This is a genomic window from Methylobacterium sp. J-043, from assembly GCF_022829505.1.
In the GTDB taxonomy this organism is placed as follows: domain Bacteria; phylum Pseudomonadota; class Alphaproteobacteria; order Rhizobiales; family Beijerinckiaceae; genus Methylobacterium; species Methylobacterium extorquens_A.
The window spans coordinates 56,553-110,650 of record NZ_JAKSYB010000032.1 but is presented as its reverse complement, the minus strand read 5'-3'; the positions used below and the strand labels follow the sequence as shown (position 1 = coordinate 110,650).

57 protein-coding genes and 1 riboswitch (2 of these 58 cut by a window edge) are annotated in these 54,098 nt (G+C 70.3%); of the genes, 25 read left to right on the top strand and 32 right to left on the bottom strand.

The features are described 5' to 3' along the window. The 3 genes from MKK50_RS06075 to MKK50_RS06065 form a co-directional block, all read right to left on the bottom strand. A protein-coding gene (locus tag MKK50_RS06075) for a glutamate--cysteine ligase (protein WP_499021105.1) crosses the window boundary here: on the bottom strand, nucleotides 1-1,055 show its 5' portion. It extends 316 nt beyond the left edge of the window; 1,055 of the gene's 1,371 nt are visible here — the first part of the coding sequence; it begins with the start codon at nucleotides 1,053-1,055; the stop codon falls past the left edge of the window. A 186-nt stretch (nucleotides 1,056-1,241) separates the two neighbouring features. Continuing rightward, on the bottom strand, nucleotides 1,242-2,225 hold the full coding sequence (locus tag MKK50_RS06070; RefSeq protein WP_499021104.1) for an asparaginase: 984 nt from the start codon (nucleotides 2,223-2,225) through the stop codon (nucleotides 1,242-1,244). A 29-nt stretch (nucleotides 2,226-2,254) separates the two neighbouring features. Continuing rightward, nucleotides 2,255-3,007, bottom strand: a complete 753-nt coding sequence (locus tag MKK50_RS06065; protein WP_499021102.1) for a 16S rRNA (uracil(1498)-N(3))-methyltransferase — start codon at nucleotides 3,005-3,007, stop codon at nucleotides 2,255-2,257. 289 nt (nucleotides 3,008-3,296) lie between these two features. Here MKK50_RS06065 and MKK50_RS06060 point away from each other — a divergent pair, with 289 nt between their 5' ends. Further along, the gene (locus MKK50_RS06060; protein ID WP_253367171.1) at nucleotides 3,297-3,908 is read left to right on the top strand and encodes a hypothetical protein; all 612 of its coding nucleotides are present in this window, start codon (nucleotides 3,297-3,299) and stop codon (nucleotides 3,906-3,908) included. 21 nt (nucleotides 3,909-3,929) lie between these two features. Beyond that, entirely contained in the window at nucleotides 3,930-4,880 is a 951-nt protein-coding gene (ubiA, locus tag MKK50_RS06055) for a 4-hydroxybenzoate octaprenyltransferase (RefSeq protein ID WP_499021100.1), read from the top strand. A 53-nt stretch (nucleotides 4,881-4,933) separates the two neighbouring features. On the opposite strand, the gene MKK50_RS06050 is transcribed toward ubiA, so the two are convergent. Beyond that, nucleotides 4,934-5,434 carry a DUF6101 family protein gene (locus tag MKK50_RS06050; protein ID WP_253367175.1) on the bottom strand — a complete coding sequence of 167 codons (501 nt, stop codon included), beginning with the start codon at nucleotides 5,432-5,434 and terminating at the stop codon, nucleotides 4,934-4,936. Nucleotides 5,435-5,789: 355 nt separating this feature from the next. Between MKK50_RS06050 and MKK50_RS06045 the strand changes: the two genes are divergently transcribed. Continuing rightward, a complete protein-coding gene (locus tag MKK50_RS06045; protein ID WP_499021099.1) occupies nucleotides 5,790-6,608 on the top strand; it encodes an inositol monophosphatase family protein in 819 nt (272 codons plus the stop codon). 152 nt (nucleotides 6,609-6,760) lie between these two features. Here MKK50_RS06045 and MKK50_RS06040 read toward each other — a convergent pair whose 3' ends face one another. The 5 genes from MKK50_RS06040 to MKK50_RS06020 form a co-directional block, all read right to left on the bottom strand. Further along, nucleotides 6,761-7,369 carry an ABC-type transport auxiliary lipoprotein family protein gene (locus MKK50_RS06040; RefSeq protein WP_499021098.1) on the bottom strand — a complete coding sequence of 203 codons (609 nt, stop codon included), beginning with the start codon at nucleotides 7,367-7,369 and terminating at the stop codon, nucleotides 6,761-6,763. 120 nt (nucleotides 7,370-7,489) lie between these two features. Then, complete coding sequence (locus MKK50_RS06035; protein ID WP_499021096.1) at nucleotides 7,490-8,572, bottom strand: MlaD family protein; 1,083 nt, start codon at nucleotides 8,570-8,572, stop codon at nucleotides 7,490-7,492. A 71-nt stretch (nucleotides 8,573-8,643) separates the two neighbouring features. Then, nucleotides 8,644-9,480 carry an ABC transporter ATP-binding protein gene (locus MKK50_RS06030; protein WP_437178524.1) on the bottom strand — a complete coding sequence of 279 codons (837 nt, stop codon included), beginning with the start codon at nucleotides 9,478-9,480 and terminating at the stop codon, nucleotides 8,644-8,646. Nucleotides 9,481-9,514: 34 nt separating this feature from the next. Further along, nucleotides 9,515-10,663, bottom strand: a complete 1,149-nt coding sequence (locus MKK50_RS06025; protein ID WP_499021094.1) for an ABC transporter permease — start codon at nucleotides 10,661-10,663, stop codon at nucleotides 9,515-9,517. A 171-nt stretch (nucleotides 10,664-10,834) separates the two neighbouring features. Continuing rightward, on the bottom strand, nucleotides 10,835-12,040 hold the full coding sequence (locus tag MKK50_RS06020; RefSeq protein WP_499021093.1) for an MFS transporter: 1,206 nt from the start codon (nucleotides 12,038-12,040) through the stop codon (nucleotides 10,835-10,837). Between the two features lie 186 nt (nucleotides 12,041-12,226). On the opposite strand from MKK50_RS06020, the gene MKK50_RS06015 reads away from it, so the two are divergent. Then, complete coding sequence (locus tag MKK50_RS06015) at nucleotides 12,227-13,429, top strand: hypothetical protein (RefSeq protein ID WP_499021091.1); 1,203 nt, start codon at nucleotides 12,227-12,229, stop codon at nucleotides 13,427-13,429. Nucleotides 13,430-13,531: 102 nt separating this feature from the next. Continuing rightward, entirely contained in the window at nucleotides 13,532-13,972 is a 441-nt protein-coding gene (locus tag MKK50_RS06010) for a DUF1489 family protein (RefSeq protein ID WP_499021090.1), read from the top strand. Between the two features lie 169 nt (nucleotides 13,973-14,141). On the opposite strand, the gene MKK50_RS06005 is transcribed toward MKK50_RS06010, so the two are convergent. Beyond that, entirely contained in the window at nucleotides 14,142-14,369 is a 228-nt protein-coding gene (locus tag MKK50_RS06005) for an AsnC family transcriptional regulator (RefSeq protein WP_253367193.1), read from the bottom strand. A 206-nt stretch (nucleotides 14,370-14,575) separates the two neighbouring features. Next, on the bottom strand, nucleotides 14,576-14,785 hold the full coding sequence (locus MKK50_RS06000; protein ID WP_003598898.1) for a cold-shock protein: 210 nt from the start codon (nucleotides 14,783-14,785) through the stop codon (nucleotides 14,576-14,578). A gap of 345 nt (nucleotides 14,786-15,130) precedes the next feature. Here MKK50_RS06000 and MKK50_RS05995 point away from each other — a divergent pair, with 345 nt between their 5' ends. Continuing rightward, entirely contained in the window at nucleotides 15,131-15,520 is a 390-nt protein-coding gene (locus tag MKK50_RS05995) for a hypothetical protein (protein WP_003598900.1), read from the top strand. Nucleotides 15,521-15,576: 56 nt separating this feature from the next. Here MKK50_RS05995 and MKK50_RS05990 read toward each other — a convergent pair whose 3' ends face one another. Next, nucleotides 15,577-16,008 (bottom strand): translation initiation factor 2, encoded by a 432-nt coding sequence (locus tag MKK50_RS05990; RefSeq protein WP_253367195.1) that lies wholly within the window; start codon nucleotides 16,006-16,008, stop codon nucleotides 15,577-15,579. A gap of 183 nt (nucleotides 16,009-16,191) precedes the next feature. Next, entirely contained in the window at nucleotides 16,192-16,413 is a 222-nt protein-coding gene (locus MKK50_RS05985) for a hypothetical protein (protein WP_499021088.1), read from the bottom strand. A 172-nt stretch (nucleotides 16,414-16,585) separates the two neighbouring features. Here MKK50_RS05985 and MKK50_RS05980 point away from each other — a divergent pair, with 172 nt between their 5' ends. Continuing rightward, nucleotides 16,586-17,164 carry a type 1 glutamine amidotransferase domain-containing protein gene (locus tag MKK50_RS05980; protein WP_499021086.1) on the top strand — a complete coding sequence of 193 codons (579 nt, stop codon included), beginning with the start codon at nucleotides 16,586-16,588 and terminating at the stop codon, nucleotides 17,162-17,164. A 75-nt stretch (nucleotides 17,165-17,239) separates the two neighbouring features. On the opposite strand, the gene MKK50_RS05975 is transcribed toward MKK50_RS05980, so the two are convergent. Both MKK50_RS05975 and MKK50_RS05970 read right to left on the bottom strand, forming a co-directional pair. Beyond that, on the bottom strand, nucleotides 17,240-17,539 hold the full coding sequence (locus tag MKK50_RS05975; RefSeq protein ID WP_499021085.1) for a hypothetical protein: 300 nt from the start codon (nucleotides 17,537-17,539) through the stop codon (nucleotides 17,240-17,242). Nucleotides 17,540-17,680: 141 nt separating this feature from the next. After that, nucleotides 17,681-18,706, bottom strand: coding sequence for a TerC family protein (locus MKK50_RS05970; RefSeq protein WP_499021083.1), 1,026 nt, complete (start codon nucleotides 18,704-18,706; stop codon nucleotides 17,681-17,683). 315 nt (nucleotides 18,707-19,021) lie between these two features. Between MKK50_RS05970 and MKK50_RS05965 the strand changes: the two genes are divergently transcribed. Then, nucleotides 19,022-20,248, top strand: a complete 1,227-nt coding sequence (locus MKK50_RS05965; RefSeq protein ID WP_499021082.1) for a TIGR03862 family flavoprotein — start codon at nucleotides 19,022-19,024, stop codon at nucleotides 20,246-20,248. 1 nt (nucleotide 20,249) lies between these two features. On the opposite strand, the gene MKK50_RS05960 is transcribed toward MKK50_RS05965, so the two are convergent. Continuing rightward, on the bottom strand, nucleotides 20,250-21,143 hold the full coding sequence (locus tag MKK50_RS05960; protein WP_499021081.1) for a collagen-like protein: 894 nt from the start codon (nucleotides 21,141-21,143) through the stop codon (nucleotides 20,250-20,252). A gap of 340 nt (nucleotides 21,144-21,483) precedes the next feature. On the opposite strand from MKK50_RS05960, the gene MKK50_RS05955 reads away from it, so the two are divergent. The 7 genes from MKK50_RS05955 (at nucleotide 21,484) to MKK50_RS05925 (ending at nucleotide 28,965) form a co-directional block, all read left to right on the top strand. Further along, nucleotides 21,484-21,924 (top strand): hypothetical protein, encoded by a 441-nt coding sequence (locus MKK50_RS05955; protein ID WP_499021079.1) that lies wholly within the window; start codon nucleotides 21,484-21,486, stop codon nucleotides 21,922-21,924. 157 nt (nucleotides 21,925-22,081) lie between these two features. After that, nucleotides 22,082-23,614 (top strand): malonate--CoA ligase, encoded by a 1,533-nt coding sequence (locus MKK50_RS05950; RefSeq protein ID WP_499021078.1) that lies wholly within the window; start codon nucleotides 22,082-22,084, stop codon nucleotides 23,612-23,614. A gap of 207 nt (nucleotides 23,615-23,821) precedes the next feature. Continuing rightward, nucleotides 23,822-25,288 carry an HWE histidine kinase domain-containing protein gene (locus tag MKK50_RS05945; RefSeq protein WP_499021076.1) on the top strand — a complete coding sequence of 489 codons (1,467 nt, stop codon included), beginning with the start codon at nucleotides 23,822-23,824 and terminating at the stop codon, nucleotides 25,286-25,288. 132 nt (nucleotides 25,289-25,420) lie between these two features. Beyond that, nucleotides 25,421-26,578: a YihY/virulence factor BrkB family protein gene (locus MKK50_RS05940; protein ID WP_499021075.1), complete on the top strand. Its 1,158-nt coding sequence runs from the start codon at nucleotides 25,421-25,423 to the stop codon at nucleotides 26,576-26,578. Nucleotides 26,579-26,681: 103 nt separating this feature from the next. Continuing rightward, complete coding sequence (msrB, locus tag MKK50_RS05935) at nucleotides 26,682-27,098, top strand: peptide-methionine (R)-S-oxide reductase MsrB (RefSeq protein WP_253367216.1); 417 nt, start codon at nucleotides 26,682-26,684, stop codon at nucleotides 27,096-27,098. A gap of 272 nt (nucleotides 27,099-27,370) precedes the next feature. Next, nucleotides 27,371-28,426: a hypothetical protein gene (locus MKK50_RS05930; protein WP_499021074.1), complete on the top strand. Its 1,056-nt coding sequence runs from the start codon at nucleotides 27,371-27,373 to the stop codon at nucleotides 28,424-28,426. Nucleotides 28,427-28,674: 248 nt separating this feature from the next. Continuing rightward, nucleotides 28,675-28,965 carry a hypothetical protein gene (locus MKK50_RS05925; protein ID WP_253367220.1) on the top strand — a complete coding sequence of 97 codons (291 nt, stop codon included), beginning with the start codon at nucleotides 28,675-28,677 and terminating at the stop codon, nucleotides 28,963-28,965. Here MKK50_RS05925 and MKK50_RS05920 read toward each other — a convergent pair. The 10 genes from MKK50_RS05920 to MKK50_RS05875 all read right to left on the bottom strand — a co-directional run bounded on the left by MKK50_RS05920 (nucleotide 28,926) and on the right by MKK50_RS05875 (nucleotide 38,318). Continuing rightward, on the bottom strand, nucleotides 28,926-29,906 hold the full coding sequence (locus MKK50_RS05920) for a DMT family transporter (protein WP_499021073.1): 981 nt from the start codon (nucleotides 29,904-29,906) through the stop codon (nucleotides 28,926-28,928). The two genes, MKK50_RS05925 and MKK50_RS05920, sit on opposite strands and share 40 nt — an antisense overlap. A 50-nt stretch (nucleotides 29,907-29,956) precedes the next feature. Further along, nucleotides 29,957-30,289, bottom strand: coding sequence for a hypothetical protein (locus MKK50_RS05915; RefSeq protein WP_499021071.1), 333 nt, complete (start codon nucleotides 30,287-30,289; stop codon nucleotides 29,957-29,959). A 123-nt stretch (nucleotides 30,290-30,412) separates the two neighbouring features. Continuing rightward, nucleotides 30,413-31,489, bottom strand: a complete 1,077-nt coding sequence (locus MKK50_RS05910) for a catalase family protein (RefSeq protein WP_499021070.1) — start codon at nucleotides 31,487-31,489, stop codon at nucleotides 30,413-30,415. An 87-nt stretch (nucleotides 31,490-31,576) separates the two neighbouring features. Further along, nucleotides 31,577-32,893 carry a hypothetical protein gene (locus tag MKK50_RS05905; RefSeq protein ID WP_499021241.1) on the bottom strand — a complete coding sequence of 439 codons (1,317 nt, stop codon included), beginning with the start codon at nucleotides 32,891-32,893 and terminating at the stop codon, nucleotides 31,577-31,579. Continuing rightward, the gene (locus tag MKK50_RS05900) at nucleotides 32,893-33,843 is read right to left on the bottom strand and encodes a tetratricopeptide repeat protein (protein ID WP_499021068.1); all 951 of its coding nucleotides are present in this window, start codon (nucleotides 33,841-33,843) and stop codon (nucleotides 32,893-32,895) included. Before MKK50_RS05900 ends, MKK50_RS05905 begins: the two co-directional genes overlap by 1 nt. Further along, nucleotides 33,843-34,766, bottom strand: a complete 924-nt coding sequence (locus MKK50_RS05895; protein ID WP_499021066.1) for a VWA domain-containing protein — start codon at nucleotides 34,764-34,766, stop codon at nucleotides 33,843-33,845. The genes MKK50_RS05900 and MKK50_RS05895 overlap by 1 nt, the downstream gene beginning before the upstream one ends. Nucleotides 34,767-34,777: 11 nt before the next feature. Further along, entirely contained in the window at nucleotides 34,778-35,797 is a 1,020-nt protein-coding gene (locus tag MKK50_RS05890) for a VWA domain-containing protein (RefSeq protein ID WP_499021064.1), read from the bottom strand. Between the two features lie 5 nt (nucleotides 35,798-35,802). Then, the gene (locus MKK50_RS05885; protein WP_499021063.1) at nucleotides 35,803-36,264 is read right to left on the bottom strand and encodes a DUF4381 domain-containing protein; all 462 of its coding nucleotides are present in this window, start codon (nucleotides 36,262-36,264) and stop codon (nucleotides 35,803-35,805) included. A gap of 123 nt (nucleotides 36,265-36,387) precedes the next feature. Further along, complete coding sequence (locus tag MKK50_RS05880) at nucleotides 36,388-37,317, bottom strand: DUF58 domain-containing protein (protein ID WP_499021062.1); 930 nt, start codon at nucleotides 37,315-37,317, stop codon at nucleotides 36,388-36,390. Between the two features lie 5 nt (nucleotides 37,318-37,322). Next, a complete protein-coding gene (locus MKK50_RS05875) occupies nucleotides 37,323-38,318 on the bottom strand; it encodes an AAA family ATPase (RefSeq protein WP_499021060.1) in 996 nt (331 codons plus the stop codon). Between the two features lie 299 nt (nucleotides 38,319-38,617). On the opposite strand from MKK50_RS05875, the gene MKK50_RS05870 reads away from it, so the two are divergent. The 3 genes from MKK50_RS05870 (at nucleotide 38,618) to MKK50_RS05860 (ending at nucleotide 40,469) form a co-directional block, all read left to right on the top strand. Continuing rightward, nucleotides 38,618-39,334, top strand: coding sequence for an MgtC/SapB family protein (locus MKK50_RS05870; RefSeq protein ID WP_253373938.1), 717 nt, complete (start codon nucleotides 38,618-38,620; stop codon nucleotides 39,332-39,334). Nucleotides 39,335-39,396: 62 nt separating this feature from the next. Then, a complete protein-coding gene (locus tag MKK50_RS05865) occupies nucleotides 39,397-39,582 on the top strand; it encodes a hypothetical protein (RefSeq protein WP_499021058.1) in 186 nt (61 codons plus the stop codon). Between the two features lie 200 nt (nucleotides 39,583-39,782). Beyond that, the gene (locus MKK50_RS05860; protein WP_499021056.1) at nucleotides 39,783-40,469 is read left to right on the top strand and encodes an SDR family NAD(P)-dependent oxidoreductase; all 687 of its coding nucleotides are present in this window, start codon (nucleotides 39,783-39,785) and stop codon (nucleotides 40,467-40,469) included. A gap of 16 nt (nucleotides 40,470-40,485) precedes the next feature. Here MKK50_RS05860 and MKK50_RS05855 read toward each other — a convergent pair whose 3' ends face one another. After that, nucleotides 40,486-40,857: a hypothetical protein gene (locus MKK50_RS05855; protein ID WP_253367240.1), complete on the bottom strand. Its 372-nt coding sequence runs from the start codon at nucleotides 40,855-40,857 to the stop codon at nucleotides 40,486-40,488. Between the two features lie 311 nt (nucleotides 40,858-41,168). Here MKK50_RS05855 and MKK50_RS05850 point away from each other — a divergent pair, with 311 nt between their 5' ends. After that, a complete protein-coding gene (locus tag MKK50_RS05850; RefSeq protein WP_499021054.1) occupies nucleotides 41,169-42,029 on the top strand; it encodes a C40 family peptidase in 861 nt (286 codons plus the stop codon). 6 nt (nucleotides 42,030-42,035) lie between these two features. Here the strand turns inward: MKK50_RS05850 and MKK50_RS05845 are convergent, their stop codons facing one another. Further along, nucleotides 42,036-43,187: an aminotransferase class I/II-fold pyridoxal phosphate-dependent enzyme gene (locus tag MKK50_RS05845; RefSeq protein WP_499021053.1), complete on the bottom strand. Its 1,152-nt coding sequence runs from the start codon at nucleotides 43,185-43,187 to the stop codon at nucleotides 42,036-42,038. A 107-nt stretch (nucleotides 43,188-43,294) separates the two neighbouring features. On the opposite strand from MKK50_RS05845, the gene MKK50_RS05840 reads away from it, so the two are divergent. From MKK50_RS05840 to MKK50_RS05815, 6 genes are all read left to right on the top strand, one after another. After that, a complete protein-coding gene (locus MKK50_RS05840) occupies nucleotides 43,295-43,525 on the top strand; it encodes a hypothetical protein (RefSeq protein WP_499021052.1) in 231 nt (76 codons plus the stop codon). Between the two features lie 59 nt (nucleotides 43,526-43,584). Continuing rightward, nucleotides 43,585-43,686: riboswitch (glycine riboswitch) on the top strand. 147 nt (nucleotides 43,687-43,833) lie between these two features. Then, nucleotides 43,834-45,012, top strand: a complete 1,179-nt coding sequence (gene gcvT / locus MKK50_RS05835) for a glycine cleavage system aminomethyltransferase GcvT (RefSeq protein ID WP_499021050.1) — start codon at nucleotides 43,834-43,836, stop codon at nucleotides 45,010-45,012. Nucleotides 45,013-45,038: 26 nt separating this feature from the next. After that, nucleotides 45,039-45,401, top strand: a complete 363-nt coding sequence (gcvH, locus tag MKK50_RS05830; RefSeq protein WP_499021048.1) for a glycine cleavage system protein GcvH — start codon at nucleotides 45,039-45,041, stop codon at nucleotides 45,399-45,401. A gap of 192 nt (nucleotides 45,402-45,593) precedes the next feature. Then, entirely contained in the window at nucleotides 45,594-48,440 is a 2,847-nt protein-coding gene (gene gcvP, locus MKK50_RS05825) for an aminomethyl-transferring glycine dehydrogenase (RefSeq protein WP_499021046.1), read from the top strand. Between the two features lie 79 nt (nucleotides 48,441-48,519). Further along, nucleotides 48,520-49,770, top strand: coding sequence for an adenosylmethionine--8-amino-7-oxononanoate transaminase (locus MKK50_RS05820; RefSeq protein WP_499021044.1), 1,251 nt, complete (start codon nucleotides 48,520-48,522; stop codon nucleotides 49,768-49,770). 224 nt (nucleotides 49,771-49,994) lie between these two features. After that, the gene (locus MKK50_RS05815) at nucleotides 49,995-50,393 is read left to right on the top strand and encodes a response regulator (RefSeq protein ID WP_253367252.1); all 399 of its coding nucleotides are present in this window, start codon (nucleotides 49,995-49,997) and stop codon (nucleotides 50,391-50,393) included. On the opposite strand, the gene MKK50_RS05810 is transcribed toward MKK50_RS05815, so the two are convergent. The 4 genes in view from MKK50_RS05810 to rfbG are tightly spaced (at most 6 nt apart) and all read right to left on the bottom strand, a layout consistent with a single transcriptional unit that may run on beyond the window. Beyond that, nucleotides 50,368-51,387 carry an NAD-dependent epimerase/dehydratase family protein gene (locus MKK50_RS05810; RefSeq protein WP_499021042.1) on the bottom strand — a complete coding sequence of 340 codons (1,020 nt, stop codon included), beginning with the start codon at nucleotides 51,385-51,387 and terminating at the stop codon, nucleotides 50,368-50,370. The genes MKK50_RS05815 and MKK50_RS05810 overlap by 26 nt on opposite strands. Then, on the bottom strand, nucleotides 51,384-51,917 hold the full coding sequence (locus tag MKK50_RS05805; RefSeq protein ID WP_499021041.1) for a dTDP-4-dehydrorhamnose 3,5-epimerase family protein: 534 nt from the start codon (nucleotides 51,915-51,917) through the stop codon (nucleotides 51,384-51,386). The genes MKK50_RS05810 and MKK50_RS05805 overlap by 4 nt, the downstream gene beginning before the upstream one ends. Before the next feature lie 6 nt (nucleotides 51,918-51,923). After that, nucleotides 51,924-53,153, bottom strand: a complete 1,230-nt coding sequence (locus MKK50_RS05800; protein WP_499021040.1) for a methyltransferase domain-containing protein — start codon at nucleotides 53,151-53,153, stop codon at nucleotides 51,924-51,926. Then, nucleotides 53,150-54,098 carry the 3' portion of a CDP-glucose 4,6-dehydratase gene (rfbG, locus tag MKK50_RS05795; RefSeq protein WP_499021039.1) on the bottom strand. 146 nt of this gene lie beyond the right edge of the window, so the window shows 949 of its 1,095 coding nt (coding positions 147-1,095); its start codon lies off the right edge, out of view; its stop codon occupies nucleotides 53,150-53,152. The genes MKK50_RS05800 and rfbG overlap by 4 nt, the downstream gene beginning before the upstream one ends.

Below are 54,098 nucleotides of genomic sequence, written 5' to 3'. Positions count from 1 at the left end.
GCGGAAAGCGCGGTCTCGTCGTAGAGGAGCCCGACCCAGAAGGCCGACTGCGCGGCGATCATCGCCGGCCCGCCGACATCGGCGCCGCGCATCTCGAGGAAACGCTTGAGCCGCACTTCCGGGAACACGGTTGAGGCGTGGTTCGCCCAATCCGAGACGGTCGCCCGCTCGCCCGGTAGCTGCGCGAGGCGCCCGGCCATCAGGTCGCGGAAGGAGGCCCCGGCGACATCGTGATAGGTCTCGCCGCGCTTGACGAAATACATCGGCACGTCGAGCAGCCAATCGGCGTAAGCCTCGTAGCCGAAGCCCTCATCGAAGGCGAAGGCCAGCATGCCGGTGCGGTCGGGGTCGGTGTCGCGCCAGATCTCCGAGCGGCGCGACAGGAAGCCGTTGGGCCGCCCATCGGTGAAGGGCGAATTGGCAAACAAAGCCGTGGCGATGGGCTGGAGCGCGAGGCTGACGCGCATCTTGCGCACCATGTCGGCCTCTGAACTGAAATCGACGTTCACCTGGACGGTCGCGGTGCGCAGCATCATGTCGAGGCCGAGCCTGCCCACCTTCGGCATGTAGTTGCGCATGATGCGGTAGCGGCTCTTCGGCATCTGCGGCGTCGCCTCGCGGGTCCATTTCGGACTCATGCCGAGGTCGAGGAAGCCGATGCCGAGAGACTCGGCCGCGCGCTTCGTGGCGGCGAGATGCTCGTCGAGTTCGGTCGCCGTCGCGTGGATGTCGGGCAGCGGCGCGCCGGAGAGTTCGAACTGGCCGCCGGGCTCGATCGAGATCGCGCCGCCGCCTTCGGTCCCTGCCAGACCGATGATGTTGCCGCCATCCAGGATCGGCTCCCAGCCGGTCTCGCGGCCGAGATTCTCCAGAAGTGCCCGGATGCCGCGCTCGCCCTCGTAGGGAACGGGTGCGTGGTCGGCGGTGTAGAACGGGATCTTCTCGTGCTCGGTGCCGATGGCGAAGCGCGCGCGCGGTTTCTCGCCCGCGGCGAACCACGCGATCAGTTCGTCCCGCGTCGTGAGCGGGGTGGTGTCGGACGTGTCGCGCGCCATGCGCTGCCTCGAAGGTAACGTCGGTCGAAGGGGTCAGCTGCGCGCCGAGGATCCGCCACCGGAGGAGCCGGCAGCGGCCTCACCGGATGTCGTGTCCTTAGAGGACGCCGCAAGGGTGAACAACGCGCCCGCCGACCGCATGGCAGACATGACACAAGCTTCTCTTCACGGCGTTCGCCCCGCCGATCACGGATCCGCGAAGTAGGGGGCGTAGGCTGCTCGATCGACCCCGGCACGAAGGAGAAGTTGGAGCATCAGCCGCGCCTTCACGCCCGACAGGATGCCCGCCGAGAGCGCGCCGCGACCTAGCAGATCGATCTCGCCGCCGGGATACCCGTATGTGCGCGAGAACACAGGACCAGTCTCGGTGCGGGAGGCGAGCACCACCGGAATCCGCGTGACGAGGGCCGAGACGATCTCCGCCAGCGCCTCCGGCACGTGGCCCGCGCCCATCCCCTCGATCACGACGCCCGCGAAGCCGAGATCGGGCAGGGCGGCGAGCAGCCGTCCGTCGTCGCCGATCCCCATCGTCAGAAGCGCCACCGGGGCCGGCTCCGGTGCGAGGGGGCCGTCGACGATGGGGCCCCGGCGCGGCGACACGAAAATCCGGGCCTCGCCCTCGATCACGAGCCCGACCGGGCCGGCGAGCGGTGAGCGGAACGCCGAGGGCAGGGCGGTGTGGGCCTTCTGCACGAGGCGGGCGGCGTGGATCTCGTCGTTGAGGACGGCGAGCACGCCCATGCCCCGCGCCGCCGCGCTGCCCGCGACGAGGGTCGCCGCCAGCAGGTTGCCGGGCCCGTCGGCCCCCGCACTTTCCGGCCCGCGCATCGCCCCTGTGACGACGACGGGCTTGTCGCCGACGACCAAGCTGTCGAGGACGAAGGCCGTCTCCTCGATCGTGTCGGTGCCCTGGATCACCACCGCGCCGTCGAGGTCGCCCGCCAAGCGCTGGTTGAGCGTGCGCGCCACGCCGATCAGGTCGTCGAGGGTGAGCCCGGCGCTCGGCCGGCGCAGGGGCGAGAGCGTCTCGATGGATGCCACCGCCGCGAGCCCCGGCACCGAGTCTGCGAGGTCGGCGGCCGTCAGCGTCGGCACGATCCCGCCCTCAAGGCTCCGGGTCATGGTGATCGTCCCGCCGAGGGACAGGAGGAGGATGCGGGGGAGGGGCATTCTTTAAGACGTCCTCGAATCGGCCTGGCTCACCGCGCATCCCCCAGTACCGCCTGCACCAGCGCCAGCACGGCCACGGCGGCCGTATCCGCCCTCAGGATGCGCGGGCCGAGCGACAGCGCGACCGTGTTGGGGCGGGCGGCGATCAGCGCGCGCTCCTCTTCGTGGAACCCGCCCTCGGGGCCGACCAGCACGGCGAGCGGCGGCGGGCGCGCCGGATCGGCCGCGCCGCGCAAGGCTGCCACCGGGTCGGTGACAGGCGCGTCCTCGTCGCAGAACACGAGCAGGCGATTCGCTTCGAGGGCGTCGAGGCAGGCGGGCAGCCGGGCCGGCTCGCCGATCTCCGGCACGGAAAGGATGCCGCATTGCTCGGCCGCCTCGATCGCGTTGGCCTGCATGCGGTCCATCTTGATCCGCTCGCCTTGCGTGAAGCGGGTGAAGACCGGCTGGAGGCGCCCCGCGCCCATCTCGACCGCCTTCTGCGCCATGTAGTCGATGCGCCCCGTCTTCAGCGGCGCGAACAGGTAGTGAAGGTCGGCCGGCACCGGCTGCGGCCGGGTCTGCGCCACCACGCGCAGGTCCGCGCTCTTGCGGCCCTGCGGCACGATCTCGGCGCGCCACTCGCCGTCGCGCCCGTTGAACAACAGGACGGGCTCGCCCTCCGCGCGGCGCAGCACCGTGAGCAGGTAGTTCGCTTGTGCCCGCTCCAGCGGCAGGACGCGCCCCTCCGCCAGATCCGCTTCGACGAAGAGGCGTGGGGCGGTGAAGTCGTAAGCAGCCATGGTCTCTCGCGGGCAAGCCGGTCTCGTCGCGTGGCGGCCCCGGCCTGTCAATCGCTGATGCAAAAAGAACACGCCTCAAATGTTTCAGGGCGTTTCCCACCTTCGCGGCCCTTGGGCGGCGGAACGCACCATTGGCGCCACAATCCCGTGCGCAGAAGACATCCGCATCGAAACACTTCAAGCCCCTCTGCCGGGCCCGCGGCGCGAGCCGCCAGGGATTCGGGCCGGATGGGCGCTGCGGGATCGGGGGTACACCCGTCGCGGCATGCGGGGAGAAGGACCGGGCCGAATGTCTGCCAGGATTGTTGCACCGACGAAGACCGCCGCCGCCGCTCTTGTCGGCCTTGTCCTTCTGGCCGGGCCGGCTCTGGCCCAGGGCATGGGGGGCATGGGCGGGATGCCGCTGCCGTCGATGGATACGCCGGCCGAGCCCGCGCCTTCGGCTGCCGCGCCGATGAGCGTTCCCGCGCCGATGGCCCCGGCCGCGCCGGCCCAGTCCGTGCCGCAGCAGGCCGGCACCGATTGCGGCTCGATCCAGAAGACGCTGATCGAGCGCAAGAACCTCGTGGCCAAGGCCAACTCCGCCTCGAACTCGAAGAAGAAGATGACGCCGCAGGAGGCGTGCTCCCTGTTCGGCCAGCTTCAGGCCAACGGCGCCACCGGCATCAAGTGGATCACCGCCAATAAGGAGTGGTGCTCGATCCCGGATTCGTTCTCCGAAGGCTTCAAGGCCGACCACAACAAGGTCGCGGCGATCCGCACGAAGGTTTGCGGTATCGCGGCCCAGGCCTCGAAGATGGAAGCCCAGGCCAAGACCCAGGCGCAGAACGGCGGCGGTGGCGGCTTGCTCGGCGGTCCCGGCCTGTCGGGCGCCTTCCGCATGCCCCAGGGCGCGCTGTAAGTCTTCCGCGCCCCGTTACCGTTGCCCTCTCCATCCGAGCCCGGCTCCGGCCGCGTCGCCGACGCGGTCGCCGGCCATTGGGCCGACCGGCTGGCGCCGGCCGGAGCGCGGCCCTATCTGCGGCTCGCCCGGATCGAGCGGCCGATCGGCTGGTGGCTGCTGCTGCTGCCGTGCTGGTGGTCGGCGGCGCTCGCCGCGACCGCCGCCGGGAATCCCGGCCCGAATCCCGGTCATCTCGTGCTGTTCCTGATCGGCGCGGTCGCGATGCGCGGCGCCGGCTCGACCTACAACGACATCGCCGACCGTAAGCTCGACGCGCAGGTCGAGCGCACCCGCTCGCGCCCGCTGCCCTCGGGGCAGGTCACGACGAAACAGGCCGCCGCCTTCCTCGTGGCGCAAGCGCTGGTCGGCCTCGCGGTGCTGCTGCAATTCAACGCGACCGCGATTCTCGTCGGCATTCTCTCCCTGGCGCCGGTGGCGATCTACCCGTTCATGAAGCGGGTGATGCCGATGCCGCAGGCGGTGCTCGGCCTCGCCTTCGGCTGGGGAGCGCTGATGGGCTGGGTCGCCGTGTTCGGCCGCCTCGATCCGCCGGCCCTGTGGCTCTATGCGGGCACGATCGGTTGGATCGTCGGCTACGACACGATCTACGCGGTGCAGGACATCGAGGATGACGAGATCGTCGGCATCCATTCCTCGGCCCGCCTGTTCGGGGCGCGCCTGCGGCTCGCGGTCGGGCTCTGTTACATCGGCACCGTCGCCCTGTTCGTGCCGGCGCTGGTCGGCGCCGGGGCCGGCCTCCTGGGCTGGCTCGGGCTCGGGCTGTTCGCCGCCCATCTCGCCCGGCAGGTGATGCAGCTCTCCGAGCGCGACGGCCCTCGGGCCCTGGCGCTGTTCCGCTCGAACCGCGATGCGGGTCTTATCCTGTTCGCGGGGCTGGCCGCCGACGCGCTGTGGCAGGGGCTGCGCTGATCCGGCGCTCCGGCCGACCGTTCGCCCGACAACGGCTTAGGCGGGAAATCGTCTCACCCCCGCGAAATGATCTCGCTCTCGCCCCGGTGGATGCACGGCCGGGCCGGGAGGCGGGCGGGCTTGCGCCGCACCAGGAAGCGGGGGCGGCGTCCGCTGAGGGCGGCATGACGGCGGCGCTGGCGGCCCTTGCCGAGCACGACCGGGCCGAGCTGCTGCGAGACCGGGACGATGGAGCCGTCCTCGCGCAGCAGCATCCGGGCGAGACCCCCAGTATTCGAGATGTCGCGCCACACCGCCACGACATCCTCCTCCGGGAACGGCCCGAGCCGCATCGTCACCTCGCCCTCGCCGTCGACGAGAAGCAGGGAGAAGCGGTCCTCGCCGCAGGCATCGGCCGCATCGTCGGCAAAAGCCAGCGCCACACCGACGGGCGAGAGGCCATGGGTTCCCCCGAGAACCGGCAGCGGCGTCGCTTGGACCGTGATGGAAGGCGCACTCACCTCATCCTCGCCGCCGGGCCGACAGTTCTGATTCATGATCTCGAAAGTCATCATCGGTTCGACGCCCTATCCCGTGTCGCGGTCTCTGTCGGACGCGCTGATCTGACAAGCACAGTGCCGGTCGTCTCCCCCAAGGCGCCTTAAGAGTGAGCGTTAAGCGTTCGTGGATCGAGCCGAAGTCTGCCGGATGCTCAACGGACCCTTGCCGGGATTGGTGCAAATGTCGGTAACCGTGCGGACGGGGCAGGGGCCGGCGGCGGTGCGGGTTGCCGCCGCCGCGTCCGGCCCTGCATCACTGCGTTCCGAAATCCGATGGCCACTTTTTCTGCCGATGCTCTAGAACGGAGCGGCGTCGGCGCCGTTCGAACGGCAGGAGGCCGGCCTCGCAGAAGCGGCTCCGACCGGATCCATGACCCAGACGACATCCTCTTTCGCGGCGCTGCGGCCCGTCCTGCACGACGCGATCCGGGAGGCCGCCGCGCTCGCGCTGCCCTTCTTCCGCAAGGGCGAGCAGACCAGCGCGCGGGTCTGGTCGAAGGCCGGGGGCTCGCCGGTCACCGAGGCGGACGTCGCCGTGGACACCTTCCTCAAGATCCGCCTGTCGCAGGTCGAGCCGCGGGCGGCCTGGCTCTCGGAGGAGACCAGCGACGATCCGGTGCGGCTCGGCCACGACTTCGTCTGGATCGTCGATCCGATCGATGGCACCCGTGCCTTCCTGTCCGGGCATCCGGACTGGTCGATCGCGGTAGCCCTGCTGGCCCGGGGCGAACCGGTGCTCGGCGGCGTCTTCGCGCCCGCGACCGATCAGTTCTACGAGGCTGTGGCGGGCGAGGGCGCGACCCTCAACGGCGCGCCCATCCGCGTCGCGCCGCGGGCCACGCTGGAGGACGCACGCATCACCGGCCCGAAGCCGTTCCAGGATCGCCTGCTCGACGGCGCGGCGCGGCTCGGGCCGCGCCCCTCGGTCACGGTGGTCGATCGGGTGCCCTCGCTGGCCCTGCGGCTCGCGCGGGTGGCCGAGGGCCGGATCGACCTCGGCCTCGTCTCCAGGGACGCACGGGATTGGGATCTGGCCGGTGCGGACCTCATCGTCCGCGAGGCGGGTGGCGTGGTCTGCGACCTTCAGGGCCGGCCGGCGGTCTACAACCGCCCGGAGCCGCGCCACGGCGAACTGATCGCCGTGCCGCTGTCGCTGCGCGGTCCCGCTCTGGCTGCGCTGGAAGCGTGAGCGCCGGAAGCGGTCGGGCCCGGTCGTTCGGGTGAAGAGTGGCCGCGGCGCTCGAGCATTGTCCTGGATATCGGATCCAGAACGATGTTCCAGCCTTCTGATTTTGCATCGTCTTTTTCCGAAAGCCGGGGACCAGCTTTCGAGATGATGCTCTATCGCGCCGTGTTCACCCACCGCACGAGGTCGGCGAGAACTCGACCCAAAGCCGTGTCGAGGCCGGCGGCGGCGCTCTGCGGATCGACCTTCTGCACCGGTACGCGGGCGGTGAAGACGCGGGCGTTGACGACCCGTCCGGTCCCCTCGGCGATCAGCTTGGCCGAGAGATCGACCACCGCTTCGCCGGTGCCGGAATTGACGTCGAACTCGCGGATCTCGCTGACGAGCTGGTAATCCGACGGCACCTTGTCGCCGGGCCGCGAGACCGAGCGCAGGCGGCCGGTATTCTCCAGGCTCTGGATCACCCGCGTCTGGATCAGGCGCGGCAGGCGGTCGGCCCACTGGCCGCCGCCGAGGAAGGACAGGGACCCGCCGGGCTCGCGCACGATGATGCGGTCGGCCTCCATCGGCTGCAGGCCGACAGGCTCGGACACGACAATCGAGCGCGCAGCGCCACCCGCCCGCGCCTGACCCGGCAGGGCCGCGAGATCGAAGGTGAGCGGTGTGCCGCCGCCGCAGCCGCCGAGGAGCGCCAGCGGGGCAAGGAGGGCGCCCGCCCGCAGGAAGCGGCCGGAAAGGGAAGGCGAAAAAGGAAGACGCGTCATACGCTCGGGCACCGTCCGTTCGCTGTCGGGGATACTGACACCCCCTCTAGCACGCGGGAGCATACGCCAACGCTCAAGCTGGGCGGTGCGTGCCGACACATCATCCGGAAACCGAAAAGCTCAGCGGCCACCGTTGTATTCCGGCAACGACGGCTTGCCGCCGAAGATCACCTGAGACGGGTCGCGCTCCAGGCTGCGGGCAGCCCGGCTGAGGGTGTTGAGGGTGCGCTGGCCGTCGGTCGACAGCGCTTCGACCTCACGCCGGCTCGTACCCGACAGGCGATTGAAGCTCGTCGAGATGTTGGCGGTGCGCTTGTCGAGGTTCTCTGACAGCGCGCGGAAGGCCCGGCCTGCGTCGCGCACGGAGATCGCCGCCTCGCGGATCTCCGTGAAGGTACCCGCGCCCTGCTGGCCCGAGGCCGAGCCGAGGAAGCCCTCCGCGCCCTTGAGCACGCCGTCGATCTTGTCGGCGGAGGCGTTGAGCTTGGCCGCCAAGCTGCGGGCGTCGTGAAGCCCGGCCTGGATGTCCCCGCTCGAATTCGCCAGCGCGGTCGAGAAGGTGTCGGCGTTCTCGATCACCCGGTTGAGGCGCTGCCCGTCCACCGCCTTGACGAGGCCGGTGATGGAGGGCCCGGCCTCGGCCAGCGTCTTCGAGAAGGCTTCGACGTTGGCGAGCGTGCGGGTGATCGCGCCCTCGTTGCCGGCCACCACCTTGTCGAGGCGCTGGAGCACGTCGTCGGCCCGCTGCGCGATCTGCTTGGCGGCTGCCATCATGTCCTGGATGTCGCTCGAATCGGCGAAGATCGTCGGCATCTTGTCGCCCGAGCCCGGCGTGAGGGCGGGCGCGTCGGCGCTGCCGCCGGAGAGCGCGATCTGCGAGACGCCGGTCAGCATCGCGGAATCCAGCCGCGCGCGGGTGTCGGCGCGTAAGGGGGTCGAGGGATCGACCTGCACCACCGCGACGACCCGGCGCGGGTCCTGCGGCAGCAGGCGCACGTCGAGCGCCTCGCCGACCTTGATGCCGTTGAACGAGACGGTCGAGCCCTTGGCGAGTCCGCCGACCGAGCCGGAGAACACGATACGAAGCGCCTGGGTCGCCTGTCCACGCGATCCGCCCTGGAGCCAGAACACGAAGCCGAAGGCGGCCAGGACGACGCCGATGGTGAAGGCGCCGATCAGGACGTAGTTTGCGCGAGTCTCCATCGGCTCAGCTCTAATCCCGATCCGAGGGGGTGGAGCGGTGCGCAACCGCACCGGAGAGTATCATCCGCCGCTCACGCATGGGCGTAACCGGGCTGTGCGGCCTGATTGGGCGTGGCGATGGCGCGGGCGCGCTTGCCGTGGAAGTAGGAGCGCAGCCAGGGGTGGTCGCTGGCCAGCATCTCCTCGATCGTTCCTGCTGCGATGATCCGGCCGTCGCCGAGCGCCGCGATGCGGTCGCAGGCGGTGTAGAGGCTGTCGAGGTCGTGCGTCACCATGAAGACGGTGAGCCCCAGCGTCTTCTTCAGGGTCGAGACGAGATCGTCGAATTCGCCCGCGCCGATCGGGTCGAGGCCCGAGGTCGGTTCGTCGAGGAACAGGATTTCTGGGTCCAGCGCCAGCGAGCGGGCGAGCGCCGCGCGCTTGATCATGCCGCCCGAGAGTTCCGAGGGGTACTTGTCGGCGGCATCCGGCTTGAGGCCGACCATCTCGATCTTGAGGCGGGCGAACTCGTCGAGCAGGCGCTCGGACAGCTTGAGATGCTCGCGCATCGGCATCTGGATGTTCTGCTTGACGGTGAGGCCCGAGAACAGCGCGCCCTGCTGGAACAGCACGCCCCAGCGCTGCTCCAGCTGGCGGCGCCGGGTCACCGTGAGCCCGTCCACGTTCTCACCGAAGATCTCGATCGTGCCGGAGCGCTTCGGCACGAGGCCGAGGATGGTGCGCGTCAGCACCGACTTGCCCTGGCCCGAGGGACCGACGAACCCCAAGATCTCACCGCGGCGGATGTCGAGGTCGAGCCCCTTCATCACCGTGCGCTGGCCGAAGCCGACCACGAGATCGCGCACGCGAATAATCGCGTCGTCTTGGGCGGGGTCTTGCCCGTTCAAGGAAAGTTGAGTGGTGGGCAAGGGCGCTGTCCGACCGTCGGCTGTCCGCACGAAGTTAGAAATTGATCGCAGCGAAGAAGACCGCGAACAGGCCATCCAGCACGATCACCATAAAGATTGACTTGACGACTGAGGCGGTGACGTGGCGCCCGAGCGACTCCGCCGAGCCCTCGACCGCGAATCCCTCGATCGTTGCGATGATCCCGATCGTCAGCGCCATGAACGGCGCCTTGATCAAGCCGACCGCGAAATGGTGGAACGACACGGCCGCCTGGAGCCGCGCCAGGAAGGCATCGGTGGTCATGCCGCCATAGATCGCGGCGGTGAGGCCGCCGCCGGCAAGGGCCGCCAGCGAGCCGAGGAAGGCCAGGATCGGCAAGCCGATCACAAGTGCGAGTATGCGCGGCAGGATCAGGATTTCGATCGGGTCGAGGCCCATCACGCGCAGGGCATCGACCTCCTCGCGCATCCGCATCGAGCCGATCTCGGCGGTGAAGGCCGAGCCGGAGCGGCCCGCCACCATGATCGAGGTGAGGAGCACCCCGAGTTCGCGCAGGATCAGCAGGCCGATCAGGTTCACAACGAAGCTCTGCGCCCCGAAGCGCTGGAGCTGGAAGATGCCCTGCTGCGCGACGATGCCGCCGACGAGGAACGAGATCAGCACGATGATCGGCACGCCGTGGAGCGCCACCTGTTCGAGCTGGTTGACCAGCGCGGCCATGCGGAAGGTCCGCGGGCGGCGCGCGACCCGGCCGCCGGCGGCGACCACTTCGCCGAGGAAGGCGATGCCGGACAGGACCTCGTTGCCGCCGCGTGCGACGCGCTGACCGGTGACGTCGAGGAAGCGCAGGGCCGGGTTGCGGGTATCCTGCGGCGCCGGCTCGGGCTCGCGCAGACCCATCTCGCCCAGCAGGATGCGGTGCTCGGGCCGCGCTCCGGCATAGGCCAGCCGCCCGCCCGCCGCCTCGATCTCGGCGCGGGTCCGCTCCAAGACCCAGGCGCCGAGAGTGTCGAGGCGCGCCAAGCCGCTGAGATCCACCAGCACGGGCTGGGTCCGGCCCTGCGCGGCGATGCGCGCCGAGGCGCTCTCCACCGCCGGCCCCTGGTCGGCCGTCCAGCGCCCGCGCAGGATCACGCGGCCGCCGCCTGCATCGAGGTCTGCGCCCGCGGCGTCCGAAATGCCCGAGCCGTCTGCGATCCGCACGCGCCGCTCCCGCTTCCGCTCCAGAGACTTTGAAACGAATTCCTTACCAAGAAGCGTCGAATCCGAACCTTCGGGCTCGATGCTCCGGCGGCTCGAGGCCGCTTCTCGGGGCTCTGCCCCGAACCCCCGCCAAAGGGATGATCCCTTTGGGATCCCGATATTGGGGGCTGGCTATACCTTATGGGGGGAGCCGCCGCCAAATCGGCGGGGATCATGGATGCGTTGCGCCCGCAGGACGAGGACGAGGCCGGCGAGCGCCAGCGGCGCCATCATCAGGAAGGTCGAAGGCCCGCCGAGCGAGCGGTAGACCGCGCCGCAGGCCAGCGTCGCCAGCGCCGAGACGAGGGCGGTCGAGGCGCCGACCGTCCCCTGCGCCCGGCCGCGGGCGCCGTCCGGCGCGAAGCCGGAGACCGCCGCCATGACCCCGAGATGGGTCGCGCCGAAGGTGAGGCCGTGCAGCATCTGAAGCGGCAGGAGCAGGGCGAGGTCGCCGTCCGCGAGGCTCAGTCCCAGAGCCCGCAGCAGAGCCGCGATCGCCCCGAGGCCGAGCAGGCGGAACGGGCTGCGCCAGCGCGCGGGAACGCGGCCGATGAGGGCGAACAGCGCGATCTCGGCTGCGACGCCGACGGCCCAGAGCGCCCCGATCCAGGGCGGCGAGACGCCGTGGCGGGCCCAATCGAGGCTGCCGAAGGCGTAGATCGCCGCATGGCTCGCCTGAATCAGCGCCGCCGCGGCGATGGAGAGCCACAGCACCCGCGGCAGGGGCGGGGCGGCGCCCCTCTTCGAAGGCGGCTCAACGGGCCGTGCGACCTCCTGGCCCGAGGCGGCGACGAGGGTCGCGGCGAGCGCGAGCGCGGTCAGCAGCAGGGGCACCGCCACCCGGTCGCCCAGCAGACCGAGAAGCGCGCCGCCCGCGAGGTTCGCGGCGAGGAAGGCGACCGAGCCGCACAGACGGATGCGGGCATAGTCGATCCGCGTCGTGCGGCGGGCGGCGGCGAGCGTGAGGTAGTCGATGCTCGGCACCAGCGGGGCCTGCGCCACGGCGTTCACGACGATCAGCGGGACGAGCAGGGCCGCGGCGATGGCGGCGGCGGCCGGCATCAGGGTGTAGCTCAAGGCCAGGGTGAGACTGCCTGCGACGAGCAGGGTGCGCGGGCGCACGCCGCGATCGATCAGCCCCATCAGCGGCCGCGTCGCGACGACCTTGGTGGCGATCGGCAGGGCGAGCAGCAGGCCGATCAGCCCGGCATCGAGGCCGAGTGCGCCGAGCCAGACGGGCATGAACGGCATGGCGATGCCGATCTCCACGAAGACCACGGCGTAGAGGAGGCCGAGCCGGACGGGATCGGGCTCACCGGTCGGGACTGTGCGTGTCACGGGATCGCGGCGAAGCGGGCCGCCCCTTTCGATCGGTCAAAAACGTCGCGCGGCGGGGCGAAGCGAGGGAAAGCGTAAGCCGCTGTTAAAGCACGCCTGTCAATCTCACGCCGACCGTCAATCGTCGCGGCACTCCTCGCGGTGGGGCCCGAGTCTTTGCAGGGTGTCGAGTCTTTGCGGGGTGTGATGTCGAGTTCCCGTTCCCTGACGCCTCTGGATGCGTCGCAATACGATGCCATCGAGGACGCCGTCCGGGAGACCGAGCGCGGCCGGTGGTTTCTCAGCGAGTACGCCCGCCGCAACCGCAATGCCGATACCGAGGTGCTGCTGGACGCGATCCGGCGCATCGAGAACGTCGTCACGACAGACCGGCCGGACGATGTCGGGCGCTTTCGAGGCGACCTGATGGAGATGGCCGACGCCATCGCCCGCACCCGCGCGGAGGTGGCCGCCCTCTCGACCGCCGAGCAAGGCGAGAGCCGTCTCACGGTCGCCTCGGAAGCCCTCGACGCCATCGTGCGCGCCACCGAGCGCGCGACCTCCGACATCCTCAGCGCCGCCGAGGAGGTGCAGGAGGCCGCCTGGACCCTGCGCGAGACCGGTATCGATTCCGAGCTGTGCGACGCCCTCGATCGGCACGCCACCCAGATCTACACGGCCTGCTCGTTCCAGGATCTCACCGCCCAGCGCACGAGCCGGGTGGTGCACACCCTGCGCTACCTCGAGAACCGGATCGCTTCGATGATCGGGATCTGGGGCAGTCCCGAGGACGCGGTGCCTCCGCTCGGTGAGGACGCGCCCGCACCGGCCGCCGCCCTCGATCAGAACGACGTCGACCGTTTCCTCGATATGGAAGGGCCGGCGCCCGCGCCGGTGATGTCGGTCCTGCGGCCGTTGCCGACCGTGGCGCTCGACAACGACCTCGCCTTCCTGCCGGTCAGCCCCGAGACGCCGGAACCGGCGCATGACGAAGAGCCGGCGGAGCCGACCGCGACCGAGATGGCGACGCCCGTCGCCGTTCCGGCCGATGAAATCCCGGCGGATCTCTTCGCGCTGGAAATGCCGGAGACCGAAGCCGCAGCCGAACCGGAGATCGCTTCACCGGAGACCACGTCGGCCATCCTCGTTCCGGCTCCGGCCGAGCCGGAAGGGGAGGAGGCGTTCGGGGCGGAGGACGAGGCCGTATTCGAGGTCGTGTCGCACATCGACGCGTTCGACGCGGTGGAAGAGGCCGGACTCACCGTCCCGGCGGAACCCGAAGCGGTCATGCCGCTGGCCGAACCCCTGGTCGTGGCGGCGGTCGAGCCGGTGACGGCCGACGATCTCGCAGCGGCCTTCCCCGATCTCGATACCTTGAGCATCGAGGAAAAGATCGCGCTCTTCGCGTGAGGGAGCGGCCCCGGGGCCCGGTGATGCGGCTCTTCATGCCGCATCGGTTGCCTTGAAAACCGGCGGCCCTTTTTCCGGCGGATGGCTTATACGGGCCCGGTCATGGCCCTGCATCTTCTGAAGCTGTGCGTCGGTCCCTCCTCCATCGAGGAGTTGGAGGCGCGGATCGCACATTATCGGGCGGAGGCTGTCCGCCTCGGCCACGAGCCGGAGACGGTCCACGTCACCCGCATGTTCCCCAAGCGCGCAGCCGCCATCGCCGGCGGCGGTTCGATCTACTGGGTGATGAAGGGAACGCTGACCTGCCGTCAGGCGATTCGCGCCATCGAGCCGGTCACGGGAAGCGACGGGATCGACCGCTGCCGCCTCGTGCTCGATCCGGCGGTGACGCCGGTCTCGCCGCGCCCCTGCCGCCCGTTTCAGGGCTGGCGCTATCTCGAAGCGCGCGACGCGCCCGCCGACCTTGACCGGGCCAGTGCCGGGGAAGTCGCCGAGATGCCCGAGAGCTTGCGGCGGGAATTGGTGGGGTTGGGTCTGATCTGAGGCAGCTTCCGCTCAATCCAGCCGGGGCGCGTATCGCTCAACCTGAGCGGCGCTTCAGCCCAGGACCAGCCCGCCAGTCCGAAGGGATCGATCGAATTCGGTATAAGGCCGCCCGCCTCATAAGGGCGGCCGATTGGCCTCGCTCCGAATGGGTGCGAGGCCGTGTCGGTCAGGCGGCTTCCTGCAACCGGACGACGGCCGGGGTAACCCCAAGGCGGTCGGCAAGGTGCCAGCGCAGTTCGCGCGGAGAGTGATACTCGTAGGAAGCGTCGATGAGGTGGCTGAGGTCGGCCTGCGGGCTGCGTGCCTGCGTGTCGACCAAGCTGCCCACCCGGAATGTCGCCGCGTTGGTCACGGGCGAAATGGCGCCGTCGTGGCGCCGGAACTCGAAATTCATTGTTTTTCTTCTTCTCGCACCGGATCCCGCGCCCTCTCGGCGTGGCCGGCGTCGTTTCTGGTTGTTTTGGTCTGGTGATTTTGGCGTCCGCGGCGCCCGCCGTGAGACATCCCCGGAAATGCGTTCCGAGAGCCTCTGTCCGGTGGGTGCCGCTTCGTTAGTCAGGAATGCGCGGTCGGGCCGGCTAAGGCCGGTCCCGAAGCGACTTAGACGGCCTGCAGATTGCCGGCCGCGTCCTTGCCGCTGCGCTTGTCGGTCAGGACCTCATAGGACACCTTCTGGCCCTCGACGAGGTTGCGCAGGCCAGCACGCTCGACAGCGGAGATATGGACGAACACGTCCTTGCCGCCGTCATCCGGCTGAATGAAGCCGTAGCCCTTGGTCTCGTTGAACCACTTAACAGTCCCAGTATCCACGAATAGTTCCTTCGTTCTTCACACGCCAAGCGCAAGCATCTGCTCGAAGCGAGCACCTGGCAGCGTCCGCCGATTTTGCGGGATGACAAGCGGGTTGCAAATGGACCGAAGCCATTCGCTCCGCCGCGCCCGTCAGGACTACATGTAGGCCGACGATGCGGCCTTAACAAGGCGGGACGGAACGCCGCCGCCTTGGAGCTGCGCGCGCGGGATGGGAGTGCGGCAGGCCAATCGAGCCTGGAGTACTGCCTCCGCCACCCTGTGACAAAGCACGGGGCGGGTGCATATATGGTCGCCAATCCAGGCGGTTACGCACCGCTTCAAGGCAGTGCAGTCAGGCGGTTCATGGCGGGCATCTCGGTTTCCCTCGAAGGCGCGAACATCCAGCTTTCGTTCCAGAAGGACGACCAATCGACGGCGGTGGTCATGGATGCCCGCGCCGCGCGCGCGCTCGTGCGCGCCGTCGGCCAGCTCCTCACCGCGATCGATGACGATGGCGAGGTCGATTTGCCCGACGAGAACGGCGACGAGGAGGTCGCCATGCTCGACGTGACCTCCTCGGCCATCGAGGTCGGCACCGATGAGCAGGGTCAGGCGGTGGTGGCCCTCCAGGCCGGTGCGTTGCCGCCGTTCCAGCTCCGCCTGACCGACGAGGAGGCACGGCACGTCGCCTCCAGCCTCAGCGAGATTCTAGCCGCGCCGCGGGACGTTCGCACCTCTCACGGCGGGCACTGAAGGCATGCTCCGCGGAAGCGTTACGCTTCGGCGGAGCGGCGGTTGCCTTGCTCGGGTCAGACGCCCGGCCTGCCGCGGCGACGCGTGCGCTGCGCGCTCGGCAGGGCATCCGGCACAAGGGTGACGGCGACGGGGTTGGGCGTGTGGTCCATGGCCGCACCGGTATAGGCATCGACGCCCATGCCGATGACGCCGCCGGCCAGGACGTTGCCGGCGAACCCTGCGGCCCCCGCGCCGGCCAGCTTGGTGCGCACCGGCACCGTCTGCGGCTGGAAGCCGGGCTTGGTGAAGGTGACGTCGAACTCTTCCGAACGCGGCACGTCGAGCGAGCAGGGCGTGGTCGGGCAGTACCGGTTCGTCGTGGTGGCGACGGCGGCGCCGGGCGGCTCGGAGGTGAAGGCGATCAACTCGGTGGTGCCGCGCGTGACGCTTCCACATGCGGCAAGGCTCACCGCGACGAGCGCGGCGGCCAGAGATTGCTTCAACATGATGTGGTGTCCCCCAGCCGCCTCTGCGTGCGGCGGGACGGTTGTTGAGACGGTTTCGTCTCAACACAAGCGTGTATGCGTCGAGAGAGCGAGGACAGCTCTCAGGGTCAACGAATTGTGGTAAAAATGTAGCGTCGGTCGGCCGCCCCCCGCTCGGAGGCAGGGCGCGGCCGAGGCGTCGGATCAGAGGCGGATGCCTGGATCGGTCGGACCGCCGGGCAGATAGTCCGGCTCGGAGCCGGGTCCGCGCGGTTCGTCGATGTGAGGGTCATCGACCGGGTAGGGCGTACGCGGACCGGTCGGGCCGATATCGGGCAGATCGTCGGGCTGCGGCGGCGGGGGAAGATCGCCGGGGATCTGTCCACCGGGGATGGGCTCGGGGGTCGGGGCGCCGGGATTGGCCATGAACCGCCTCCTGTCTGGCTTCGGGGATGGCGGTCCAACACATGCCCTTCGAGTCCGGTTCCGGTTCTCGTCGTCTCGCGATCCGCCGGGATGCGGCGCGGTGACGGATCTCGGAACCTCGCCGGGAGCGGTCGGTTGGCCCGGCAATCCCCGACATCGACGGAGCGAATGCATGCCCGATATCCGTGAGGCCAAGATCCTCATCGTCGCCACGGACGGCTTCGAGGAAAGCGAGCTGACGGTGCCGCAGGCCAAGCTGAAGGAAGCCGGCGCTACGGTGACCGTGGCGAGCCCGCAATCCCGCCAGTCCCGGCAGACCATCCGCGGCTGGGACAAGACCGATTGGGGCCAGGACGTGCCCGTCGATCTCGACCTCGAAAGCGTGAACCCCGCCGATTACGATGCGCTGGTTCTGCCGGGTGGGCAGATCAACCCGGACAAGCTGCGCCTCGAGCCGAAGGCACTCGAGGTGGTCCGGCACTTCGTTACCTCCGGCAAGGTCGTGGCCGCGATCTGTCACGGCCCCTGGTTGCTGATCGAAGCCGGCGCGGTGAAGGGGCGCACCCTGACCTCGTTCGCCTCGATCAAGACCGACGTGATCAATGCGGGCGGCGACTGGCAGGACAAGGAGGTGGTGACCGACGGCGGTATCATCACCAGCCGCAACCCCGGCGACCTCGATGCCTTCTGCGCCAAGATCGTCGAGGAGGTGAAGGAAGGCCGCCACGAGCCGCGTCAGCTCGCCGCCTGAACCTCGTCTTCCCGGCACGACAAAGCCGCCGATCCTCGGATCGGCGGCTGATCTATGCCTGATGACGGGCCGCCGTCAGCGCTTGGCGACGGCCTTCTGAAGCTTCGGCCGCTCCGAGGCGGCACCGGCCATCAGCTTAGCGAGGTGATCCTTGTCGACGTTGCCGAGGCTCGCCGGCATCACGGCCACCTCCGGTGCCGGTCGCTCGGCCTTCCGCCCGGAGATGGAGCCGGTGGTGACGGGATCGGCGAGCGCCGCCACCGGCAGAGCCGGTGATGCGGGCTCGCGCTGGACGCGCATCGCCCAATGGGCGGCGGTGGAAAGGGCGGCGATGGCCAGGATCGCCTTGATGCCGCCGGTCAGGAAACGCCGCATGGTCACGCCCGAAAACGCTGGGAACGCAGCCGGTTCCCCGGCCTGTCCCCAGCATCGCGCAAGATCGTGAACGAACCCTCCAAGCCCGTTCCGACGAGGCGTGCCGGATCGGGAATGCGCGCTTCGCGGATCGCGCCTGCGTCAGGTTCGGTGCGCGACCTCCCCGCGGGCCTTCTCGGCCTCCGGCTGCGCCGCGCCGCGGGTGCGCCACAGGCTGTAGACGACGCCGAGGGTGAGCAGGACCAGGGTGACGACGAGCGAGACCCACGGCGGCAGGTGGACGAGTTCCAGCGTGTCGGCGACCACGATCTTGGTGCCGATGAACAGCAGGATGAGGGCAAGCGCCGTCTTCAGGTAGGCGAACCGGTCCACCATCGCGGCGAGCGCGAAGTAGAGCGCGCGCAGTCCCAGGATCGCGAAGATGTTCGAGGTGTAGACGATGAACGGGTCGGTGGTGATGGCGAAGATCGCCGGCACGCTGTCGACGGCGAAGATCACGTCCGCGATGTTGACGAGCACCAGCGCCACGGCGAGCGGTGTCAGCCACCGCACGGTCTTGCCCGTCTTCGGATCGGGCTTGCGCACGATGAAGTGCTGGCCCTCCGGCTTGTCGGTGACCCGCACCCACTTCTTGAGCAGGCGCATGGAGGCGCTGTTCTGGATGTCCTGCTCGCCCTCTTCCTTCGAGACGAGCATCTTGATGCCGACATAGATCAGGAAGGCGGCGAAGACCGAGAGCACCCAGTGCGCTTGGCTCACCAGGGCCGAGCCGAGCCCGATCATCAGGCCGCGCAGCAGCACCGCCGCGAGGATGCCCCAGACCAGAACCCGGTGCTGCGCCGCCCGCGGCACGCCGAGCGAGGTGAGAATCACCGCGATCACGAAGACGTTGTCCATCGACAGCGACTTCTCGATCACGAGGCCGGTCACGTATTCCTGGGCCGGGTCGAACCCGAGCATCCACCAGATCCAGCCGCCGAAGGCGAGGCCGAGGGTGAAGTAGAAGGCGGTGAGGAGCAGGCTCTCCTTCACGCCGATCTCGTGGTCCTTGTCGCGGTGGAGCAGGCCGAGATCGAAGGCGAGCAGGCTGGCCACCAGGGCGTGGAAGCCGAGCCACATCCAGACGGGCTTGCCGAGCCACTCGTGGGTGAAAAATTCCATCATCATCGCGCGGGACCGGATGCTTCACTTTTGGGAGAGCATCGGCTCCGACATCGCGGAAGCGTCTTCCGTCTCCCTCCCGAACGAGCCGCCGATCCGGCGGACGAATGATCTCACCGGAGTTCCGGGAGCATCGCGAGGGGGACGGTGCGCGTTCCGCCAGAGGGGCCCGCAGCCGATGTCGGGCAGTTAGACGCGCGATCGCGTCGAATCAAGGGCAGCGCGATTTTCATCCCTGATCCTCACCCATTAAGCGCATGCCCCGCTTTTCAGCCCGGCCTCGCTTGACAGGGGCGGTGTCTCCGGGGCCTGCCGCGGACCATGGACGCGGATCGAGAGCATGGAATCGCCATCGTCGGCGGCGGGCCGGCGGGGCTCATGGCGGCGGAGGTGCTGGCCGGGGCAGGGCAACTCGTCACCGTCTACGAGCGCATGCCGTCCGTCGGCCGCAAGCTGCTCATCGCCGGGCGCGGCGGGCTCAACCTGACCCATTCCGAACCGCTGCCGGACTTCCTGACGCGTTACGCCCCCGTCGATCCGCGCTTGCCGGCGGCGGTTGAGGCCTATCCGCCGGATGCGCTGCGGGCATGGTGCGAGGCGCTGGGGCAAACCACCTTCGTCGGGTCGAGCGGCCGGGTGTTTCCGGAAAGCTTCAAGGCCTCGCCGCTGCTGCGCGCTTGGCTCACTCGCCTCGATGCCCTGGGCGTCACGATCCGCACCCGGCACCGCTTCGTCGGCCTGGAACAGGGGGCGCTGACCTTCGAGACCCCGGAGGGCCGGCTCCGCGTCCGGTCGCGGGCGACGCTGCTCGCGCTCGGCGGGGCGAGCTGGCCGCGGCTCGGATCGGACGGGGCCTGGGTGCCGCTGCTGGAAGGGCACGGCGTCGCGGTCGCACCCCTCAGGCCCGCCAATGTCGGCTTCCGCGTCGCGTGGTCGGCGCATTTCTCGGGGCGCTTCGCGGGTGAGCCGCTCAAGCGCCTCGCCGCGCGCATCGGCGACGCGAGCGCCCGCGGTGAGGCGGTCGCGACATCCGATGGCATCGAGGGCGGGGTGATCTACGCGCTCTCACGGCCGATCCGCGAGGCGGCGGAGCGCGACGGCGTCGCCGAACTCACCCTCGATCTGCGCCCGGATCTCGATGCGGGCGCGCTTCAAGCGCGTCTCGGACGAAGCCGCCCCGGCGAGAGTCTCTCAACCCGCCTGCGCAAGGCCGCCGCGCTGAGCCCTGCTGCCATCGGCTTACTGCGCGAGGCGCATGCCAACGCCCTGCCGACGGAGGCCGAGGCGCTGACGGCGGCGATCAAGGCCGCTCCCCTGCGGCTCCTCGGGCCGGCTCCGATCGCGCGGGCGATCTCGACGGCGGGCGGCGTCGCCTTCTCGGAGCTCGACGCAGGCTTTATGCTGCGGGCGCGGCCCGGCACGTTCCTGGCCGGCGAGATGCTCGATTGGGAGGCGCCGACCGGCGGCTATTTGCTCCAGGCGGCCTTCGCCAGCGGCCGGGCCGCGGCGAAGGGGATGCTTGGCTGGCTTGAAGCGCGAGAGGCTTAGCTTACGGCCGGGCGCAGATCCCGACCATGCCGCTGCTGCCGGCCGCGCAGGACGCCTTCGTGTCCCCGTCCAGGGTCGCTGCGCCGCCGGTCTGGCAGGTGGCCGAGGCCAGCACCTCGCCCGCGTCGCAGGAGAGCGTGCAGCCCGTATCGGTACAAGCGCGCGCCCGCACGACACGGAACGGCGCCGACACCGTCGCGGCGGTCTCGCCTTTCGGTCCCGGCTCGCCCTTGGGGCCGCGCTCGCCCTTCGAGCCCGCTTCACCCTTCTGCCCCGGCTCACCTTTGAGGCCCTGATCCCCTTTCGGCCCCGGCGCGCCCGGCGGCCCGGCCAGACCCGCTTCGCCCTTCGGCCCAGTCTCGCCCTTGAGGCCCTGCTCGCCCTTGAGGCCCTGCTCACCCTTCGGCCCCGGTTCGCCCTTGGAGCCCGCGGCACCCGGTGGTCCCTGGAGGCCGGCGGTGCCCTGTTCGCCGGCCTTGCCGGCCGGCCCCTCCGGCGCGCAATTGGCGACGACCGCTTCGCGCTCGTTCTCGCCGGCCTTGATCATCGCGACGCAGGTCGCGGGCCGGTAGGGCAACCGAAACTCGAAGCGCCCGCGCCGGTCCGACAGGACGGAGATGTCGTCGTCGAGGATCACGGTAACGCCGCTCTTGCCCACGCTGCCACTCATGCGCAGGTCGCCGCCCTCGATGCGCGCGTCCCAGATCTGGATCGGCTGGACCGGCGGGTTCGGTACCTTGGCGCGGGTGCGGGCCGCCCGCGGCTGCGCCTCGCCCTGCGCCGCTGCAGGTCCGGCGAGGACGAGGCCCAGCGCGATCAGCATCGGCGAGAGGGTCGGCCAAACGGCTCGCGAAGTCGCCGGCTTTCGTGCCCCTAGGTCGCGCGTCGTCGGCATGCTCGCTCCTCCGATCTTGTCCCGCACATCTTCCGGCGCGGTGGGGGCAAGGTTTCGGTTGCCGGCCGGCCAGGGTCAACCCCGCGGTGTCGTCCACACCCGTCCACACATCTCATCCACAGGCCAAGCGACTGCGTCTGAAGGCTGTTTTCAGATTGTGTCCACAGAGGCGGGCCACCCGGAAGTAAAGCTGATGCGCGCCGTGCGGAGACTCCCCGGGAAAACCGGAAGCCATTGGCGGGTCGATCCCTTAAGAAGGTCGGCAGAGTGCCCGGTTCGCCGTAAGCCCGCACGGGCGCGGCCGGCCGGGGCTCGCGACCTTCGAGACCGAACCACCGCCATGCTTCGCCCACTTCTCGCTGTTCTGTTCCTTCTGTCCACCGCCGCGCAGGCGGACGAGTGCGACGCGCTCGCTGCCCGGATCGCTGGGGCGACGGGGGCGAAGAAGGCCGGTCGCCGGGTCGGTCCCAGCATCGACGTCCGGGCCGCGAGCGGGGTCCGGCTCGATCTCACCTGCCGCGCCCAGCCCATCGTGCAGGCTTCCTCGGGCGATCCCTCGCCCTCCGCCGAATACTTTCGCGAGCTGACGATCGCGGCCGAACTCGTAGTCGGCGAACCGGCCTCGACCGTGCAGCCGATCCTGGCGCGGGCCTATCAGACGGCTTTGCGCGAGGGGCGCAAGTCCTTCATTCAGCAGAACGGCTGGTCGGCGAGCTGCTACACCGACAGCGCCGGAGCGCTGCGCACCCTCTGCTCGGTCGGGCGCATCCCGACGGAATAGGGCTCGCAGCCGACGCGACGTCGAGACCGCCCGGCCGTCTTCCCGATCGTTCCCGCTTGAACGAAGCGCGCACCCGCGCCAATGCGGAGAACAAGGATCCGCCGCAAGGATCCCTCGCAAAAAATCGATCACAGGGCACTTGGTGAGGAAGCGTGCGATGGCCGAACCGATCGTCAATCACCTGTTCGGCCTCGTGCGCACCCATTGCCCGGCCGATCCGGGTGCCAAGGTCTTCATCGAGACCTCGGACGGCGCGCGCTATACCTATGCCGATCTCTTGGCCCGCTCCGGCGCCTATGCCAGCGCGCTCCAGGCCCTCGGCGTGAAGCCCGGCGACCGGGTCGCGGTGCAGGTCGAGAAGAGCGCCGAGGTGATCTTCCTCTATCTCGGCGCTGTGCGGGCCGGCGCTGTCTTCCTGCCGCTCAACACCGCCTACACGGGACCGGAGATCGCCTATTTCCTCGGCGATGCCGAGCCGGCCCTGTTCGTCTGCGATCCCGCCCGCGAGGCCGACCTGTCGGCGGTCGCGAGCCAGGCCGGCGTGCCGCAGATTCGAACCCTCGACGCCGCCGGGCAGGGCAGCATGGCGCAGGCCGCCGCCGCGGCGGGCCCCGACTTCGCGGACGTGCCCCGCGGGGCCGACGATCTGGCCGCGATCCTCTACACCTCGGGCACGACCGGGCGCTCCAAGGGCGCCATGCTGAGCCATGACAACCTCGCCTCCAACGCGCTCACGCTGGCGCAGTATTGGCACTTCACCGAGCGCGACGTTCTGATTCACGCCCTGCCGGTGTTCCATACCCACGGGCTGTTCGTGGCCACCAACATCGTCCTGGCCACGGGCGGCACGATGCTGTTTCTACCGCGCCTCGACGCGAAGAAGATCCTCGAACTGATGCCGCGGGCCACCGCGATGATGGGGGTGCCGACCTTCTACACGCGGCTGCTCAAGGAGCCCGGCCTCACCCGCGAGGCGGCGGCGCATATGCGCCTGTTCGTCTCGGGCTCCGCGCCGCTGCTGGCCGAGACCCACCGGGAATGGGCGCAGCGCACCGGCCACGCCATTCTCGAGCGCTACGGCATGACCGAGACCAACATGAACACCTCGAACCCCTACGAGGGCGCGCGGCGGGCCGGCACGGTCGGCTTCCCGCTGCCGGGGGTGACCCTGCGCGTGGTCGATCCCGAGACCGGCGCGCCGCTCGGGCCCGAGGAGGTCGGGATGATCGAGGTGAAGGGCCCCAACGTGTTCCAGGGCTACTGGCGTATGCCGGAGAAGACCGCAGCCGAGCTGAAGGTGGACGGCTTCTTCATCACCGGCGATCTCGGCAAGATCGACCGCGACGGCTACGTCCACATCGTCGGCCGCGGCAAGGACCTCATCATCACCGGCGGCTACAACGTCTATCCGAAGGAGATCGAGGCCGAGATCGACGCGCTGCCCGGCGTCGTCGAATCCGCGGTGATCGGCCTGGCCCATCCCGATTTCGGCGAGGGCGTCACGGCGGTGGTGGTGCCGGGCGAGGACGCGCCCGACGAGGCTGCGATCCTTGCCGCGCTGGAGGGGCGGCTGGCCAAGTACAAGTGGCCCAAGCGCGTGTTGTTCGCAGCCGAGCTGCCGCGCAATACCATGGGCAAGGTGCAGAAGAACCTTCTGCGCGAGACCCACGCCGACCTCTACCGCGCCTGACGCCGTCGCACGCTTGCGCCGTCGGATTCGCCTGCCAAGCCTGGTCGGGAGCGCGGCGCGCTGGCGCTCTCAAGCCTGTGATGCGATGCTGGCGGTGACCGGTGTTATGAGCCTGCTTATGCTCCGGGCCACCTTCGTCCCCGTGGCGCGGGCGCGATGGCAGCCCACGTTGTTTCCAGTCTTGAACCCTCGGAGTTTCGTCCGAACGTGACTAAGAGTGCCGAGCACGACCGGATTGAAGCCGAACTGATCCGCGTTTCCGACAGCTCCGACCCGTTCGCCGCCGCCGTCAAGGCGACGCGGATGCCGATGCTCATCACCGATCCGTACGGGCCCGACAACCCGATCATCTTCGTCAACGACGCCTTCATCAAGCTCACCGGCTACCGCCGCGAGGAGATTCTCGGGCGCAACTGCCGCTTCCTGCAGGGGCCGGAGACGGATCCGCGCGACGTGAAGCGAATCCGCGACGCCGTCGAGCGGCGTGTGCCGGTCGAACTCGAATTGCTCAATCACAAGAAGAGCGGCGAGATCTTCTGGAATCGCCTCCTGATCTCGCCGGTCTTCGACGACGAGGGGCAACTCACCTACTTCTTCGCCTCGCAGTTCGACGTGACCCTGGAGCGCGACCGGCTGGTCCGCCTCCAGAGCGACCGCGATGCCCTGGAGCAGGAGGTGGAGCGCCGCAACGACGACCTCACCCGCAGCGAGCACCGCCTCGAATTCATGCTCGCCGCCGGCCGGCTCGGCGCCTGGTCCCTCGACCTCGCCGAGCGTCGGCTCGTCGCCTCGGATCTGTGCAAGCAGAATTTCGGGCGACCGCTCGGCGAGCCCTTCAGCTACGACGACCTCGTCGAGGCGGTGGTGCCCGAGGATCGCGAGCGGATGCAGGCTGCGATGCAGGCCGCCATCGACCGCCGGAGCGACTACGACGTCGAGCACCGTGTCTCGGCCCCCTGCGGCGAGGTCCGCTGGGTGCAGTTGCGCGGCCGAGCCTACTACCGGGCCGACGGGGCACCGCTCTCCATGGCCGGCATCTCGCTCGATGTGACCGACCGCAAGCGGGCCGACGAGCAGCGCACCCTGCTCGCCGCCGAGATGAAGCATCGGGTGAAGAACTCGATCGCCACGGTCCAGTCCATCGCCCACCAGACCCTGCGCAACGCCGCTTCGCTCGACGATGCCCGCCGGACGCTGGACGCGCGCCTCAACTCGCTCGCCACCGCCCACGACATCCTCACCTCGGAAGCCACCGCCGGGGTGACCCTCGCCGAGGCGGTGGAGAGTGCCCTTCAGCCGTTCCGGGTCACCCCGCGCAACCGCATTCGCTTCGGCGGGCCGGAGGTGCGCCTCACCTCTCGCCTGACGCTGGCCGTGGTGATGGCGCTGCACGAGTTGGCCACCAACGCGGTGAAGTATGGCGGCCTCTCGAACAATTCGGGCCGCATCATCCTCAATTGGGAGGTCGAGGAGGGGGGCTCCAAGCGCCTGCTGATGCGCTGGGAGGAATTCGACGGTCCGCCGGTCGAGAAGCCGTCGCGGGTCGGTTTCGGCACGCGCATGATCGAGCGGGTGCTGGCGGCCGAGTTCGGCGGCGAGGCCAGGATCGACTACCGCAGCCGCGGTCTCGTCCTCACGCTCGAGGCGCCGCTGCCGGAGCGCGAGGCCGTCTGAAGGTCTCGGGCGTCGGAGCCGTCTCCTGTCTCGACGTTTCCGGGGGATGCGCCGCAGTTCGAGGGAACGGCCAAGCCTGATCCGGGGTTGAACGGCGTCTCATCCAGGCGCTTGCGCCCGACCCTGCGAACCATGCCGTCCTCCCCCCAGACCCCGCCCCGCCCCCCCGCGGAAGGCACGGCCTCCGTGCTCTGGACCCTGATGATGGGCGCGGCGCTGATCGCGCTCGCCGCCGCACCGCTGCGCCGGCCCGACGCGGACGACGAGCCGCCGACTGAGGAGGCGAAGGAGCGCAATGGCGGCGCCCATTCCCACGAGGGGCGCTCGGCCCGCTGGGTGGCGGCGACGCAAGCCGATCGCGGGCGCGCCGCCGACCATCCCGGCGAGATCCCGTCGCCCGGCTGGTGGGACATCCTCACGCGGGTCTACCTGGAATTCAACAAGGACCGGGTGCTCTCGGTCGCGGCGGGCGTGACCTTCTACACCCTGCTCTCGCTGTTCCCGGCGATTGCCGCGCTCGTCACCTGCTACGGGCTGGTCGCCGACGTGAACACCATCAACGTCCACCTTGCCACCCTGCACGGCGTGCTGCCGGCGAGCGCCATCGACATCATTGGCGAACAGGTCAAGCGCATCGCCACCAAGGGGAGCGGTGCGCTGGGCTTCACCTTCTTCACCAGCCTGACGCTGTCGCTGTGGAGCGCCAACGCCGCGATGAAGGCGATGTTCGATGCGCTCAACGTCGTCTACGAGGAGGAGGAGAAGCGCAACTTCTTCTGGCTCAACGTCCGCTCGCTCACCTTCACCGCGGGCGCGTTGCTCTTCATCATCCTGGCGCTGATCTCGATCATCGTGCTGCCGGTGGTGTTCAACTTCCTCGGCCTCGGCGACGGGGCTCGCCTCATCGCCATGGCGCGCTGGCCGATGCTGCTCCTCGTCCTGCTCGGCGGGCTGGCCGTGCTCTATCGCTACGGCCCGAGCCGGGAGCGGGCGCGCTGGCGCTGGGTCGGCGCCGGCAGCGTCGTGGCAGGTCTGCTCTGGCTCATCGCGTCGATCCTGTTCTCCTGGTACGTCGCCAACTTCGGCAACTATAACGAGACCTACGGCTCGCTCGGCGCCGTGATCGGCTTCATGACCTGGATCTGGATCTCGGCGACGATCGTGCTGCTCGGTGGTGAGATCAACGCCGAGATCGAGCACCAGACCGCCCGCGATTCGACCACGAGCCCGCATAAGCCGCTGGGGCAGCGCGGCGCGCGCATGGCCGACACGGTGGGCGCCGCGGCCTGAGGCGAACAACGCATCATCCGTTCTTGCGCGCGAGGGTCGCACTCGTGACAAGCGGTGCCCGGCACCATCTTGCCAAACGAGAAAAGCACCGGAGGAACGCGACATGGCCGGATCCGACGTCATCGGCACAGATCCCGAGATCCGCACGGAAGAGGAATGGCGCGCGTCGCTGACGCCGGAGCAGTACCGCGTGCTGCGCGAGCACGGCACCGAACGGGCCGGCACCAGCGGCCTCAACGCCGAGAAACGCCCCGGCACGTTCGTCTGCGCCGGCTGCGGCGCGCCGCTGTTCGAGAGCGACACCAAGTACGAGTCGGGCAGCGGCTGGCCAAGCTTCTTCGCGCCGCTGGAGGATGCGGTGGAGACGAAGGTCGACCGTAGCCACTGGATGACCCGCACCGAGGTGCATTGCGCCCGCTGCAAGGGCCATCTCGGCCACGTCTTCGAGGACGGGCCGGCCCCGACGGGGCTGCGGTACTGCATGAACGGCGTTGCCCTCGGCTTCGAACCGGAGGGCTGAATGCATGGGAGAATTCATGGGATCCGCCCGATGAATTCCACGCCTTTTCGGGCTCAAGGCTTGCCGCGTGGTTGTTTCGGGCTCATCACTTCGCCATGAAGGTCCATGTGAAGAACAGGTTAACGCCCCGGTCTTCGCGGACCGCCCAAGACCAATCGCCCATGTCCAATACGGTGGGCGGCCGCCGATTCTGTTTCGGATCGGTGCCCCGAGGGCCGAGCGTCCCGGGGGCGGTCCCGGACCGGTGCGTGCTGACCCGCGGAGGGAAGTGAATGAGTGTCGTTCGCCGGTTTCTCGTGGCGCCCTCTCTGGTCCGTCTCCTGCGGAAGGAGCGGGGCGGGGCCCGCGTCACCGAAGGTTACTTCGCGCCGCAGGCCGGGCGGACGTCGTTCGTGCGGCTGCAGGGCACCAACTGCTTCCTCGTGCTGATGACCGGCGCCGAGGGGGCGATGGCCGAGGAACGCACCGAGGTGCCGCGCGCCCACGGCGACGCCCTCCTCGACGTCTGCCAGGGCCGGGCCGTCTACGAGCGCACCACGGTCTCGCTCGGTGGTTCGGTCGAGGCGCTGGTCGATCGCTACGTGCGTCCGTCGGGCCTCGACATCGTCAGCCTCGTCTTCTCCGACGCGTCCGCCGCCCAGGGCTTCACGCCGCCGGTCTGGTTCGGTGCCGAGGTGACGACCGACAAGGCCTATGACGGCCAGTCGATCGCGATCACCGGCGTTCCGAATCCGGGCGACATCCCCCTGAGCAACGCTGCCCTCGATGCGGTGCTCGACCTGATCGAGCCGCGCTTCGGCTCCAATCGTCCGCCCTTTACCCCGTCGAAGCCCGCGTCGCCCCCGCGCGACGTTCCGGCGCGTTCGCCCGAGCCGCCGAAACCCGCTCCGGTTCCTGAGGCGCTCCTCGCGGCGGCGGTGGCGGAGCCGGCCACGCCGCCCGAGACCAAGACGGAGGAGCAGCCTCAGGCCTCCGAAGAGCCCCTCCCGGCCGTTGCCGAGCCGACGCCCGAAGCCCCTAAGGCGGAGGAGCCTGCGCCCGCCGAGGCATCCGCGCCCGAGCCGGCGGCTTCCGAAGAGCCCGCTCCGACCGAGGCCGCCAAGCCCGAGGAGGCTCGGCCCGCGGCCGAGACCGCCGAGGCTCAGAAGCCTGCGGCCGAGTCCAGCGAGCGGTTGCCGCCGGATGCGCGCATCGACGACGTGATCGAAAGCCTTTCGAAGGCGCTCGGCGCCGCGATCCGCAACCCGCAGGAGCCGGGCCGCGACGAGGAAGTGACCGAGGCGTTCGAACGCTGGCAGGTTCGGCCCCGCCGCACGCAGCAGACCTGACCGGCTCCGTCGACGGACTTTCCAGAGCGCCGGCTCCCCCAGGGGCCGGCGTTCTTCGTTGCCAGGTCTCAAACGGCGGCCGCTCGTCTGCGAGGCGGAGGAGAACGCCCCCGTTCGTCACGGATCCTGGGGATAGCGGGGCGGTTTGCCGGAACCGGTAAGGGCAACGCTTCGTTGGCTGGCATCCGGTTGCAACCCGTCGGGGTGAAGCACCGGCAAGTGTTCATTCCCAACGAGGAATCGCCGCCATGAGACGTTTCGCCATTGCTGCCGCAGGGTTGATGCTTTGCCTGATGCCGATCGCCGGTGAGGCTCAGGCCCAGGGCATTCCGGGCGGCATGCGGCGCGGTGCGGCCGAGGGCGATCGCGTTGCCGGCCCGATCGGCGGTATCGTGGGCGGCGCCGTCGGCGGTGCGGTGGGCGGCGTCAACGGCGTGCTCGGCATCGATCCCGGCAGGCGCGCCTATCGCACCCGGATGCGCTCGAACCGCGCCTACCATCACCGCCGCCACCATCCGCGCCACCACCGCCACCGCTGAGTGAGCGCGGCCGTGTGCGGGGGAGTCTCTCTCCGCCGCGCACGCCTGCGCACCAGGGCATCCTCCGCGAGGAGGGCGAGCCCCGAGGCGACGATGATGCCGGCGCCGAGCATCGTCCAGGCGCTCGGCACGTCGCCGAACAGCAGGTAGCCGAGCAGCACCGACCACAGGATCTGCGTGTAGATGAAGGGCGCGAGCAGGCTCGCCGGCGCTCGCGCATGGGCCAGCACCAGCAGCCAGTGCCCGATTGTGCCGAACAGCCCGACCGCGATCAGCAGCGCCCAGACCGTGCCCGAGGCCGGCGCCGTCCAGATCCACGGCAGGAGCGGGCTCATAACCGCGAGCCCGCCGAGCCCGGTATAGAACACCGTCGTCGCCGTCGAATCATGGGCCGCGAGCTTGCGCGTCACGATCACGTAGACCGCGTAGCAGAGCATCGCGCCGAGGCTGAACAGGATCGCCGGTTTGGCCGCCAGCGCGTCCGGCCGCACGATGACGAGGACGCCGACGAAGCCCGTCGCCACCGCCGCGAGCCGCATCCGCGACGACCATTCGCCCAGCATGGGCCCTGCGAGCAGCGCGACGGTCAACGGCGCGGCGAACTGGATCGAGATCGTTTCGGCGAGTTGGAGCGAGCGTAGCGCCAGGAAGTTGCAGGCGGTCGAACCGAACAGCAGCAGCGAGCGCAGGATCTGGAGCGGCAGGCGCCGCGAGTGGGCCACGCCCGGCCGCGTCACCGGATTGATCAAGGCGGTCACCAGCGCAACGTTGACCGCGTAGCGCATGAAGGTGGTGAGCAGCGGATCGACGCCTGCGCCCGCCAGCACCTTGCCCGTGGCATCGAGGCTGGCGAAGAACACCGGTGCGACGCACATCAGGGCAATGCCGACGAGGCGACGCGGATCGCGGGCGGGCGTCGGTGCCGCCGCGGGCTGTCTCACGATCACGTCGGTTCCTTTGTCGCGCGGTGGCGGACGAGTCCGAGCGAGCCTCAAATCCAGCCGGGCCGCCGCGGGAAGACGCCCGCCACCAGCCATGCCAGGAGGTTGCCGAGCAACAGGGCGACCAGGACCGGAATGCTCTCCCCCGGCGCGATGGGATCGGTCAACTGCACCAGACGCACGGCCGCCAACGCCGTCACGAGGTTCTGCGTCGCGAACAGGAGCCAGCGCCGCCGCGTGACGGCGGCGGCCAATGCACCGGCCAGCAGCACGACGGTGAAGACTTCGCCGCCGGCCGGTTGGTAGAGGAACATCCCGCCGACGAGCAGAGCGTCCAGGAAAATCAGAGCCGGCAGCGCGAGAAGTGCTGGAATCCCTCGCACCCAGTCTCCTTTGCGCGCGCCCCGCGGAAACCGTATCACTCTGCCGGCGCTTGGCGGGATGCCGAGAAAGGCGTGTCCGGCCGCCTATCAAAGGAAGACGGGACGGAGGGCGCACCGCTGTCGTTACCCTCGCGCGCCCGGCTCGTGGATCGGGCAGCCGTTATGCGCGGCCCGGAAGCCGGCGGAGGCCGGGTAGGCGGCCCGGCGGGCACGCATGACCGCGCCGAGCGGCCGGTGTGCGGCCAGCGCGTGCCAGGGATTGAAGGCGAGCCCGTCGTCGATCCGGCGCACCTTCTCCTCGCTCCACGCGTCCTGCCGCGGCACGGTAAGACGCGCCACGGCGATGTAGGGGCTCGCTTCCTCCGGCCAGGGTTTCGAGGCGTCCTCGACCGGCATCGTCTCCTCGTCGGTGCGCAGTTGCGCGCGCAGCTCCCACACGCCTTCATTCTCGGCGAAGAACGCGGTCACCGCTTCGCGCAAGCCGTTGGGCCGGCCGTTGACGTTGAGGCTCGCGCCCGTCAGCTCCGTCAGTTCGGGCGAGACCGGTGCCACAGCGACCTTGGCGACGTAGGCGCCCCAGCGCAGGGGAACCTGGCTGTAGAACGTCTCGCCGAGGATGTGCGTCTCCGGATGGCCGCCCATCGCGATCAGGGTCGGGCTCTTGGTACCCAAGCCTTCGAGCACCGTTTCGACGCCGCGCAGGACAGCCGAGAACGCCTTCTTGAACACCTGCGGCGTGTCGGTGGTCGCAGCCAGGAGCTTCAGGCTCTTGAGGAAGGCCGCATCGTCCGGCGCCGTGAAGGCGGGGGCGTTGGCCATCACGAAATCCTGGCTCGTGCCTTCAGCCCCTTCCAGGCGCTCGCCCTCGACGCCGACGATCTTCAGCGCGAGGCCGCGCGGGGTCGAGACGCTGTCATCGAGGATGTCGCCGGGATTGGTGGAGAAGCGCAGCACAGCCTCGTAGGTGCCGGGCTTCTCGCACAGGCCCTGCGCCAGTTCGGGCGGCAGATCGTTCAGGATTTCGAGCCGACCGGTGAGCAGACCATGCGCCTTGGCGTGAACGCCCCGCACCGCCCGCCCGTAATCCTCGAACGTGGTCTCCTGGATCTTCGCGAAGGTCGCGAGCATCTGCGCGTGGATGTCGGCCTCGTCGGTGCGCGGCTGCTCGACGGAGGGATGATAGGGAATCGCAGGGCTCACGTCCGGCCTCGTGGTGGATCCGCCGGCCCTCACAGGGCCGGTCTGGAACCAAACCAAGGCCGGTCCCAGCTGTTCACCGCCACCCGGTCACGCTTGCGCGACCGGGCCGTCGAGGGGAGCCAGCCGGGGAGTGGGCGTGAGCCCCGCCGAAGTGCCGCGCCTCCGGCGCCGGCCGAGCCGCCGAGCAAGGCCGGGCAGATCGACGGGCTCCGCGCCGGACCCAGCCCGGCCGAACACGTGGCCGTCGAGGGCGGCGAGATCGCGCGCCAGATCCGGCTCCGCCTGCCAGAGCGCGGCAAGATCCGGCTGCGCCTGCGCGGCACGGCCGAGCACCGTCCGGAACGCCGACGCGTCGCCCGCGGCCGCCGCAAGCCGCAGGGCACGGGCCTGCCCGCGGTCGAGTTGCAGCCAGCCCGGACCGGTGCGGAAGCCGATCAAGGCCAGCCCGAGGCCGAAGGCAGCGAGCGCCGCCGCAGCCAGCGCGGACCACGCGGCGGGCCCCGCGGCCTTGAGATCCTCCGCCCGGTCGGTGAGGCCGCCGCCGATCTGGCGCGCGGGAATCTCGGTCTCGCGCATCGTGCGCGTCAGCGTGTCGAACCAGGGGATCTTGATCGCGTCGAGCGGGATCACCTCGGCCACGCCCTTCTTGATGTCCCACTGGTAGGTCGCCCGCGCCACTGGACCGGAGGGCGTGATGATCGTCTCGCGCTTCACCGGGCCGGCGAAGGTGATGATGCCGCGGGTGCGCATAACGGGGCGCGGCGGCAGCCCCTCGGCGAGCATGCCCTGCGCTTCGAGCGTCACGATCCGGCGCGCGGTCTCGCCCTGGTTCAGCGTCTCGGGGTCGGGGTCCCAGGAATCGGTGATCGCCACGTCCCGCGCCGGCAGCCACCACGGTTCGGCCGTATCGGGGCCGCCGCTCGCGCCGGTCCAGGCCGCCACGGGGAAGGGGACGGGCTCGGAGCGCACGTCGATCTGCTTGCGCTCGCCGCCGTCGTTGATCGTCAGGCGGTGGACGAACGGATCGATGGTGAAGGTTCCCGTATGCTGCGGGAAGACCGCGATCGTGCGCTCGAACTCCAGGGCCATCTGCCCGTCGGGCATCCGCGTGCGGCCCCAGCTATCGCGGCCGAGCTGGGTCCAGGAGAAGTTGACGAGGGCGGGCTGGCGCACCTCCTCGAGCAGGATCTGCGTGCGGTAGACCCCGCGCAGGCGCAGCAGCACCATCTCGCGGGCAAAGGGCTGTACCCCGCCGGGGAGATCGGGCGTCACGGTCAGCGTGAGGTCGCCGGGCTCGATGGCGTGAGCGGGGGCGGCGAAGGCCAGCAGGATGAGGAGGGTCGCCAACGGTCCCCTCTCCCCCCTGCGGGATCGGGTGACGCGCCTGAAGACGTCGAAAAGAATTACCACGGGTTGCTGCCTCCCGGGATCGCGGTGCCGGCCTCGATGCGGCGGGCCTGCTCGGCCTTGAGGCGCAGTTTCAGGTAGCGGCCCGGCTCGTCCGGCAGGGTCTGGAGCCAGAGCCGGTCGGGGTGGATCGCGTGCGCCTCGAAGCTCTTGGTGACCCGGCGCGCCTCGCGCTCGGGCGCGGCGGCGACCATGGCCGAGCCGGCACCCTGGCGTCCGCGGCCGGCGGCGTCGCTGGCCGAGCCGCGAGCCTGCCCCTTGCCGGAATCGACCGCCTGCTGCTCGGCCTTGCCGCGGCGGGCCACCGGGCTCGTGCCCGGCAGCGAGGCGGAGGAGCCGCCCTCCTTGTTGCCGGCCAGACCCTCGCCGCTGGCGGTGGCACGGATGTCGTCGTTCTGGTCCTGGTTGGCGGTGTTGTTGTAGCGGGCGCCGTACTGCGCCGAGGCATTGGCGATGCCGCCGCCCTTGCCGCGGTCGATCTCCTCTTCCAGGGCCTTGGCGATCAGCGAGCGGTTGGCCTGCGCGTCGGCGTCGCGCGGGTTGTAGGTCAGCGCGTCGTCGTAGGCTTCCAGCGCGCCTTGCAGGTCGCCGGAGCGGGCGAGCGCGTTGCCGAGGTTGTAGGCGCCGCGCTTGCCCTGCGCCCGGAACAGCGTGATCGCTTCATTGTAGCGCCCGGCCTCGTAGAGGGCGGCGGCGCGCCATGCGGGGGTGTCGAACACGTGAAGGGCCGCGCCGGGCAGGCCGGCCGCCATCAGGAAGCGGCCCAGGGTCGTGCGCGGCTCCGACACGAGCAGCAATCCGAGGAGGCCGCCGCCCGCGAGCGCCAGTCCCGCGATGCGCGCCAGCCGCCGCCAGTGGCGCGGGAAGGCGACGGGCAGCATCCGCCGCAGCGGTGTCGATCGGACGAAGGGGCGAGCAGAGGGGCGAGGCGGGAAAGACGCCAGCATCACGCGCTCCGGCGGAACAGGAGGAGGGCGGGCAAAAGCGCCAGCAGCAGCAGCCAGCGGCCGAGATCGGCGAAGGCGAGCACGCCGTAGCCGTTCGCGGCGAGGTGCTGGGCGGTCGAGGCGCCGACCCGGTCGAGCACCGCCCCGGAGGCGTCGATGTCGGCGGCCCGTCCGCCGCCCGTGCCCGCAAGCCGGTCGAGGGCGGTCCGGTCGGGGCGCGGCGCGCCGGGCGGCAGCGCTTTGCCGGCCGGTACGAACAGGGCGTGGAGCTGCCAGCCCCGGTCCCGGATTGCGGCGGCCTCGCGCTCGGCGGCCTGCCCGATCCCGTCACCGTCGGAGATCAGCACCACGTCGGCGGCGACGACGTTGGCCTCGGCCAGCGTCCGGCGGGCCAGCGCGAGCCCACGCTCCGGATGGCTGCCCCGGTCGGGCACGGTGTCGGCATCGAGCGCGAACAGGGTGGTGGCGAGGCTCTCGCGGTCGTTGGTCGGCGAAAGCGCGGTGTAGGCGTCGCCCGCAAAGACGATCAGCGCCAGCGAGCGGGTGCCCGCGGCCTCCGCCACCGCTTCCGCCGCCTGCCGCGCCTCCTTGAAGCGCCCACCCTCGGTGACCGAGCGGGACAGGTCGAGCACGATCACCGTGGCGTCGAGGTTGCGGAAGGTCGCGGCCTCCGGGCGCTCGACGGCCGGGCCGGTGAGCGCCAGCGCCAGGATGCCGGCGGCGAGCGCGGCGGCGAGGTTGGCCTGCCGCCGCCCGCCGAGCACCGCGCCGCGGCGCGCGAACAGCGCCATCAGGTGCGGATCGACCGCCTTGTTCCAGTCGCCCAGCGGCGCCGAGCGCCACGCCGCGCGCAGCGCGAGCAGAGCCACGACGGGAACCGCCAGGAACCAGAGAGGGCGCAGCAGGGTGAGGGATTCGATCATGCGATTCCCGCTCAGATCCTGCGCCGCGTCGCCAGGAGCCCGCAGGCGCAGAGGAAGGCGAGCGCTGCCGGCCAGGGCCAGAGGTCGCGCCGCAGGGGCAGCGGCGGTGCCTTGGCGCGCCCGCCCTCCAATTCGTCGATGGCGTTGGCGACATTCTCCAAGTCGTCGGTGGTCTTCACGCGGAACGCCCGGCCGCCGCTGGTCTCGGCCATGGTCCGCAGGGTCTCGACATCGACCACGTCCTGCTCGTTGTTGGGGTTGTCGGCCATGTCGATCGGCCCGAGCGCGATGGTGTAGACGCGCACGCCGAGTTCCTTGGCCAGGGCCGCGACGTCCTTCGGCGCGGTCTGGCCGGCATTGTTGGCCCCGTCAGAGAGCAGCACGACGACCTTGTCACGGGCGGGGGACGGCCCTTCGCCGTCGGCCGCCGCGACTTGGGCCGGAGCGAGGCGCTTGAGCGCGAGGCCGAGCCCGTCGCCGATGCCGGTGGAGCGCCCGACGAGGCCGATGGTCGCCTCCTCCAGGGTGCGGGCGACGGTGGCGGTGTCGAAGGTGGGGGCTGCGGCGACGTAGGCCTGATCGGCGAACTCGACGAGGCCGATGCGGTCGCCGGCCCGGCGGCGGATGAACTCGGCGCCGACGCGTTTCACCGCCGCGAGCCGGCTGACGGTCTCGCCGTCGAGGGAGAAGTCCTTGCGCTCCATGCTGCCCGAGAGGTCGAGGGCGAGCACGATCTCTCGGGCCGAGGCCGGCAGCGCAGTCGCGGGCAGGATGAGGCGGGGACCGGCGAGCGCGATGACCAGCGCCGCCCAGAGCGTTCCGACGAGCCAGAGGCGGCGCCGGCCGCGGGCGGCGATGCTCTCGGCGTGCTCCGCCGTGCCGACGAGCGAAGGCGGGACGCGTAAGGCGCCGCTGCCGCCCTGGCGCTCCGGCGGGATCAGCCGGGCGGCGAGCGGCAGGGGCAGGAGCAGCAGGGCGAGCGGCGCCGCGAAGTCGAAGGCGGAGGCGAGGGCCGTGAACCAGGCGGGCATTCGGATCAGGCCCGGATCTGTGAGAGCAGGCGGCCGAGGCCGACATCGATGGCGGCGGGATCGGTCACTTCAGGACGCCGGTAGAGGTCGTCGGCGAAGACGCGGCCGGGACCGGAGCGGAAAAAGTCGGTGGCGAAGGTGGTGTCGAGCGTCGCGGCCCAGTCCGATCCGCGGGTGCGCGCCGCCTCTTCACCCTTCAGGGTGCGCACCACACGGCGCAGCAGCCGGGCCTGCGCGACGCGGCGGGCTTCCGGTTCGAGGTTTCCGGCCAGCGCCAACTCGCGCAGGGCCGCCCGGCGCACTGACGCGCCGCGCCGTGCGCGAACGAGGCGGATCAGTCCGACGAGCAGCGCGAGGCCGAAGCCGAGGGCCAGGGCGGCCACCATCTCGGGCTGCACCGCGCTGGTGCCGGCGGTGGGGAGATGCAGGCCGCGCAGGGTCGAGAGATCGGGGGTGGGGGCCGTCATGCCTCTCCCTTCCGCGCATCGCCTCTCCCCGCACGCGGGGAGAGGGCTCTGCCGACCTCGTCGTCGGCAGAGCGAGCCGCCCTCTCTCCCCGCGTCCGGGAAGAGGGGGATTCGCTTCCAACCTCACAACACCGCATCGAGCCGCTCCATCAGGGGGGCGTAGCTCTCCGGCCCGGCCTCGACGTCGATGCGCAAGCCCTCGACACCGCAGGCATGGAGGCGGGCGAGGCGCGGGTCGACCGCATCGGCGGGCTGGGCCCTGCGATCGGCCTGGACGGTGCCGCGCTGTCCGCCCGGCAGGGCGTAGGGGTAGAGTCCGGCCGGGCGCGCCCGCTCGAAGGCGTCGCTGACCAGCAGAAGGCGGATCGAGAGCCGCTCGGCCAGCGCGGTGATCAGGCTCTCGAAATCCGGCCCCGGCGCATCCAGCGCACTCGCCACGACGAGGTGTCCGCCCGAGGGCAGGAGCGAGCGGGCGAGCGCCAGCGTGTCGGTGAGCGGCGGGTCGTCCGCTGCCGGGCCGGCGAGGGCTTCGGCGTGGGCATGGGCCAGCGCACCGGTGACGGCGGTCATCGCCCGCTCGCCGCCGGCCGGGCGGATCACGGCGGGCTCGGCCCTTCCCGCCACGATCAAGCCGATGCGCCCGCCATCGCCGACGATGCGCCAGCCGAGCAGCGTCAGCGCCTCCGCCGCCGCCACGGAACGCAGTGCCCGCCGGGTGCCGAACAGCATCGAGGGCCGGAAGTCGGCAAGCAGGACCACGGCGCGGTCGCGCTCGTCGTGGTGGGTGCGCACGTGCAATTCGCCGGTGCGGGCGGTGGCGTTGCGGTCGATGAAGCGGCGGTCGTCGCCCTCGGACCAGGGCCGCACGTCGTCCGGCTCCGAGCCGCGCCCGCGCTTGCGCGTGACGATGCCGCCGGGCAGCCCGGCGATGGTGCGGGTCGCGGGCGAGACGCCGCGCCGCGCGAGATGGCGCAGGCTCATGAGCCCGGCGCCCGAAAGGTGGATGCCGGGGGCGTCGGTCAGGTCGCTGGCAGGCGCCGCAGTCGCGGTCATGACGGCTACAGCGCCCGCGTCCGCTCGACCAACCCGCCGATGATGCCCCGCGTGGTGCGCCCCTCGGCCGCCGCACGCCAAGTCAGGCCGATGCGGTGCGCCAGGGCGTCGGCGGCCAGCTCCGAAATGTCCTCGGGCACGACGTGGTCGCGGCCGTGCAGGTAGGCGCGGGCCTTGCCGGCGACCATCAGCGCCAGCGTCCCGCGGGGCGAGGCCGGGTGCTCGATCGCCGCGCGCAGCTCCGGCGCGACGCTGTCGCCGCGGGTGCCGGCCACGAGCCGCACGAGATAATCCTTGAGGGCGGGCGAGACGTAGGTCGCGAGCGCGGCCTCGCGGGCGGCGATCACCTCGGCGACCGAGAGCTTTACCGGCATCGCCTCGGCGTGGTGGTTCAATTCGCCTTCGACGAGATCGAGGATGCGGCGCTCGGAGGCCTCGTCCGGCATCTCGACGACGACGTGGAGCAGGAAGCGGTCGAGCTGCGCCTCGGGCAGCGGGAAGGTGCCCGCATGCTCGATCGGGTTTTGCGTCGCCACCACCATGAACGGGTCGGGCAGGCGGTGGGTGTGGCCCGACACCGTGATCTGCCCCTCGGCCATGGATTCCAGCAGAGCCGACTGCACCTTGGGCGGCGCGCGGTTCACCTCGTCCACGAGGATCAGCGAGTGGAACAGCGGTCCCGGCAGGAACTCGAAGCTGCCCGCATCCTGGCGCCAGACGGTGGTGCCGGTGAGGTCGGCGGGCATCAGGTCCGGCGTGCACTGCACGCGGGCGAAGGAGCCGTCGAGCCCGTCCGACAGGCGCTTGACCGCGCGGGTTTTGGCGAGCCCCGGTGCACCCTCGATCAGCAGGTGGCCGCCGGTCAGGAGCCCGATCAGCAGGCGCTCGACCAGCTTGTCGGCGCCGATCAGCCCGTGGCTCAGCCCGTCGCGAAGCTGGAGGATGCGGTCGCGGACGGGCGCCGCCCCGACTGCGGGCGTGGCGAGTGCCTCGACGCTCATACTAGCGCCTCTGCCAGCGCCGTCGCCGATGCCGGTCGAGCCTCGACCCTCGTCGCAGGAGAAAGATCCTGCCGCATGCGCGTCTCCTCAACGTGGGTTTTTCTTAAGGCTCCCACAATCCTGCCGGTGTGCCCGCTGCCCGGTCGCCGCGTCAATCCCGCGCGGCAGCCCTGGCCATGGGCAAATTGACCGCACGCGACCGGGTGTGCGTTCGGATCGATGACGTTTCGTCACGCAACCGTCACGCTCGTGCGACAGCGGGGAAACCGCGCGACACCAAAATGGTCACCGAACGCTCCATGCCCGGCCCCTTTCCCTTCCCCACGCCCGAAGCCGTGAATTCCGGCATCAGCCTCGCCGTCGCCTTCGGCCTCGGCACCCTGATCGGGGTCGAGCGGCAGTATCGGCAGCGCAGCGCGGGCTTGCGCACTGCCGTGCTGGTGGCACTCGGCGCGTCCGCTTTCGTCGATCTCGGCATGCGGCTGACCGGCGGCGAGGGGGCGACCCGCGTGGTGGCCTACGTCGTCTCCGGCATCGGCTTCCTCGGCGCGGGCGTGATCATGAAGGAGGGGATGAACGTGCGCGGCCTCAACACCGCCGCGACCCTCTGGTGCGCGGCGGCCGTCGGGGCCTTCGCCGGAGCCGACCTGCCCTTGGAGGCCTGCTTCGTCACCATCGCCGTGCTGGCCGGCAACACGCTGCTGCGCCCGCTCGTCAACCTCATCGACCGCATCCCCATCGACGAGAGCGCGACCGAGGCGACCTACGCCGTGCAGGTGACGGTGCCGGCCGAGACCGCCGGCCTCGCCCGCGACCTGCTGGTGGAGCGCCTGGAAGCGGCGGATTACCCCGTCGGCTCGACCGAGGTGGAGGAGCGCGGCGAGACCACCGTCGACGTCATCGCGACGCTCACCGCCACCACGGTCCACGCCAAGGATCTCGACGCCGTGGTGGCCGATCTGGAGAAGCGGCCGGAGGTACGCCACGCGACGTGGTCGGTGCAGACGGGGGATTGAGGCGGCTCGCTCGGGCGGCCGGACCATGCCACCGTGGTCGCCACAGCCGAGGGAAGCATGGCATGGCGAAGCTCGTAAGGGCTGGTGACACGGGCAAGGCACGCTCGACACGGCCCACCGAACCACCGGCCAAGCCGCGGCGCTTCACACTCTCGGATCTTCTCGTCGGTGCCGAGCAACTTCCGAAGTTTCATGAGGGCGTGAAGAGCGCCCTCGACGGTCCCTCTGTCGGCGCGGAACTCGGCTGATCGGCCTTCGTATCCAATCCGCGCCCCCGTCCTGAGGTGCCCGCGCGAGCCGGCCTCGAAGGGTGTTCCAGATCCCGCGCGATGACGGGAAGATCCTTCGAGGCTTCGCTCCGCACCTCAGGATGAGGGGAGGGATTGGACAAGACCTGTCTCTCGGCAACGCGAACAAAGCTTGAAGTCAGGACTGCTGGATCATCCCCATGAGCTATCCCCGGAAACACGCCCTGATCGTCGGTGCCTCCCGCGGCCTCGGGCTCGGGCTGACCGAGACCTTCCTGCGGCGCGGCTGGCAGGTCACCGCGACCCGGCGCGGGGCCGCGCCCGGTCTCGAACGGCTCGCGGCGGAGGGTGTGCGGGTCGAAACGGTCGATATCGACGACGACGCGTCCGTTGCCGCCCTGCACGAACGGACGCGGCACGAACAATTCGATCTCGTCTTCGTGGTGGCCGGCGTGCTGATCGAGGCGGACAAGCCGCTCAACGCGGTGTCGCGGGCGGTCCACGCGCAGGTCTACCTGACCAATGCGGTGAGCCCGATCCTGTTCGCGGACGCCTTTGCCGAGACTCTTGCGCCCGGCGGCACGCTCGCCTTCATGTCCTCGGTGCTGGGCAGCGTCGGTCTCAACACCGAGGGCGGCTGGGAGAACTACCGGGCGAGCAAGGCGGCGCTCAACACCAATGCCCGGAGCTTCGCGGCGCGCCACGCCGACCGCGCGTTCGGCGTGCTGCTGCTGCATCCGGGCTGGGTCGCCACCGATATGGGCGGCGAAGGGGCCGACCTCGACGTGGCGACGAGTGCGGCCGGGCTGGCGGACGTGATCGAGGCGAGAGCCGGACGACCGGATCTCGCCTTTCTCGACCACTGGGGCGAGACGCTACCCTGGTGAATCGTCCGGTGGTTCGTCAGCGGCGCGGGTCGAGGGGCCGGCTGCGGCGCTCGACCACCACGGTCGGGCGGCTGCGGCGCTCGACGATCACCGCCCGCGGCGGGGCGCGGTTCGGGCTCGTCGGCGCGAGGATGCGCTGCTCCAGCGGCCGGTGCGCCGGGCGCGCCGCTGCGGCCTTCGCGGCGGCGACCACATGGGGGCGCACCTCGTCCGGGGCGAGGCCGATTAGCCCGCAGGCGATCTCCACCTGCTGCTCGACGTCGTCGGCCAGATCCTGGGCGGCGGCGACCGCCTCGGCGACCGTGGGCGGCTCGCGCCGCACCCGGATCGGAGGCAGATCCTGAAAGCTCTTCGGAGATTTTTTCACGGCACGACTCGCGGTCTTCATGCACCGATCATAGGACGGCCCGTCTGGTTTGTGCATTGCACACAAATCGGACGTGACGGACCGCCGGCCGCATGGCTTGCCGGGCGGACGCCCCGCTCGTCGAGCATGCAGGATGCGCGCCGATGTGAGTCGGCGCCAGCACATTCGTTGACGGGGCCATCCGGCGGATACAACCCATGGCGGTCATAGTGTCGCGGCAGCGCAGCAAATGGGTTCCCGAATACGGAGATCGACGGGCCGCGCGAAAATCGGCGGCTTTGTGATCGCACATCCCGAATCCCGCCCCGATCCTGCGCCACGCACGCTCCACGATGCCAGACACACGCGATCCCCGCCTCACCCCGGCCCGGTCCGACCTAGCCGACATCCGCCTGAAAGGCGTCGTGACGGCGGAACGCTACGTCGCGGGCGTGCCGGCACGGGTCGTCGTGCCCTCAGCCCCCTTGCGCCGCGCGCCGCGCCTCGAAGCCGGGCTTGAAACCGAGGCGGTGATGGGCAACGCCGTGACGGTGTTCGACCGCCGTGACGGGTTCGCCTGGGGTCAGATCGCCCGCGACGGCTATGTCGGCTACCTGCCGGAGGCCGCACTCGGGGCCGTCGATCCGGCACCGACCCACCGGGTCGCGGCTCTGCGCACCTTCGTCTACCCGGCGCCGGACCTGAAGCGCCCGCATGTCGCCCATCTCAGCCTCGGCGCCGCCTTCGCGGCGCAGGCGCAGGAGGGCGAGTATTGGCGGCTTGCCAGCGGCGGCTACGTCTTCGCCGGCCACGCCGTGCCGATTGGGACCACCGCGCCCGATTTTCCGGCCACCGCTGAGCGGCTTGTCGGCACGCCCTATCTCTGGGGCGGGCGCACCAGCCTCGGCCTCGATTGCTCGGGCCTCGTCCAGCTCTGCCTGGAAACCGCGGGTCTTGCCTGCCCGCGCGATGCGGACCAGCAAGAGCGGGCCCTCGGCGACGCCCTGCCGCCGGGGCTCGAAGGGCTGCGGCGCGGCGACCTCGTGTTTTGGAAAGGCCATGTCGGGCTGATGCTCGACGCCGACCGGCTCATCCACGCCAACGGCCACCACATGGCGGTGGCGGTGGAGCCTTTGCGCGAGGCGGTCGAGCGCATCGCGGTCAAGAGTTTCGGCGCCGTCACCTCGATCCGCCGGCTCGATCCGATCACCTGAGGGCGTTCAGCCGGCGCGGACGCTTTCCGGCGCCAGTTCGGCCAAAGCCTCGGCTAGGGCATCGACCTGCCCCTCGTCATGGGCCGCCGAGAAGGCGACCCGAAGGCGGGCGGTGCCCGGCGCCACCGTCGGCGGGCGGATCGCCACCACGAGGAAGCCGCGCGCCTCAAACGCCGCAGAGAGGGCGAGTGCTGCCTCCGCCGCGCCGATGAGAACCGGCACGATCGGGCTCATAGCTTCGGGCAGGCCGAGGCGGGCGGTGAAGCGGCGGGCGAGCGCCAGCGGCCGGGCGGCGCGATCCGGTTCGGTCTCGACGATGTCGAGGGCGGCGAGCGCCGCGGCGGCGGAGGCCGGCGGCAGGCCGGTGGTGTAGACGAGGCTGCGCGCCCGGCTCGTCAGCAGGTCGATCACGGGCCGCGAGGCGCAGAGATAGCCGCCATAGGAGCCCAGCGTCTTCGACAGCGTGCCCATTTCGAGCGGCGCGCGCTGGCCGGGCTCGACCACGCCGAGGCCGTGGGCGTCGTCCACCAGCGTCCAGGCGTCGTACTCTTCCGCGATGGCGAGGATCTCGGGGAGCGGCGCCCGGTCGCCATCCATGCTGAACACCCGCTCGGTCAGGATCAGCGCCCGCCGCGCCGCGCCGCGATGCTCGGCGAGAAGCGCGCGCAACTGCGCCATGTCGTTGTGGGCGAAGCGCACGGTCCGCGCGCCCGACATCGTCGCGCCGGCGAACAGGCAGGAATGGCCGAGTTCGTCGATCATAATCAGGTCGCCCGCGCCGACGAGGGCCGGGGCGATGCCGAGATTGGCGAGATAGCCCGAGCCGAAGACCAGCGCGGCTTCCTTGCCCTTGTGCCGCGCGAGCCGCTCTTCCAGCGCCGCGAGCGGGGGGGAATTGCCGGTCACCAGCCGCGAGGCTCCCGCGCCCGCGCCGTAGCGGGCCAGCGCTTCGGTGGCTGCCGCGATCACACGCGGATCGTGGGCGAGGCCGAGATAATCGTTGCAGGAGAAGGAGATGAGCGCGCGGCTCTCCCGCTCGGCTGCCGCCTCGGGGCCGCGGGCGGTCACGGCCAGACGGCGGCGCAGGGCGGCGGCTTCGAGGCCGGCGAGCTTTTCTCCGGCGAAGGCGTCGAGGCTGTGAGAGGGGTTCGGCGACATGGCACGTTGAAGGCGACGGCGCTCGGGGGATGTCAAGCCGACGGTGACGGGCGCGGCGAACCCCGTGCGGGGCAGTGCGTTGCACAGGCTCTGCAGGAACCCCCGCCATGCCGCGCCTCCGCCGCGTCGTCCTTCTGCTGATGGCTTGTGCCGGTTTCCTGGTCAGCCCGGTGCCAACCTCGGCCGGCCCGGCTCAATCCTACCTGTTCGGCGAGCAGCGCTTCCGCACTGCCTGCCGCCCGCCGCTGAAATACGCGGCCGGGGCCTGCCTCCGCCGCTGCCCGGCGGGTTACGAGAGCTTTCGCGGCTACTGCCGGCTGCGCAACATGATGCGCTGATCGTCACCGGACTTGGCTTGCGCGAGGGGGCGCAAAGTGCGAGCCTTCCGGCGTCCGATACAGACGATACGGGAGAGCCCAGGCCCATCGAAAGATGAGTCATGGCGCCGACGGAGCAACCACCCCCGGAAACTCTCAGGCACAATCACCGTATCGTTGGACAATCTGGAGAGAGGCGCCGTCCGGCGCCCACCGAAGGAGAAACCTCGCTCGAATATTGAGTGAGGGAAGCTCTCAGGTAAGCGTGACAGATGGGGGCAACTTGCCAGCCGGCCGGCGGGCAAGATCCGTCTGTCGCGGAGTGCCCGATGAGTCTGCAAGCTGCCGGGGCCTTGAGCCCTGCCGCCCCCGTTTCCGCTGATCCGCTGGCACAGACGCCGCTGCACGCGCTCCATCGGCGCCTCGGCGCCAAGATGGTGCCGTTCGCGGGCTACGCGATGCCGCTGCAATACCCCGCCGGGCTCTTGAAGGAGCATCTGCACACGCGGGCAGCGGCCGGCCTGTTCGACGTGTCGCATATGGGCCAGATCGCGCTGACGCCCCGCTCCGGCGACGTCGCGGAAGCGGCCCGCGCGCTCGAGGCGCTGATCCCCGTCGACATTCTCGGGCTTCCCGAGGGCCGCCAGCGCTACGGCTTTCTCACCGACGCGGCCGGCGGCATCCTCGACGACCTCATGGTCGCGCGCCTGCCCGGCCGGCTCCAGATCGTGGTCAACGCCGCCAACAAGGCGGCCGGTTTCGCGCATCTGCGCGCCCATCTGCCGGACGGCATCGACCTGAGGCTCGTGCCGGATGCGCTGATCGCGCTCCAGGGCCCGAAGGCGGCCGCGGTGCTGGCGCGGCTGGCGCCCGTGACCGAGGCGATGCGCTTCATGGATGTGCGCACGGTCGCGATCCTCGGCGCGCACTGCCTTGTCAGCCGCTCCGGCTATACCGGTGAAGACGGCTTCGAGATTTCCGTGCCGGCCGAGCGCGCCGAGGCCGTGGCCGAAGCCCTGCTCGCGGACTCCGAGGTGCTGCCGGTCGGCCTCGGTGCCCGCGATTCCCTGCGCCTCGAAGCCGGCCTGCCGCTCCACGGCGCCGACATCGACCCCGGCACCAGCCCGGTCGAGGCGAGCCTCGCCTGGGCGATCTCCCCCGCCCGCCGGAGGGGCGGCGCCCGCGAAGGCGGTTTTCCGGGTGCGGACACGATTCTCCCCGCGATGGCGAGCGGGCCCGCTCGGCGCCGCGTCGGCCTGCGCCCCGAGGGCCGCGCGCCGGTACGAGCGGACGCCCCGCTCTTCGCTGCGGAGGCCGGCGGCGAGCCGGTCGGCCGCGTGACCTCCGGCGGCTTCGGCCCGAGCCTCGGGGCGCCCGTCGCCATGGGCTTCCTGCCGGCGGCGCTCGCCGCCCCCGGCACCCGCGTCTTCGCCGAGGTGCGCGGCCAGCGGCTCCCCCTCGTCGTCTCCCCGCTTCCCTTCGTCCCGGCCGGCTTCAAGCGCGGCTGATCCCTCTCGTGTCAGGAGTTTTGACCATGCTGCGTTTCACCGACGAGCACGAATGGCTGCGCCTTGATGGCGACGTCGCCACGGTCGGCATCACCGCGCACGCCGCCGAACAGCTCGGCGACCTCGTCTTCATCGAGTTGCCGAAGGTCGGCGCGACGCTGACCAAGGGCGAGGCGGCCGCCGTGGTCGAGTCCGTCAAGGCGGCCTCGGACGTCTACGCGCCGCTCTCCGGCGAAGTCACCGAGGTCAACGAGGCGGCGGTCGCCGACCCGGCCTCGGTCGGCACCGACCCGCAGGGCGGCGGCTGGCTCTACCGGATCAAGCTCGACGATCCGTCGGCCATGGACGGGCTGATGGACGAGGCGGCCTACGCGGCGTTCGCAAAGTAGCGCCGGCCTGAGTTGTCCCACCCATCGCCCTCATTCTGAGGTGCCGGAGCGCAGCGGAGGCCTCGAAGGAGACCTCCAGAACTCGCCGTGATCCCTGGAGCCCTCGTTCGAGGCTGCCTTCGCAGCACCTCAGGAGAGGGGACGGAGCGGGTGGCTCGGCGCGCGGCATCCGCCTTCGAAAGGCTGCCCCCCATGAAATACGATCGCCACGACCCCTTCGATTTCGCCGCGCGCCGCCATATCGGCCCGAAGCTCTCCGAGATCGACCAGATGCTGGAGACGGTCGGCGCCAAGTCGCTGCACGCGCTGATCGACGAGACCCTGCCCCCCGACATCCGGCAGGCCGAGTACATCGATTTCGGCGTCTCGCTCACCGAGCGCCGCTCGCTCGAAAAGCTGCGCGCCACCGCCGACAAGAACCGCCTGCTCGTCTCGCTGATCGGCCAGGGCTACCACGGCACGACGATGCCGCCGGCGATCCAGCGCAACATCTTCGAGAACCCGGCCTGGTACACCGCCTACTCGCCCTACCAGCCCGAGATCAGCCAGGGCCGGCTCGAGGCGCTGCTCAACTTCCAGACCCTGGTCTGCGATCTCACCGCGCTCGACATGGCCAACGCCTCGCTGCTCGATGAGGCGACCGCCGCGGCGGAGGCGATGGGCATGGCCAAGCGCGTGGCGAAGTCGGAGAACAACGCCTTCTTCGTCGATCGCGACTGCCTGCCCCAGACCATCGCCGTGCTGAAGACCCGCGCAGCCCCGCTCGGCTGGGAAGTCGTCGTCGGCGATCCCTTTGTCGATCTGGACCCATCCGCGGTGTTCGGGGCGCTGTTCCAGTATCCCGGCGTGAACGGCGCGGTTCACGATTTTTCCGATCTCATCGCCGGGCTGCATGAAGCCGGCGCGCTCGCCGCGGTCGCCGCCGACCCGCTCGCGCTGACGCTGCTGAAGGCGCCGGGCGAGATGGGGGCCGACATCGCCGTGGGCTCGATGCAGCGCTACGGCGTGCCGATGGGCTATGGCGGCCCGCATGCCGCCTATCTTGCCACCCGCGAGGCCCACAAGCGCGCGCTGCCCGGCCGCATCGTCGGCGTCTCGGTCGATGCCCGCGGCAACCGCTCGTACCGGCTCGCGCTCCAGACCCGCGAGCAGCATATCCGCCGTGAGAAGGCGACCTCGAACATCTGCACCAGCCAGGTGCTGCTTGCGGTCATCGCCTCGATGTTCGCGGTCTATCACGGGCCGGCCGGCCTCAAGGCCATCGCGCTGCGCGTCCACCGCGACGCCGTGCGCCTCGCCGCGGGGCTGGAGCGGCTCGGCTTCGCGGTCGAGCCCGCGCACTTCTTCGACACGGTCACCGTGAGGGTCGGCGCGTTCCAGGGCGTGATCCTGAAGAGCGCGGTCGAGAACGGGGTGAACCTGCGCCGCATCGGTACGGACCGCATCGGCATCAGCGTCGATCAGCGCACCCGGCCCGACATCATCCAGGCGGTGTGGCGCGCCTTCGGGGGTACCGAGCTGGCCTATGACGAGGCCTATCCCGAGCCGCGCCTGCCGGCGGAGCTGGAGCGGACCTCGGACTACCTGACCCACCCGATCTTCCACATGAACCGGGCCGAGAGCGAGATGACGCGCTACATGCGCCGGCTCAGCGATCGCGATCTGGCGCTCGACCGGGCGATGATCCCGCTCGGCTCCTGCACGATGAAGCTCAACGCCACCGCCGAGATGCTGCCGATCTCCTGGCCGGAATTCTCGGAGCTGCACCCGTTCGTGCCGGATGATCAGGCGCTGGGCTACAAGGAGCTCATCGACGACCTGTCCCTGAAGCTCTGCGCGATCACCGGCTACGACGCGATCTCGATGCAGCCGAATTCCGGCGCGCAGGGCGAGTATGCGGGGCTGCTCGCCATCCGCCGCTACCACCTCTCGCGCGGGGAGGGGCACCGCACCGTCTGCCTGATCCCGTCCTCGGCCCACGGCACCAACCCGGCCTCGGCCCAGATGTGCGGCATGAGCGTGGTCGTGGTCGGCGCCGACGCCCACGGCAACATCGATGTCGAGGATTTTGCGAAGAAGGCCGAGCTGCACGCCGACAAGCTGGCCGCCTGCATGATCACCTATCCGTCCACGCACGGCGTGTTCGAGGCGCGGGTGCGCGAACTCTGCGACATCGTCCACCGGCACGGCGGACAGGTCTATCTCGACGGCGCCAACCTCAACGCCATGGTGGGGCTGGCCCGGCCGGGCGACATCGGCGCCGACGTCAGCCATCTCAACCTACACAAGACCTTCTGCATCCCGCATGGCGGCGGCGGGCCGGGCATGGGTCCGATCGGCGTGAAGACGCACCTGATCCCGTTCCTGCCCTCCGATCCGCGCTCGGGCGAGGAGGGCGCGGTCTCGGCCGCCGCCTTCGGCTCGGCGTCGATCCTGCCGATCTCGTGGAGCTACTGCCTGATGATGGGCGGGCGCGGCCTGACACAGGCGACGCGGGTGGCGATCCTCAACGCCAACTACATCGCTCGGCGGCTCGATGGGGCCTACACCATCCTCTACGCCGGGCGGAACGGCCGCGTCGCGCACGAGTGCATCGTCGATGTGCGGCCCTTTCAGAAGAGCACGGGCGTCACCGTCGAGGACATCGCCAAGCGCCTGATCGATTGCGGCTTCCACCCGCCGACCATGAGCTGGCCGGTGGCGGGCACGCTGATGATCGAGCCGACCGAATCCGAGACCAAGGCCGAGATCGACCGCTTCTGCGACGCCATGCTGGCGATCCGCGAGGAGATCCGGGCGATCGAGGACGGGCGGATGGACCGGGCGAACAACCCGCTCAAGAACGCCCCGCACACGGTGCAGGACCTGATCGGCGCCTGGGAGCGGCCCTATTCGCGGGAGGCCGCCTGCTTCCCGTCGGGGTCGCTGCGGATGGACAAGTACTGGCCGCCGGTGAACCGCGTCGACAACGCCTACGGCGACCGCAACCTCGTCTGCTCCTGCCCGCCGACCGAGGCCTACGGCGAGGCGGCGGAGTAGAGCCGCCGCGTGCCCCTCCCCATCAGGGGAGGGGCTGTGCGCGTTTGACTCCGTCAGCGCCACCCCTCAATCCCCGCGCATGACCGCGCTCGATCACCACCACCTCTGGCGCCCCTACACCCAGATGAAGACCGCCGCGCCGCCGCTGGAGGCGATCGCGACGCGGGGCACGCGCATCACGCTGAAAGGCGGGCGTGAACTCATCGACGGCATCGCCTCGTGGTGGACGGCCGTGCACGGCTACAACCATCCGCACATCGCGGCGGCCATGGCCGACCAGCTCCTGCGGATGCCGCACGTGATGTTCGGCGGCCTCACCCACGCCCCGGCCGAGCGGCTGGGCGCGCGCCTCGCCGGGCTGCTGCCGGGCGATCTCAACCACGTCTTCTTCACCGATTCCGGCTCGGTCGCCGTCGAGGTCGCGCTGAAGATGGCGGTGCAGCTCTGGCTCAACCGCGGCGAGACCGGGCGCACCCGCGTGCTCGCCTTCCGCGGCGGCTATCACGGCGACACGATGGGCGCGATGTCGGCCTGCGACCCCGAGGAGGGGATGCACCGCCGCTTCGGCGCCTACCTGCCGACGCAGGTCTTCGCGGAGCTGCCGCGCACGGCCGAGGCGGAGGCCGCCCTCGATGCCGCGCTCGCCCGCCACCGCCACGAACTCGCGGCGGTGATCGTCGAGCCGCTGGTGCAGGGGGCGGGCGGGATGTTGACCCATCCGCCGGAGGTGCTCGCCACGGTCGCCCGCCTCGCCCGCCGCCACGGCCTGCCGCTCATCGCCGACGAGATCTTCACCGGGTTCGGCCGGACCGGAACGATGTTCGCCTGCGTGCAGGCCGGCATCGTGCCCGACATCCTCTGCCTGTCGAAGGCGCTGACCGGCGGGACGATGGCGCTCGCCGCCACGGTGGCCACCACCGAGATCTTTTCCGCCTTCTGGTCGGACGAGGCATCGGCGGCCCTGATGCACGGGCCGACCTTCATGGCGAACCCGCTCGCCTGCGCGGCGGCGAATGCCAGCCTCGACTTGTTCGAGGCCGAGCCACGGCTCGCACAGGCTCAAGCGATCGCCGCACGCTTGCAGGAGGGGCTCGCCCCCCTGACCCGGTTGCCCGGTGTGCGGGACGTTCGGGTGCTCGGCGCCATCGGCGCGGTGCAATTCGCGAGTGCGCCCGATCTTGCCGACCTCAAGCGGCGTTTCGTAGAGCGCGGCGTCTGGGTGCGCCCGTTCGGCGACATCGTCTACCTCACTCCCGCACTCACCATCGATGCGGGTGACCTCGACCGTCTGATCGCGGCGGTGACGGCGGTGACCGAGGCTGTGGCATGAGGGCCGCTCGCCGTGCGGCGTGAAGCTTGCGAGCTTGTCCGCAGAGAACCACGGGACCCTGCAACCCGCAGCGGGGTTACTCGTTGGATGATCGCAGCGCGGCGCTTCCCGGCATGGGAAACGGCCAAGTCTGTGAGTGGACGAGGTCTGTGAGCAGGCTAATTCTGTCAACAACAAGTCTGCGAGCAACTTGGGCCGCTGGAGCAAATCGGGGAGAGCGTAAGGTGGCGAGCCAGACCGAGACGACGAATCCGGAAGCCGACCGTCCCGTCATCCTCATCGTCGAGGACGAGGCCCTGACCATCATGGACCTCGGCGACGTGCTGGAAGAGGGCGGCTACGACACCGTGCAATGTGCTTCCGCCGAACGCGCGCTGTCCATCCTTCAGGCGCGGCCCGACATCTGCGGCCTCGTGACGGATGTGCAGCTCTCGGGCCGGGTCGATGGGTTCGATCTGGCCAGTTCCGTCGCTCAGGCGCGGCCGAACCTGCCGATCCTGATCGTGTCCGGCCGCGCCTCGCCCGATCCCGAGCGCATGCCGGAAGGCGCGCAGTTCATCGCTCGCCCTTGCGCGGGTGAGGATATCCTGGCCCGCCTCAAGGGGCTGATGCCGCATTGCTGAGCGCAGTGCGCCAAGCCGCCACGGTTTGCGCCAGCCCCTGTGCGAGATCGTAGCGCGGGTAAAAGCCGGCCTCGTTCGCCAGGCGCCGAATGTCGGCCTCGATGCAGGCCGGCTCCGTCGGGCCGAGGGGGCGGGCGCCGAAATCGATCAGGTCGGGGCGTCCGGTGAGCGCACCGATCGTTTCCAGAATGCGACGCACCGGCACCGCTTCGCCCGAGCCGATATTGACCGGACCCACCACGTTCGAGTCGAGTAGGGCCGCGAAGGCTGCGCCGGCATCGGCGACATGGAGAAAGTCGCGCTGCTGGCGGCCCTCGCTGGTGGCGAGGCGCTGCCCCGTGAGCAGTGCCCGCGCCGCATCGCCGACGAGCCGGCTCGGCGTCTCGCCGGGGCCGTAGAGGTAGAACAACCTTCCCCAAGCGAGGGAGAGGCCGGCGGGCGTCGCGTAGGCTTCCAGGATACGGCGCAGGCTGTCCTTGGCAGCGCCGTAGAGCGTCGCGGGGTGGCAGGGAGCGGATTCAACAAGGCGGCCCTCTTGGACATCCGCTTCATCCCCTCTCCCCGCATGCGGGGAGAGGGCTTCGGCGACCCTGTCGTCGCGACCCTCTCCCCGCATGCGGGGAGAGGGGAGGCTTGCGATCTCCGTCCAATCGTACTCGGCACAGGTTCCGGCCACGACCGCGCGGGTGCCGCCCGCCTCTCGGAACGTCCGCACGAGGTCGAGGCTCGCGGCCGTCCAATCGAGGTTGTCCGGCGCCTGCCAGTAGCGGCCGGGTGTGGTGACCCAGGCGAGATGCAGCAGGTGGCTCGCCGAGGCGGCCTGCACGGCGGCGCGTCTCTGAACCGGGTCGAGCAGGTCGGCGGCGTGGAAGGCGTGGACATCCGCCGGCGCGGTCCGGCCGAGGGCGTGGACCTCGAAACCACGAGCGGCCAGAGCGGCGATCGCGTGGCGCCCGACGAAGCCGGCTCCGCCGGTGACGAGAACCCGCTTCACCGCCCCGCCCAATCCGGGAAGGCGAGGTCGCGCGGTGCGATGACGGTGACCGGTTCGGGCCATGCGAACCCGAAGGCGGGATCGTCCCAGCGTACGCCGTCCGCGGCGGATGCCACGAAGGGCCGGTCGATCATGTAGAGGATCTCGGCGTCGTCGCTCAGCGTCTGGAAGCCGTGGGCGAGGCCCGCCGGGATGTAGAGGCCGTGGCGGTTCACGGCCGAGAGCGTCACGGATGCGGTTTGGAGATAGGTCGGTGAATCGGGCCGCAGATCGATCACCGCATCGTGGATCGCGCCGCCCGTGCAGCGCACGAGCTTCGTCTCGGCGTGGGGCAGCTTCGAAAAGTGCATTCCGCGCACGGTGCCGCGGCGATGATTGAACGACACGCTCGATTGCGTGAAGCGCCCGATCAGCCCCCGCTCCGCGAACTCGCTCTCGCACTGGGTGCGGGCGAAGAAGCCGCGCTCGTCCGCGTGCGGCTCGGGCACGACGCGAAATAGGCCGGGCAGCGCGAGTTCCTCGAAGATCATCGGGCTTCAGAACACCGTCAGTTCGGGGATCGCGACAGTGAAGCGCCCACCCCATTCGCGGATCGCGGCCATCTCTCCGGCGATCTCGTCCTTGAGGTTCCAGGGCAGGATCAGCACCGTGTCGGGGCGCATGGACAGGAGTTCGTCGGGCGAGACCACGGGGATGCGGCTGCCCGGCAGCCACGTGCCCTGCTTGTGCGGCGAGCGGTCGGCGACGGCGCGGATCAGCTCCGGGCCGATGCCGCAATAGTTGAGGAAGGTGTTGCCCTTGGCCGCCGCGCCGTAGGCGCAGACGGTCCGCCCCGCCGCCCGCTCCTCGATCAGGAAGCGGAGCGCTGCGCATTTGATGTCGGCCACCGCCTGCCCGAAGCCGGCATAGCCGGAGGGGTCGAACAGGTTCGCCCCCCATTCGCTCAGCACCAAGCGCTCCAATTCCGGAGTGGGCTCGTGGGAGGCAGACTCGTGGCAGGCGAAGACGCGCAGCGAGCCGCCATGGGTCGGCCATTCCTCGACGTCGAACACCCGAAGGCCCTGCTGGCGCAGGATGCCGATCACCACGCCGAGCGAGAGGTAGGAGAAGTGCTCGTGGTAGATCGTGTCGAACTGCCGATGTTCGATCATCCGCAGGAGGTGCGGGAACTCGAAGGTAGCGACGCCCTCCGGCTTCAGGATCTCGGCGAAGCCCGCCGTGAAGTCGAGGATGTCGGGCACGTGGGCGAGCACGTTGTTGGCCGCCGTCAGATCCGCCTTGTGCCCTTCTGCGGCCAGCCGCCGGGCGGTGTCCCGGCCGAAGAAGGCGACCTGCGTGGGCACGCCGCGCTCCACCGCCACGCGGGCGACGTTGGCCGCCGGCTCGACGCCGAGCACCGGAACACCGCGGGCGACGAAGTATTGCAGCAGGTAGCCGTCGTTGCTCGCGACCTCGACGACCTTGCTGTCCGGCCCCAGCCCGAAGCGCGCGATCATCGCGGCGACGTAAGCCTCGGCATGCCGCAGCCAGCCGGCGGAGAACCCGGAGAAGTAGGCATAATCCGAAAAGATCGCCTCGGGGCTCTCGAAGGCTTCGAGCTGCACCAGCCAGCAGGCGTCGCAGACATAGGCGTGGAGCGGGTGGAAGGTCTCACCCCGGTGGCGGCGCTCAGGCGTGACGTAGGAATTGGCCAGCGGCGACAGGCCGAGATCGCAGAAGGTCCGGGTGAGGGCGGCGCCGCAGGCGCGGCAGGTCGGGGCGGTCACGCGTGTGCTCCAGGCTGGCCCAGCGCCTCGTAGCGCGCGATCTCGGCCTCGGCCAGAGCGCGGGGATCGGCACCGGAGGCGGCGGCCCGGTACCACGCGGCGGTCCAGTCGAGCGCGGTGTCGAGGGTCAGGCGCCGGTCCCAGCCGAGTCGGGCGCGGGCCTTGGAGGCATCGACCTTGAGATAGGTCGCTTCGTGCGGATGGGTCTTCTGCGAGAGGTGCCAGCCGGCCCCCCCGCCCCAGCCCCGGGCCAGCCGCTCCACCAGGAACGAGACCGGGCGGCAATCCTCGTCCGCCGGCCCAAGATTCCAGCCCTCGGCGAAGGCGGCGCCGTCGGCGCCCGCGAGGCATTCGGCCAGCCGCAGATAGCCGGCGAGCGGTTCCAGCACGTGCTGCCACGGGCGGATCGCGTGCGGCGCGCGGATCTCGACCGAGTCCCCCGCCTCGAACGCGCGTACGATGTCGGGGATCAGCCGGTCGAGGGACCAGTCGCCGCCGCCGATGACGTTGCCGGCCCGCGCGCTGGCGATCCGCGCCGGGTGGCCGCCTGCGCCGAAGAACGAGGCGCGGTAGGCGTTTGTCACGAGTTCGGCGCAGCCTTTCGAGGCACTGTAGGGATCGCGCCCGCCCATCGCCTCGGTCTCGCGGTAGGCGTAGGGCCATTCGCGGTTCTCGTAGGCCTTGTCGCTCGTCACGACGACGACGGCGCGCACGCTCGGCGCCGCCCGCACCGCTTCCAGCACATGGACACTGCCCATGGTGTTGACCGCGAACGTCCCCACCGGATCGGTGTAGGAGGGCCGCACCAGGGCCTGCGCCGCCATGTGGATCACGATCTCGGGCTCGGACGCCGCCACGGCCTCGGCGAGCGCCGGCAAGTCGCGGATGTCGGCGATGTGCGAGTCCTCGGCCGGAAATCCGATCGCCTCGAACAGGTTCGGCTGC

Coding starts and splice junctions, on each gene's coding strand:
- MKK50_RS06070 (WP_499021104.1), bottom strand. CDS start 2,225: ATGCCCCTCCCCCGCATCCTCCTCCTGTCCCTCGGCGGGACGATCACC.
- MKK50_RS06065 (WP_499021102.1), bottom strand. CDS start 3,007: ATGGCTGCTTACGACTTCACCGCCCCACGCCTCTTCGTCGAAGCGGAT.
- MKK50_RS06060 (WP_253367171.1), top strand. CDS start 3,297: ATGTCTGCCAGGATTGTTGCACCGACGAAGACCGCCGCCGCCGCTCTT.
- MKK50_RS06050 (WP_253367175.1), bottom strand. CDS start 5,434: ATGATGACTTTCGAGATCATGAATCAGAACTGTCGGCCCGGCGGCGAG.
- MKK50_RS06045 (WP_499021099.1), top strand. CDS start 5,790: ATGACCCAGACGACATCCTCTTTCGCGGCGCTGCGGCCCGTCCTGCAC.
- MKK50_RS06040 (WP_499021098.1), bottom strand. CDS start 7,369: ATGACGCGTCTTCCTTTTTCGCCTTCCCTTTCCGGCCGCTTCCTGCGG.
- MKK50_RS06035 (WP_499021096.1), bottom strand. CDS start 8,572: ATGGAGACTCGCGCAAACTACGTCCTGATCGGCGCCTTCACCATCGGC.
- MKK50_RS06015 (WP_499021091.1), top strand. CDS start 12,227: ATGTCGAGTTCCCGTTCCCTGACGCCTCTGGATGCGTCGCAATACGAT.
- MKK50_RS06010 (WP_499021090.1), top strand. CDS start 13,532: ATGGCCCTGCATCTTCTGAAGCTGTGCGTCGGTCCCTCCTCCATCGAG.
- MKK50_RS06005 (WP_253367193.1), bottom strand. CDS start 14,369: ATGAATTTCGAGTTCCGGCGCCACGACGGCGCCATTTCGCCCGTGACC.
- MKK50_RS05995 (WP_003598900.1), top strand. CDS start 15,131: ATGGCGGGCATCTCGGTTTCCCTCGAAGGCGCGAACATCCAGCTTTCG.
- MKK50_RS05990 (WP_253367195.1), bottom strand. CDS start 16,008: ATGTTGAAGCAATCTCTGGCCGCCGCGCTCGTCGCGGTGAGCCTTGCC.
- MKK50_RS05985 (WP_499021088.1), bottom strand. CDS start 16,413: ATGGCCAATCCCGGCGCCCCGACCCCCGAGCCCATCCCCGGTGGACAG.
- MKK50_RS05980 (WP_499021086.1), top strand. CDS start 16,586: ATGCCCGATATCCGTGAGGCCAAGATCCTCATCGTCGCCACGGACGGC.
- MKK50_RS05975 (WP_499021085.1), bottom strand. CDS start 17,539: ATGCGGCGTTTCCTGACCGGCGGCATCAAGGCGATCCTGGCCATCGCC.
- MKK50_RS05970 (WP_499021083.1), bottom strand. CDS start 18,706: ATGATGATGGAATTTTTCACCCACGAGTGGCTCGGCAAGCCCGTCTGG.
- MKK50_RS05965 (WP_499021082.1), top strand. CDS start 19,022: ATGGACGCGGATCGAGAGCATGGAATCGCCATCGTCGGCGGCGGGCCG.
- MKK50_RS05960 (WP_499021081.1), bottom strand. CDS start 21,143: ATGCCGACGACGCGCGACCTAGGGGCACGAAAGCCGGCGACTTCGCGA.
- MKK50_RS05955 (WP_499021079.1), top strand. CDS start 21,484: ATGCTTCGCCCACTTCTCGCTGTTCTGTTCCTTCTGTCCACCGCCGCG.
- MKK50_RS05950 (WP_499021078.1), top strand. CDS start 22,082: ATGGCCGAACCGATCGTCAATCACCTGTTCGGCCTCGTGCGCACCCAT.
- MKK50_RS05940 (WP_499021075.1), top strand. CDS start 25,421: ATGCCGTCCTCCCCCCAGACCCCGCCCCGCCCCCCCGCGGAAGGCACG.
- msrB (WP_253367216.1), top strand. CDS start 26,682: ATGGCCGGATCCGACGTCATCGGCACAGATCCCGAGATCCGCACGGAA.
- MKK50_RS05930 (WP_499021074.1), top strand. CDS start 27,371: ATGAGTGTCGTTCGCCGGTTTCTCGTGGCGCCCTCTCTGGTCCGTCTC.
- MKK50_RS05925 (WP_253367220.1), top strand. CDS start 28,675: ATGAGACGTTTCGCCATTGCTGCCGCAGGGTTGATGCTTTGCCTGATG.
- MKK50_RS05900 (WP_499021068.1), bottom strand. CDS start 33,843: ATGCTGGCGTCTTTCCCGCCTCGCCCCTCTGCTCGCCCCTTCGTCCGA.
- MKK50_RS05895 (WP_499021066.1), bottom strand. CDS start 34,766: ATGATCGAATCCCTCACCCTGCTGCGCCCTCTCTGGTTCCTGGCGGTT.
- MKK50_RS05890 (WP_499021064.1), bottom strand. CDS start 35,797: ATGCCCGCCTGGTTCACGGCCCTCGCCTCCGCCTTCGACTTCGCGGCG.
- MKK50_RS05885 (WP_499021063.1), bottom strand. CDS start 36,264: ATGACGGCCCCCACCCCCGATCTCTCGACCCTGCGCGGCCTGCATCTC.
- MKK50_RS05880 (WP_499021062.1), bottom strand. CDS start 37,317: ATGACCGCGACTGCGGCGCCTGCCAGCGACCTGACCGACGCCCCCGGC.
- MKK50_RS05875 (WP_499021060.1), bottom strand. CDS start 38,318: ATGAGCGTCGAGGCACTCGCCACGCCCGCAGTCGGGGCGGCGCCCGTC.
- MKK50_RS05870 (WP_253373938.1), top strand. CDS start 38,618: ATGCCCGGCCCCTTTCCCTTCCCCACGCCCGAAGCCGTGAATTCCGGC.
- MKK50_RS05865 (WP_499021058.1), top strand. CDS start 39,397: ATGGCGAAGCTCGTAAGGGCTGGTGACACGGGCAAGGCACGCTCGACA.
- MKK50_RS05860 (WP_499021056.1), top strand. CDS start 39,783: ATGAGCTATCCCCGGAAACACGCCCTGATCGTCGGTGCCTCCCGCGGC.
- MKK50_RS05855 (WP_253367240.1), bottom strand. CDS start 40,857: ATGAAGACCGCGAGTCGTGCCGTGAAAAAATCTCCGAAGAGCTTTCAG.
- MKK50_RS05850 (WP_499021054.1), top strand. CDS start 41,169: ATGCCAGACACACGCGATCCCCGCCTCACCCCGGCCCGGTCCGACCTA.
- MKK50_RS05845 (WP_499021053.1), bottom strand. CDS start 43,187: ATGTCGCCGAACCCCTCTCACAGCCTCGACGCCTTCGCCGGAGAAAAG.
- MKK50_RS05840 (WP_499021052.1), top strand. CDS start 43,295: ATGCCGCGCCTCCGCCGCGTCGTCCTTCTGCTGATGGCTTGTGCCGGT.
- gcvT (WP_499021050.1), top strand. CDS start 43,834: ATGAGTCTGCAAGCTGCCGGGGCCTTGAGCCCTGCCGCCCCCGTTTCC.
- gcvH (WP_499021048.1), top strand. CDS start 45,039: ATGCTGCGTTTCACCGACGAGCACGAATGGCTGCGCCTTGATGGCGAC.
- gcvP (WP_499021046.1), top strand. CDS start 45,594: ATGAAATACGATCGCCACGACCCCTTCGATTTCGCCGCGCGCCGCCAT.
- MKK50_RS05820 (WP_499021044.1), top strand. CDS start 48,520: ATGACCGCGCTCGATCACCACCACCTCTGGCGCCCCTACACCCAGATG.
- MKK50_RS05805 (WP_499021041.1), bottom strand. CDS start 51,917: ATGATCTTCGAGGAACTCGCGCTGCCCGGCCTATTTCGCGTCGTGCCC.